Source organism: Burkholderia sp. LS-044, assembly GCF_004803625.1.
Taxonomy (GTDB): Bacteria; Pseudomonadota; Gammaproteobacteria; order Burkholderiales; family Burkholderiaceae; genus Burkholderia; species Burkholderia cepacia.
Map to the genome: position 1 here is coordinate 227,625 of NZ_SSWO01000001.1, position 57,671 is coordinate 285,295.

At 68.3% G+C, this 57,671-nt stretch carries 50 protein-coding genes (2 of these 50 cut by a window edge); 27 read left to right on the plus strand and 23 right to left on the minus strand.

Annotation, left to right across the window (positions count from 1 at the left end; translation table 11 throughout):
* From E9536_RS01025 to E9536_RS01055, 7 genes are all read left to right on the plus strand, one after another.
* On the plus strand, positions 1–357 hold the end of the coding sequence (locus tag E9536_RS01025) for a class II aldolase/adducin family protein (protein ID WP_027791454.1). Its footprint begins 483 nt before the window's first position; the window shows 357 of its 840 coding nt (coding positions 484–840); the start codon falls outside the window, past its left edge; the stop codon is at positions 355–357.
* A gap of 32 nt (positions 358–389) precedes the next feature.
* Entirely contained in the window at positions 390–1,442 is a 1,053-nt protein-coding gene (locus tag E9536_RS01030) for an ABC transporter substrate-binding protein (RefSeq protein WP_136469109.1), read from the plus strand.
* Between the two features lie 4 nt (positions 1,443–1,446).
* Positions 1,447–2,562: an ABC transporter permease gene (locus E9536_RS01035; RefSeq protein ID WP_136469110.1), complete on the plus strand. Its 1,116-nt coding sequence runs from the start codon at positions 1,447–1,449 to the stop codon at positions 2,560–2,562.
* Positions 2,556–3,383, plus strand: coding sequence for an ABC transporter ATP-binding protein (locus E9536_RS01040; RefSeq protein ID WP_136469111.1), 828 nt, complete (start codon positions 2,556–2,558; stop codon positions 3,381–3,383). The genes E9536_RS01035 and E9536_RS01040 overlap by 7 nt, the downstream gene beginning before the upstream one ends.
* A 50-nt stretch (positions 3,384–3,433) precedes the next feature.
* The gene (locus E9536_RS01045; protein WP_136469112.1) at positions 3,434–4,636 is read left to right on the plus strand and encodes a cytochrome c; all 1,203 of its coding nucleotides are present in this window, start codon (positions 3,434–3,436) and stop codon (positions 4,634–4,636) included.
* A gap of 37 nt (positions 4,637–4,673) precedes the next feature.
* Entirely contained in the window at positions 4,674–5,627 is a 954-nt protein-coding gene (locus E9536_RS01050; protein WP_136469113.1) for an ABC transporter substrate-binding protein, read from the plus strand.
* A gap of 88 nt (positions 5,628–5,715) precedes the next feature.
* Positions 5,716–6,582 carry an MOSC N-terminal beta barrel domain-containing protein gene (locus E9536_RS01055; protein ID WP_059696279.1) on the plus strand — a complete coding sequence of 289 codons (867 nt, stop codon included), beginning with the start codon at positions 5,716–5,718 and terminating at the stop codon, positions 6,580–6,582.
* A 114-nt stretch (positions 6,583–6,696) separates the two neighbouring features.
* Here E9536_RS01055 and E9536_RS01060 read toward each other — a convergent pair whose 3' ends face one another.
* The 3 genes from E9536_RS01060 to E9536_RS01070 form a co-directional block, all read right to left on the minus strand.
* Positions 6,697–8,115: a sensor histidine kinase gene (locus tag E9536_RS01060; RefSeq protein WP_060315286.1), complete on the minus strand. Its 1,419-nt coding sequence runs from the start codon at positions 8,113–8,115 to the stop codon at positions 6,697–6,699.
* A 79-nt stretch (positions 8,116–8,194) separates the two neighbouring features.
* Positions 8,195–8,875, minus strand: coding sequence for a response regulator (locus E9536_RS01065; RefSeq protein WP_027791446.1), 681 nt, complete (start codon positions 8,873–8,875; stop codon positions 8,195–8,197).
* Between the two features lie 145 nt (positions 8,876–9,020).
* A complete protein-coding gene (locus E9536_RS01070; protein ID WP_136469114.1) occupies positions 9,021–10,262 on the minus strand; it encodes a multidrug effflux MFS transporter in 1,242 nt (413 codons plus the stop codon).
* Positions 10,263–10,364: 102 nt separating this feature from the next.
* On the opposite strand from E9536_RS01070, the gene E9536_RS01075 reads away from it, so the two are divergent.
* The 5 genes from E9536_RS01075 to E9536_RS01095 all read left to right on the plus strand — a co-directional run bounded on the left by E9536_RS01075 (position 10,365) and on the right by E9536_RS01095 (position 17,370).
* Positions 10,365–11,852: a PLP-dependent aminotransferase family protein gene (locus tag E9536_RS01075; RefSeq protein WP_136469115.1), complete on the plus strand. Its 1,488-nt coding sequence runs from the start codon at positions 10,365–10,367 to the stop codon at positions 11,850–11,852.
* A 219-nt stretch (positions 11,853–12,071) separates the two neighbouring features.
* Positions 12,072–13,172 (plus strand): ABC transporter substrate-binding protein, encoded by a 1,101-nt coding sequence (locus E9536_RS01080; protein WP_136469116.1) that lies wholly within the window; start codon positions 12,072–12,074, stop codon positions 13,170–13,172.
* Between the two features lie 114 nt (positions 13,173–13,286).
* Positions 13,287–15,059, plus strand: coding sequence for an iron ABC transporter permease (locus E9536_RS01085; protein WP_021164063.1), 1,773 nt, complete (start codon positions 13,287–13,289; stop codon positions 15,057–15,059).
* Positions 15,052–16,119 carry an ABC transporter ATP-binding protein gene (locus E9536_RS01090; RefSeq protein ID WP_027791442.1) on the plus strand — a complete coding sequence of 356 codons (1,068 nt, stop codon included), beginning with the start codon at positions 15,052–15,054 and terminating at the stop codon, positions 16,117–16,119. The genes E9536_RS01085 and E9536_RS01090 overlap by 8 nt, the downstream gene beginning before the upstream one ends.
* Positions 16,120–16,278: 159 nt before the next feature.
* On the plus strand, positions 16,279–17,370 hold the full coding sequence (locus E9536_RS01095; protein WP_136469117.1) for a porin: 1,092 nt from the start codon (positions 16,279–16,281) through the stop codon (positions 17,368–17,370).
* A gap of 170 nt (positions 17,371–17,540) precedes the next feature.
* Here the strand turns inward: E9536_RS01095 and E9536_RS01100 are convergent, their stop codons facing one another.
* Both E9536_RS01100 and E9536_RS01105 read right to left on the minus strand, forming a co-directional pair.
* Positions 17,541–18,506, minus strand: a complete 966-nt coding sequence (locus E9536_RS01100) for a zinc-binding alcohol dehydrogenase family protein (protein ID WP_136469118.1) — start codon at positions 18,504–18,506, stop codon at positions 17,541–17,543.
* Between the two features lie 46 nt (positions 18,507–18,552).
* Positions 18,553–18,804, minus strand: coding sequence for a hypothetical protein (locus E9536_RS01105; protein WP_059696293.1), 252 nt, complete (start codon positions 18,802–18,804; stop codon positions 18,553–18,555).
* Between the two features lie 95 nt (positions 18,805–18,899).
* Between E9536_RS01105 and E9536_RS01110 the strand changes: the two genes are divergently transcribed.
* A complete protein-coding gene (locus E9536_RS01110) occupies positions 18,900–19,691 on the plus strand; it encodes a helix-turn-helix transcriptional regulator (protein ID WP_059683327.1) in 792 nt (263 codons plus the stop codon).
* A gap of 29 nt (positions 19,692–19,720) precedes the next feature.
* On the opposite strand, the gene hpaI is transcribed toward E9536_RS01110, so the two are convergent.
* Genes hpaI through E9536_RS01145 form a run of 7 tightly spaced genes read right to left on the minus strand, consistent with a single transcriptional unit; the run spans position 19,721 to position 25,624 of the window.
* Positions 19,721–20,527: a 4-hydroxy-2-oxoheptanedioate aldolase gene (gene hpaI, locus E9536_RS01115; RefSeq protein ID WP_136469119.1), complete on the minus strand. Its 807-nt coding sequence runs from the start codon at positions 20,525–20,527 to the stop codon at positions 19,721–19,723.
* A gap of 12 nt (positions 20,528–20,539) precedes the next feature.
* A complete protein-coding gene (gene hpaH / locus E9536_RS01120; protein WP_136469120.1) occupies positions 20,540–21,343 on the minus strand; it encodes a 2-oxo-hept-4-ene-1,7-dioate hydratase in 804 nt (267 codons plus the stop codon).
* A 20-nt stretch (positions 21,344–21,363) separates the two neighbouring features.
* Positions 21,364–21,756 carry a 5-carboxymethyl-2-hydroxymuconate Delta-isomerase gene (locus tag E9536_RS01125; protein ID WP_027791434.1) on the minus strand — a complete coding sequence of 131 codons (393 nt, stop codon included), beginning with the start codon at positions 21,754–21,756 and terminating at the stop codon, positions 21,364–21,366.
* Between the two features lie 33 nt (positions 21,757–21,789).
* Entirely contained in the window at positions 21,790–22,638 is an 849-nt protein-coding gene (gene hpaD / locus E9536_RS01130; RefSeq protein ID WP_060372080.1) for a 3,4-dihydroxyphenylacetate 2,3-dioxygenase, read from the minus strand.
* A 49-nt stretch (positions 22,639–22,687) separates the two neighbouring features.
* Positions 22,688–24,151 carry a 5-carboxymethyl-2-hydroxymuconate semialdehyde dehydrogenase gene (hpaE, locus tag E9536_RS01135; RefSeq protein ID WP_059696297.1) on the minus strand — a complete coding sequence of 488 codons (1,464 nt, stop codon included), beginning with the start codon at positions 24,149–24,151 and terminating at the stop codon, positions 22,688–22,690.
* Between the two features lie 22 nt (positions 24,152–24,173).
* Entirely contained in the window at positions 24,174–24,938 is a 765-nt protein-coding gene (locus E9536_RS01140) for a fumarylacetoacetate hydrolase family protein (protein WP_136469121.1), read from the minus strand.
* Complete coding sequence (locus E9536_RS01145; protein WP_136469122.1) at positions 24,935–25,624, minus strand: fumarylacetoacetate hydrolase family protein; 690 nt, start codon at positions 25,622–25,624, stop codon at positions 24,935–24,937. The genes E9536_RS01140 and E9536_RS01145 overlap by 4 nt, the downstream gene beginning before the upstream one ends.
* Before the next feature lie 152 nt (positions 25,625–25,776).
* On the opposite strand from E9536_RS01145, the gene hpaR reads away from it, so the two are divergent.
* A complete protein-coding gene (gene hpaR, locus E9536_RS01150; protein WP_021164054.1) occupies positions 25,777–26,217 on the plus strand; it encodes a homoprotocatechuate degradation operon regulator HpaR in 441 nt (146 codons plus the stop codon).
* A gap of 55 nt (positions 26,218–26,272) precedes the next feature.
* Here the strand turns inward: hpaR and E9536_RS01155 are convergent, their stop codons facing one another.
* Positions 26,273–27,484 carry an SDR family oxidoreductase gene (locus tag E9536_RS01155; RefSeq protein WP_021164053.1) on the minus strand — a complete coding sequence of 404 codons (1,212 nt, stop codon included), beginning with the start codon at positions 27,482–27,484 and terminating at the stop codon, positions 26,273–26,275.
* 646 nt (positions 27,485–28,130) lie between these two features.
* On the opposite strand from E9536_RS01155, the gene E9536_RS01160 reads away from it, so the two are divergent.
* The 4 genes from E9536_RS01160 (at position 28,131) to E9536_RS01175 (ending at position 32,780) form a co-directional block, all read left to right on the plus strand.
* Entirely contained in the window at positions 28,131–28,475 is a 345-nt protein-coding gene (locus E9536_RS01160; RefSeq protein ID WP_027791429.1) for a DUF3564 family protein, read from the plus strand.
* A 419-nt stretch (positions 28,476–28,894) separates the two neighbouring features.
* On the plus strand, positions 28,895–30,790 hold the full coding sequence (locus E9536_RS01165; protein ID WP_027791428.1) for a penicillin-binding protein 2: 1,896 nt from the start codon (positions 28,895–28,897) through the stop codon (positions 30,788–30,790).
* Positions 30,791–31,000: 210 nt separating this feature from the next.
* Complete coding sequence (locus E9536_RS01170; RefSeq protein WP_027791427.1) at positions 31,001–31,996, plus strand: arabinose ABC transporter substrate-binding protein; 996 nt, start codon at positions 31,001–31,003, stop codon at positions 31,994–31,996.
* A gap of 19 nt (positions 31,997–32,015) precedes the next feature.
* Positions 32,016–32,780 (plus strand): SDR family oxidoreductase, encoded by a 765-nt coding sequence (locus E9536_RS01175; RefSeq protein WP_136469123.1) that lies wholly within the window; start codon positions 32,016–32,018, stop codon positions 32,778–32,780.
* A gap of 58 nt (positions 32,781–32,838) precedes the next feature.
* Here E9536_RS01175 and E9536_RS01180 read toward each other — a convergent pair whose 3' ends face one another.
* The 4 genes from E9536_RS01180 to E9536_RS01195 form a co-directional block, all read right to left on the minus strand.
* Complete coding sequence (locus E9536_RS01180) at positions 32,839–34,554, minus strand: cation:proton antiporter (protein ID WP_021164046.1); 1,716 nt, start codon at positions 34,552–34,554, stop codon at positions 32,839–32,841.
* A 208-nt stretch (positions 34,555–34,762) separates the two neighbouring features.
* On the minus strand, positions 34,763–36,175 hold the full coding sequence (locus tag E9536_RS01185) for a cytochrome c (protein WP_136469124.1): 1,413 nt from the start codon (positions 36,173–36,175) through the stop codon (positions 34,763–34,765).
* Positions 36,172–37,950, minus strand: a complete 1,779-nt coding sequence (locus E9536_RS01190) for a GMC family oxidoreductase (protein WP_021163240.1) — start codon at positions 37,948–37,950, stop codon at positions 36,172–36,174. The genes E9536_RS01185 and E9536_RS01190 overlap by 4 nt, the downstream gene beginning before the upstream one ends.
* Positions 37,950–38,687 (minus strand): gluconate 2-dehydrogenase subunit 3 family protein, encoded by a 738-nt coding sequence (locus E9536_RS01195; protein ID WP_124544733.1) that lies wholly within the window; start codon positions 38,685–38,687, stop codon positions 37,950–37,952. The genes E9536_RS01190 and E9536_RS01195 overlap by 1 nt, the downstream gene beginning before the upstream one ends.
* 604 nt (positions 38,688–39,291) lie before the next feature.
* Here E9536_RS01195 and E9536_RS01205 point away from each other — a divergent pair.
* Positions 39,292–39,876 (plus strand): RNA 2'-phosphotransferase, encoded by a 585-nt coding sequence (locus E9536_RS01205; protein ID WP_136469125.1) that lies wholly within the window; start codon positions 39,292–39,294, stop codon positions 39,874–39,876.
* 9 nt (positions 39,877–39,885) lie between these two features.
* On the opposite strand, the gene E9536_RS01210 is transcribed toward E9536_RS01205, so the two are convergent.
* On the minus strand, positions 39,886–40,302 hold the full coding sequence (locus tag E9536_RS01210) for a DUF3995 domain-containing protein (RefSeq protein ID WP_027791422.1): 417 nt from the start codon (positions 40,300–40,302) through the stop codon (positions 39,886–39,888).
* A 301-nt stretch (positions 40,303–40,603) separates the two neighbouring features.
* On the opposite strand from E9536_RS01210, the gene ald reads away from it, so the two are divergent.
* Positions 40,604–41,719: an alanine dehydrogenase gene (gene ald, locus E9536_RS01215; protein WP_060207496.1), complete on the plus strand. Its 1,116-nt coding sequence runs from the start codon at positions 40,604–40,606 to the stop codon at positions 41,717–41,719.
* A gap of 48 nt (positions 41,720–41,767) precedes the next feature.
* Here the strand turns inward: ald and polX are convergent, their stop codons facing one another.
* The 4 genes from polX to E9536_RS01235 all read right to left on the minus strand — a co-directional run bounded on the left by polX (position 41,768) and on the right by E9536_RS01235 (position 46,656).
* Positions 41,768–43,534, minus strand: coding sequence for a DNA polymerase/3'-5' exonuclease PolX (polX, locus tag E9536_RS01220; protein ID WP_124531395.1), 1,767 nt, complete (start codon positions 43,532–43,534; stop codon positions 41,768–41,770).
* A gap of 148 nt (positions 43,535–43,682) precedes the next feature.
* Positions 43,683–44,075: a TraR/DksA family transcriptional regulator gene (locus tag E9536_RS01225; protein WP_034196043.1), complete on the minus strand. Its 393-nt coding sequence runs from the start codon at positions 44,073–44,075 to the stop codon at positions 43,683–43,685.
* Positions 44,076–44,455: 380 nt separating this feature from the next.
* Positions 44,456–45,841: an undecaprenyl-phosphate glucose phosphotransferase gene (locus E9536_RS01230; RefSeq protein ID WP_034196147.1), complete on the minus strand. Its 1,386-nt coding sequence runs from the start codon at positions 45,839–45,841 to the stop codon at positions 44,456–44,458.
* A gap of 32 nt (positions 45,842–45,873) precedes the next feature.
* A complete protein-coding gene (locus E9536_RS01235) occupies positions 45,874–46,656 on the minus strand; it encodes a Crp/Fnr family transcriptional regulator (protein WP_027791417.1) in 783 nt (260 codons plus the stop codon).
* Positions 46,657–47,579: 923 nt separating this feature from the next.
* On the opposite strand from E9536_RS01235, the gene E9536_RS01240 reads away from it, so the two are divergent.
* The 6 genes from E9536_RS01240 (at position 47,580) to E9536_RS01265 (ending at position 54,500) form a co-directional block, all read left to right on the plus strand.
* Positions 47,580–48,362: a Crp/Fnr family transcriptional regulator gene (locus E9536_RS01240; protein ID WP_027791416.1), complete on the plus strand. Its 783-nt coding sequence runs from the start codon at positions 47,580–47,582 to the stop codon at positions 48,360–48,362.
* Positions 48,363–48,552: 190 nt separating this feature from the next.
* Complete coding sequence (locus tag E9536_RS01245; protein ID WP_006490451.1) at positions 48,553–48,804, plus strand: acyl carrier protein; 252 nt, start codon at positions 48,553–48,555, stop codon at positions 48,802–48,804.
* Entirely contained in the window at positions 48,801–49,997 is a 1,197-nt protein-coding gene (locus E9536_RS01250) for an acyl-CoA dehydrogenase family protein (protein ID WP_060171107.1), read from the plus strand. Before E9536_RS01245 ends, E9536_RS01250 begins: the two co-directional genes overlap by 4 nt.
* Positions 49,994–50,968 (plus strand): amino acid--[acyl-carrier-protein] ligase, encoded by a 975-nt coding sequence (locus tag E9536_RS01255; protein ID WP_124531397.1) that lies wholly within the window; start codon positions 49,994–49,996, stop codon positions 50,966–50,968. Before E9536_RS01250 ends, E9536_RS01255 begins: the two co-directional genes overlap by 4 nt.
* Positions 50,965–52,023, plus strand: coding sequence for a DUF1839 family protein (locus tag E9536_RS01260; protein WP_059683828.1), 1,059 nt, complete (start codon positions 50,965–50,967; stop codon positions 52,021–52,023). Before E9536_RS01255 ends, E9536_RS01260 begins: the two co-directional genes overlap by 4 nt.
* On the plus strand, positions 52,020–54,500 hold the full coding sequence (locus E9536_RS01265; protein ID WP_136469126.1) for a glycoside hydrolase family 2 protein: 2,481 nt from the start codon (positions 52,020–52,022) through the stop codon (positions 54,498–54,500). Before E9536_RS01260 ends, E9536_RS01265 begins: the two co-directional genes overlap by 4 nt.
* Positions 54,501–54,545: 45 nt before the next feature.
* On the opposite strand, the gene E9536_RS01270 is transcribed toward E9536_RS01265, so the two are convergent.
* Positions 54,546–55,937: a sigma-54 dependent transcriptional regulator gene (locus tag E9536_RS01270; RefSeq protein ID WP_034196042.1), complete on the minus strand. Its 1,392-nt coding sequence runs from the start codon at positions 55,935–55,937 to the stop codon at positions 54,546–54,548.
* Positions 55,938–57,375: 1,438 nt separating this feature from the next.
* On the opposite strand from E9536_RS01270, the gene E9536_RS01275 reads away from it, so the two are divergent.
* On the plus strand, positions 57,376–57,671 hold the 5' portion of the coding sequence (locus E9536_RS01275) for a drug:proton antiporter (RefSeq protein ID WP_027791409.1). 289 nt of this gene lie beyond the right edge of the window; only the first 296 of its 585 coding nucleotides appear in the window; the start codon lies at positions 57,376–57,378; its stop codon lies off the right edge, out of view.

The following is a 57,671-nucleotide window of genomic DNA, read 5'->3' on the forward strand; positions in this document are numbered from 1 at the left end:
GAAGACCACGCGCTGTTCGACGACTTCACGGGGATGGTCGTCGACACGAGCGAAGGCGCACGGATCGCCGATGCGCTTGCGAAACCGGACGGCACCACGCACAAGGGCGCGATCCTGAAGAACCACGGAATCCTGACCGCCGGCCCGACGGTCGAGGCCGCCGCATGGTGGTACATCGCGCTCGACAACGCCGCGCACACGCAGTTGCTGGCCGAGGCGGCCGGCACGCCGCAACCGATCGATCACGCCACCGCGCGCCACACGCACGGCCAGATCGGCGGCCCCGAAGGCGCGCTGCATGCGTTCGACAGCCTGTTCGCGCGCGTCGTCGCCGACGAACCCGACCTGCTCGACTGAGCGCCTTCCCGCACGACCGGAGACCAGACCACATGACCCGAACCGCCGCACCCGCGCCCGCCAATGCACACGACACGCGCGACACGCACGACGACAAACGCCGCAAGCTGCTGCGCGCGGCCGGCGCCGCCGCGCTCGCCGCGCCCGCGATCACGCTTGGCCGCAAGGCCTGGTCCGCGCCGCCGCTGAAGAAGCTCACGTTCGCGTGGAACCAGAACGCGTTCTGCCTGACGCCGATCGTCGTCGCGCAGGAGCGCGGCTTCTTCGAGAAGAACGGCCTGAAGGTCGAACTGATCAACTACAGCGGCTCGACCGACCAGTTGCTCGAATCGATCGCGACCGGCAAGGCCGATGCGGCGGTGGGGATGATCCATCGCTGGCTGAAGCCGCTCGAAGCCGGTTTCGACGTGAAGATCATCGGCAGCTCGCACGGCGGCTGCGTGCGGCTGCTCGGCTCGAAGGCGGCCGGCGTCACGACGCTGCAGGCGCTGAAGGGCAAGACGGTCGGCGTCAGCGACCTGGCCGCGCCCGGCAAGCATTTCTTCTCGATCCTGCTCGCGAAGAACGGTATCGATCCCGAGCGCGACATCACGTGGCGGCAGTATCCGGCCGACCTGCTCGGCGTCGCGGTCGACAAGGGCGAGATCCACGCGATCGCCGACGGCGACCCTAACCTCTATCTGCTGGAAAAGCGCAGCAACGGCGCGTACACGGAACTCGCCACGAACCTGTCAGGCGAATACGCACGCAAGGTGTGCGGCGTGATCGGCGCGCGCGGCGACCTGGTGCGCAACGACCGGCCGTCCGCCGCCGCACTCGCGCGCTCGATCGTGCAGGCCACCGAGTTCACGCACGACAACCCGAACGAAGCCGCGAAGGTGTTCGCGAAGTATTCGCCGAAGATCAGCCCCGAGGATCTGCGCAAGCTGTACGCGACGCTCACCTACACGCACCACCCGACCAACGTCGACCTGCAGCAGGAAATCGCGTTCTATGCGGACGATTTCCGCCGCATCAGCGTGCTGAAGAAGAGCACCGACCCGCAGCGCTTCGCGCAGCAGGTCTATGCGAACGTGCTCGGGTGACGCGATGTCGACGATCGAACACGCCTCCACCGCGCGCACCGCACCGTCACCGGCCGGCGGTGCGCCTGCTTCCGCTGCTTCCGCTGCTTCCGCTGCTTCCGCACGCGTGGCCTGCACGGCCTGCGAAGCGACGCTTGCGGCCGAAGCGCGCCGCGCGCGCACCTGGCCGACCGGCATCGCCGCCGCACTCGCCTGGGCCGCGCTCGGCGCCGTCACGCAGCTGTGGCCGAACCGCATCGTCGGTTTCAGCGACTGGGCGTACACGGACACGTTCGGCACGGCCGCGTGGACGATCGCCGCGTTGCTGCTCGCCGCCGCGACGCTCGGCCATCTCGTCGCCGCGACGCGCACGCGGTTCGCGCGCGTGCGCCCGGCCGGCCCGTGGCTCGTCGCGCTGCCGCTCGTGCTCGCCGCGTGGGAAATCGTCACCGCGAAAACCGGCTGGCTGCCGACGCCGTTCTTCGCGCCGCCGCAGGCACTGATCGAGGTCTACGTCGACGACTGGCCGCGCCTGCTCGGCAGCGCCGGCAATACGCTGAAGCTGCTCGCGCTCGGCTTTGCCTACGGCGTCGCGGTCGGTTTCGCGGTCGGCGTGTCGATCGGCTGGTCGCGCCGGATCGGCTATTGGGTGCACCCGGTGCTGCGCGTGCTCGGCCCCGTGCCGGCCACCGCGCTGTTGCCACTCACGTTCTACTTCTTCCCGTCGAGCTATTCCGCCGCCGCGTTCCTGATCGCGCTCGCCACCGGCTTCCCGGTCGCGGTGCTGACGTGGTCGGGCGTCGCGAGCGTCAACAAGCAGTATTACGACGTCGCGCGCACGCTCGGCGCGAATGCGCGCTTCCTCGTGCTGCGCGTCGCGATTCCGGCCGCGCTGCCGCACGTGTTCGTCGGCATCTTCATGGGGCTGAGCGCGTCGTTCACGGTGCTGGTCGTCGCCGAGATGATGGGCGTCAAGTCCGGGCTCGGCTGGTACCTGAGCTGGGCGCAGGGCTGGGCCTCGTACGTGAACATGTATGCGGCGCTGATCGTGATGGCGCTGCTGTTTTCCGGGCTGATCGCGCTGCTGTTCGCGGTGCGCGACCGCGTGCTCGCGTGGCAGAAAGGAACCGTCAAATGGTGAACGCCGCCGTACTCGAATCGTCCGCTTCCTCGTCGCCCGCCGCGTCGCCTGCCGTCACGGCGCCGCGCGGCGCGCGCATCGACATCCGCCGCGTGAGCCATGCGTTCGACGGCCCCGGCGGCCCGCTGCCCGTGCTCGACGACGTCACGCTGTCGGTCGCGGCCGGCGAATTCGTCGCGCTGCTCGGCCCGAGCGGCTGCGGGAAATCGACGCTGCTGCGCCTCGTCGCGGGCCTCGACGCCGCGCGGCAAGGCGGAATCGCGCAGGACGGCGTGCCGATCGAGCAACCCGATCCGTCGCGCATCGTCGTGTTCCAGGACCCGACGCTGTACCCGTGGCGGCGGGTGCGCGCGAACGTCGCGCTCGGCCTCGAGGCGCGCGGCGTGGCGCGCGCGTCGCAGCATCGCGTCGACGATGCGCTCGCGCGCGTCGGCCTGCAGGAATTCTCGAACGTGTTCCCGCATCAGCTGTCCGGCGGGATGGCGCAGCGGGTCGCACTGGCCCGCGCGCTCGTCAACGATCCGCGCCTGCTGATTCTCGACGAGCCGCTCGGCAAGCTCGATTCGCTCACCCGGCTCACGATGCAGGCCGAACTCACCGCGCTGTGGCAACGCGACGGTTTCTCTGCATTGCTCGTCACGCACGATGTCGAGGAAGCGCTGTTCCTCGCGCAGCGCGTGATCGTGTTCGGGCCGCGTCCCGCACGGATCGTCGCCGAGTTGCGCGTCGACCTGCCCTATCCGCGTCATCGCGGCGACCCGCGCCTCGCCGAGCTGCGTCACGACGCGTTGCGGCATCTCGGGCTCGATGCGAGCTGGTAGATGCGCGGTACCGTTCGACGATGGGCCGCCGTGCGGCGGGAACGTAGCCGATGAATGCACCGACGTTCTCCGACTGGGCGCTGCTGTTTCTGCAAGGGCTGTATCGCGCGCAAGTCGCGCTGTCGCGCGTGCTGCATGCAATCGGGCTGACGGGCGACGCCGATGGCCAGCCTGCCTGGCCGTGGGCCCGTCGCATCGCGCTCGAAACGCTGCGCATCGACGCCGGGCTCACGCGGCAACTCGCGTTCGCCGTCGCGGCGACGACGCTGGCCGCCGTGCTCGCGTGCATCGCGCTCGCGTTACGCAAGCGGCGTGTGGCGTCGGCGCTTGCGGTGCTTGCGGTGCTTGCCGCGCTCGCCGTTGCGTGGTTCGCGCCGTGGCCGCCGGCTTCGCTGTGGCTTTCGCCTGCCGTGCCGACGAGTTTCCAGCGCGATCCCGCGCCGTTTTCGGTATCGAACGTGATGCGCGGCGCGCACTTGTATGCGCAGCACTGCGTGGCGTGCCACGGCGTGGACGGACGCGGGGAAGGGCCGCTCGCGGCCACGCTCCCGCACTGGCCGCCGACCTTCGCCGGCGCCCTGCTCGCCCGCCGCCTTGACGGCGAACTGTTCTGGCGCGTGCGCCACGGGACACGCGACGAACGCGGCATGCCGACGATGCCCGGCTTCGCCGCGACGCTCGGGCCCCGCGACACCTGGGCCGTGCTCGACTACCTGAAAGCGCTCGCCGCGGGCAGCGGCGCGCAGGCAGAAGGCGCGTGGCCCGTGCCCGTGCCGCTGCCGGCGCTCGACGTGCGCTGCGGCAGCGCCGCGCCCCAACCGCTCGATCGCTGGCGCGCAGGCCAGCGCGTGCGCATCGTCGCCCTCGCGCCGGGCGCGCCGCCCCCGCCGGAAGACGCGCGCTGGCAAACCTTGCTCGTCACGGCAAGCGGCACGCCCATGGCGCAGACGGCCGGCACGGCGCGAGCCGATTGCGTCGCGTCGACGCCCGATGCGTGGCTCGCCTTCGCGACGATCGCCGGCGTGGCGCCCGCCGCGCTCGGCGGCACGCAGCTCCTCGCCGATCGCCGCGGCTGGCTGCGGGCGCGTGCGTTGCCGGGCAGCGCGGGCTGGTCGGACGCCGACCTGCTGTGCCGCTCGGACGCCACGGCACGGCCGGCAGTACCGGCCGCGAACGGCGACGCGCTGACCGCGCTGCTGCTGCGCGTCGACACGGAACCCGTGCGCGACGTACAGGCCGGGCTCCCGCATTGATCGAATCCCTGACCTTCTCTTCCGACCGAACTTCACGATGAATCCGACCCGACGCCACTTCCTCGCGCAAGCAAGCGCCCTCGCCACGATCGCCGCGGCCCCGGCCGCCGTGCGCGCGCAATCGGGTACGCGGCCGCTGCTGCGCGCCGGCGACCAGAAAGGCGGGCTGCGCGCGCTGCTCGAAGCAGCCGGCGAACTGAACGGCCTGCCGTACGACATCGCGTGGACCGAGTTCCCGGCCGCCGCGCCGCTCGCCGAAGCGCTGAATGCGGCCGCCGTCGACTGCGGGCCGATCGGCGATGCGCCGGTGATCTTCGCGCTCGCGTCGGGCGCACGCATCAAGGTGATCGGCGCGAACCGCTCCGACCCGTACGGCACGGCGGTGCTCGTGCGGCCCGACGCCGCGCTGAAAAGCCCGGCCGACCTCAAAGGCAAGCGCATCGGCACCACGCGCGGCTCGATCGGGCATTTCGTCACGCTGAAGGCGCTCGACGCGGCCGGCCTGCCTCCCGACGCCGTCTCGTTCCGCTTCCTGCCGCCGGCCGATACGATGCTTGCGCTCGCAACCGGTTCGATCGATGCGTGGGCGACCTGGGAGCCCTATACCGCACTCGCGGAAACGAGCGGGCGCGCGCGCGTGCTCGTCAGCGGCCGCGGGCTGTGGTCGGGCCTCAGCTACATCGCGGCGACCGACGCGGCGATCGCGTCGAAGCGCGACGTGCTGCACGATTTCCTGCGGCGCGTCGTGCGCGCGCAGGCGTGGTCGTACCGGCATGCCGACGCGTATTCGGCGGCACTCGCGCGCATCATCGGCATTCCGCCGGCAGCCGCGAAGCTGCAGTTCGAGCGCCGCAACACGCGCTGGTTGCCGATCGACGCGACGGTCATCGCCGAACAGCAGCGCACGGCCGACTTCTACCTGAAGGCGGGACTGCTGCGCCAGCCGCTCGACGTGCGTACCACGTTCGACCCCGGCTTCCCGCTCGCATGACCGGCCGCGCGACGCAGCGCAGCCGTCCGAACGGCTGCGGCGCGATCTGGCACAATCGCAGTCTCGCCATCCGCCTTCAGCCAGCGTCATGCCAGCCATCGCCGAACTCTTCGTGTATCCGATCAAATCCTGCGCCGGCATCGCGCTGTCACGCGCGCAGCTGCTCGAAACGGGCCTGGCGTACGACCGCCACTGGCTGATCACCGACCCCGCCGGACAGATGATCACGCAGCGCACGCACCCGCGCCTCGCGCTGATCCGCACCGCACTGAACAGCGATGCGCTCGTGCTGAGCGCGCCGGGCATGCGCGAGATCCGCACGCCGCTCGACGGCGACGTCTCGCCCGCCACGCCGAAAATGGCCGCGACCGTGTGGCGCGACACCGTCGATGCGATCGACACGGGCGCCGAAACGGCCGCCTGGCTCACCGAATTCCTCGGCACGCCCGCGAAGCTCGCGCGCTTCGCGCCCGACGCGCGCCGCGGCTGCAACCGCAAATGGACCGGCGAGATCGACACGCACACGCAGTTCGCGGACGGCTACCCGCTGCTCGTGATCGGCCAGTCGTCGCTCGACGACCTGAACGCGCGGCTCACCGCCAAAGGTGCACCGGCGATTCCGATGAACCGCTTCCGGCCGAACATCGTGGTGTCGGATCTCGACGCGTACGAAGAGGATTTCGTCGAGCATCTCGACACGGAAGGTGCGTCGCCCGTGCGGCTGCGGCTCGTGAAGCCGTGCACGCGTTGCCCGATGCCGACGATCGACCAGGTCACCGGCGCGCCCGATCCCGCATGGCCGCACGAGCCGACCGACACGATGCAGACCTATCGCGCGAACCCGAACTTCGGCGGCGAGCTGACGTTCGGCATCAACGCGATCGTCGTCGAAGGCGCGGGCGGGTGGCTCGAGGTCGGCCAGTCGCTGGAAGCGGAGATCGGGTTCGGCGATTGACGCGCGTACACGGCACCGCGCATCCGATCACATCGTCTTCGTAGCCCGGAAGCCGCCCGAGCGGCTTCCTGCTTCCTGCTTCCCACTGCCCTCATCGCGACTCACGACTCGCCATCACGCGGCATGCGCCCCCGCGTCGTTCGCCGCCGGCAACCGGATCGTCACGACCAGCCCCCCGCCGGCCGCATCGGCAAGCGTCACGGTGCCCTGATGCACGCGCGCGATCTCCCGCACGATCGACAGCCCGAGCCCCGTCCCTTCGACCGTCTGCGTCTTGCTGCCGCGATGGAAACGCTCGAACACCGCGTCGCGCTCGTCCGCCGGCACGCCCGGCCCGTTGTCGATCACGTCGAGCCGCGCGTGCTCCCCGTCGCGCGACACGCGTACCGTAATCACCGCGCGATCGCCCGCATAACGGATCGCGTTGTCGATCAGGTTGCCGATCATCTCGCCGAGCAGGTCGGGCTGCCCGTGCACGTCGATGTCGGCCTCGTGCTCGAAGCCGAGATCGATGTCGCGCGCGCGTGCGACCGGCGACCAGTCGAGCGTCACGCTGCGCGCGAGCCGGTGCAGCGCGACCGGCTGGTGGGCAACAGCGTGGCCGCTGTCCGAATCGAGCCGCGACAGCGACAGCAGTTGCTGGACGATCTTCGCGGCCTGCCGCACCGCGCCGTTCGCGCGCCGCAGGTGCCCGTTCGCGCGCGGCTGCTCGTCGGGCCGCAGCGCGAGCTCGACGCCCGCCTGCACGGCCGCGAGCGGCGTCTTCAGTTGATGGGCCGCGTCCGCGAAGAAGCGGCGCCGCGCGACCTGCATCCGCTGAGTACGGCCGATGTACTGGTTGATCGACTCGACGAGCGGCGCAAGTTCGCTCGGCATCGCGCCGGTATCGAGCGGCGTCGTGTCGTCCTCGCTGCGCGCGGCGACCGTCGCCGACAGCCGGTTCAGCGGCCGCAGCCCGCGCCCGACGCCGAGCCACACGATGCCGAGCGCCAGCACGACCAGCAGCCCTTCCTGCAGCAGCGACCCCACCAGGATCTCGCGCGCGAGCGCCTGGCGCGCCTCGATCGTCTCGCCGACCATCACCCACACGATGCGCGACTGCGCGGTCGGCACGTCGTGCACCGGGATGCGCAGCGCGGCCATCCGCAACTGTTCGCCGCGATAGACGACGTCGTAGTAGCGCGTGACGAACAGCGCACCGTCGCCCGCGTCGCGCCCGTGCGGCAGCGGCAGGTCCGGGTAGCCGGTGACCGTGTGGCCGTTGTCCTCGCGGATCAGGTAGTAGATCTTGCCGCCGTCGCTCGATTCGAGCATTTCGAGCGCGAGATACGGCAGGTCGACCTCGATCTCGCCGTCATTGAGCCGCACGCCTTCGCGGATCGACTTCAGCGACGACGACAGCGTGCGGTCGAACGCGACGTGCGCGGCGTTCATCGCGCGCTGGTACGTGAGCCACGAGTCGAGCGCGAGCAGGCCGAGCAGCGGCAGCAGCAGCCACAACGCGACCTGCGTGCGCAGGTTCGGGCGGGGCATCATGCGTTCCGCCGGGACGCCGCAACGACGCCAGGCGCCGCGTCGGGGCGCAGCGCACCGCCGCGGATGGGCGGGGGGCTCATTCCGCCGCCTCCGCCCTCGCCTCCAGCAGATAACCGAGCCCGCGCAGCGTGACGATCGCGACACCCGTGTTCTCGAGCTTCTTGCGCAGCCGGTACACGTAGATCTCGATCGCGTCGGCGTTGACCGACTCGTCGAGCCCGAAAATCTTCTCCGACAGCGTTTCCTTGTTGATCGCACGGCCGTTGCGCAGGATCAGCACCTCGAGCACCGAACGCTCGCGCGGCGTGAGCGACAGCGGCTCGCCCGCGAGATGGAAGCTGCGGTCGATACTGTCGTACGAAAGCGGCCCGCATTCGACCCGCGAATGCTCGTGGCCGAGGCTGCGGCGGATCAGCGCGCGGGCGCGCGCCTCCAGTTCGGTCAGCTCGAACGGTTTCGCGAGATAGTCGTCGGCGCCGAGATCGAGCCCCTTCACGCGATCCTCGACCGACCCGTGCGCGGTCAGGATCAGCACCGGCACCGGATTGCGCCGCGCGCGCAGCCGCCGCAGCACTTCCAGCCCGTCGAGCTTCGGCAGCCCGAGATCGAGGATAACCAGCGCGTAATCCTGCGTGCGCAGCACGTGGTCGGCCGCCTCGCCGTCCGCCATGTGATCGACAGCGAAGCGCGCCGCGCTCAGCGCGTCGTTCAGCGACTGGGCGAGGTTCGGGTTGTCTTCGACGAGCAGCACACGCATGGGGATTCCGGGAAGGTCAGCGACAGGCCGCTACATTACATGATCCTTTCCGTCGCGACGCCTCGCGGAAACACCGGTTGCGCCGCCGGCGCGCCCGCGCGTCGGCCGGCCCGCCGACCGTCGCCGAACGCTCAGCGCTCAGCGCTCAGCGCTCGGCGGCGGTGGCACGGCTGCGCGGCGCGAAGCGCGAACCTTCTCCTGCGCTCCGCCGCTCGCGCAGGCCGACCACCACCGCCAGGAACGCGACGCTCGCCCCGGCCGTGACGACGATCATCGGGCGCGCGGTGCCGTCCGACAGCCACGCCAGCACGCCGCCGCACGCGGCCGTGATCGCCATCTGGATAAAGAAGAACAGCCCGGACGCCGTCCCGGCGATCGTCGTGTACGGCTGCATCACCGCGAACTGGCAGGCCGGGATCGCGATCCCGACGGCGATCATCACGACGAACATCGGGACGACGAGCGCCGCCACCGCCGTCGGCGCGACCGCTCCGCCGATCCACAACGCGGCGGTGCCGGCCAGATTGACGCCCGCCGCCGCCGCGATGACCGAATCGGCCTTCCAGCGCGTGCCGGTCCGCGCGAACACGTGCGAGCCGATCAGGTAGCCGAGCACGGTCAGGCCGAAGATCGCGGCATACACCGGGCCGGATACGCCTCGCTGCCGCTGGAACAGCGTCGACGATTCCGCGATGAACGGGTAGTACGTGCAGTACGCGAAACTGATCGCGAGCGAGTAGCGCAGGAAACGGCGCTCGCGCAGCAGGCCCGCGTAGGTCCGCAGGAGCCCCGCGCCCGGCGCCGGCCGCGCGTCGCGTTCGCGGGTCTCCGGCAGGTAGCGCAGCACCATCGCCGCCGCGACCACCCCGCCCGCCGCCAGCGATCCGAACACGCCGCGCCATCCGAGCCACTCGGCCAGCGCGCTGCCGGCCAGCGGCGCAATCACGGGCGACAGCGCCATGCCGGCCGAGATCCGGCCCAGCATCGTCGCCTGCATCGCGGCCGGGAAGCGCTCGCGCACGATCACCCGCCCGACCACCGTGCCGCAGCAGCCGCCCAATGCCTGGAAGATGCGTGCGGCGACGATCGCCGCGATGCTGGTCGAGCACGCGCAGGCGACGCTCGCGACCACGTAGAGGCACAGGCCGCCGATCAGGACGGGGCGACGGCCGTAACGGTCGGACAACGGCCCCGACACCAGCATCGACAGCGCATAACCGACCATGTAGAGGGTCAGCGTGAGCTGCAACTGGGCGTCGGTGCCGTGCAGCGTGTCCGCCATCGCCGGCAGCGACGGCAGGTACGCATCGATCGTGACGCGCGGCAGGCACACGACGAGCATCAACAGGAACAGCCAGCCCCACTGGGGTAATGAACGCGTTTTCATGCGGTGAGCCCGCCTCCGGTCGGATCGATGTGGTCGACTGAAATCTAAGGTCAAAGTGATATAAGCTGAAGGGCCATTAAATTCGACACCGACTGGACCACTATGGCGCGAGGCAAAGCCGCAATTCCGCTCGATCTGCCGTGCCCTGCGGGGCTGTCCACGGGCAATCCGCAGTCGAAGCAGGAGTGCATCGCCGACGCGTTGCGCGACGCGATCCTGAAGCGCCTGCTCCCCGGCGACAGCCCGCTGCCGTCCAGCCGCACCCTCGCGGCGCGCTGGGGCGTCGCCCGAGGGACGGTCGAGGCGGCATACGACCGGCTGTGCTCGGAGGGCTACATCGCCCGCGCGCAAGGGTCGGGGTCGCGGGTATGCGCGGTGGTACCGGACAGCTACCTGCGCGCGGCCGCGCAGTCGCGCGGCAACGGCGCGCCCCCTGCCGACGCGCGCCCCGCGCCGGCGCGCACGACCGACGCCGCCGAGCCGGAACAAGGCGTGCGTCCGGGCGTCCCGTTCGTCGCGCGGCTTGCCGATCCCGGCCTGCTGCCGATGCAGCAATGGAAGAAGGCGCTCGGGGCCAGCCTGCTTGCCGCGACGGCGAACGACCTCGGGGCGACACCGGCACAAGGCGTCGAAAGCCTGCGCGACGAAATCGCCGCCTACCTGCGCGAATATCGCGGCATCCCGTGCAGCGCCGGCGACATCTTCATCACGACCGGCATCCGGCATTCGATCGATCTCGTCGCGCGCACGCTGCTCGCGCCCGGCTCGACGGTGCTGATGGAGGACCCCGGCTACGCGTCGGCCTGGCAGATCTTCACGATCGCGGGCGCGACCGTGATCGACGTGCCGGTCGATCGGGAAGGCATCGATACCGCGTCGCTGGACCGGCATCCCGATGCGCGCGCGGCCTATGTGACGCCCGCCCACCAGGCGCCGCTCGGCGTCACGATGTCGGTGTCGCGCCGGCTCGAACTGCTCGACTGGGCGCAGCGCAACCGCGCGTGGATCGTCGAAGACGACTACGACGGCGAATTCAGCTACCAGACCGCCCCGCTGCCCGCGCTGAAATCGCTCGACGCGTGCGATCGCGTGATCTACTGCGGCTCGTTCAACAAGACGCTGTTCTCGGGGCTGCGCATCGGCTTCATGGTCGTGCCGGCGGCACTGCGGCCGGCGCTGTCGGCCGTGTGGCACGCGACCGCGCGCTCGGTCGGCGTGGCGCCCCAGCTGGCGCTGGCCCGCTTCATCGCGCACGGCGATTTTGCGAAGCACCTGCGCGCGGCGCGTCACGCCTACCGCCAGCGGCGCGACATCGTGCTCGACCAGTTGGCGAAACACGCCGGCGGACGGTACGCGGTGTCCGGCGAACACGCGGGCTTTCATTTCGTGCTGTGGCTGCCGCCCGGGATGGACGACGCAACGTATGTCGCGCAAGCCCGGGCGGCCGGCGTCGAGTTGCAGCCGGTCCGCGGATTCTGTCGAAGCGCGCGGTGCGAAGCAGGCGTCGTCGTCGGGTATTCGGCACTGACGGCCGCGCACGCGCGGCATGGCGGCCGGCTGCTCGCGAAGCTGCTCGCGCACCCCGTCTAGGCGCCCCCCGCCGTCGTTGCCGCGCCCCGCGGCAACCCGCTTCCCTCCGTTACCGGATCGTGCCGCGCGTCGCGAAACGGCGGGCCGCCGCCGCATCGACTTCGGGAAATCCATGACACGAACGACGCGATTGTGAACTGAAATGAAAGCGGGCTGAAAGTGCGCCGCAATTAACATCCGCGTCACTCGAACAACACCTAGACGTAACTGGAGGAAGACATGCCGTTTGCACCGAAGCACCTCGCCGCCGCGCTGGCGGTCGTTCTGGGCACTGCCGCCGGCAGCGCCGCCGCGCAGGTTCCGGCCGGGTATCCGGGGAGTTACCAGGGCGTGATCGACGCCGCGAAGAAGGAAGGCAAGCTGATCGTCTACTCGACGACCGACACGGGCCTCGTGCGCCCGCTGATCAAGGACTTCGAAAGCCTGTACGGCGTGAAGGTCGAGTACAACGACATGAACAGCACCGAGCTGTACAACCGCTACATCAGCGAGAACGCGGCGAGCAGCACGAGCGCCGACGTGCTGTGGAGCTCGGCGATGGACCTGCAGGTCAAGCTCGTCAACGACGGCCTGATGGCGTCGTACGATTCGCCGGAAAGCCCGAACGTGCCGCAATGGGCGCAATACCAGAAGCAGGCGTACGGCACGACGTTCGAGCCGCTGGCGATCGTCTACAACAAGCGCCTGATCCCCGAAAACGAAGTACCGAAGACGCGCACGGACCTGATCAAGCTGCTCGCGTCGCAACCGGACAAGTTCAAGGGCAAGCTCACGACGTACGACGTCGAGAAATCCGGCGTCGGCTTCAATGCGCTGACGCAGGACGCGCACCTGAACGAGAAGATCACGTGGGAACTCGTGAAGGCCATCGGCAAGACCGGCCCGAAGCTGCAGTCGAGCACCGGCGCGATGATGGAGCGCATCTCGTCGGGCGAGAACCTGATCGGCTACAACATCATCGGTTCGTATGCGTACGCGAAGGCGAAGAAGGACAAGTCGATCGGCTACGTATTCCCGAAGGACTACACGCAGATCGTGAGCCGCCTCGCCACCATCTCGAAGAAGGCGAAGAACCCGAACGCCGCCAGGCTGTGGGTGGACTACCTGCTGTCGAAGCGCGGCCAGACCATGATCGCGAACCAGGCGAACCTGTACGCGATCCGCACGGACGTGACCGGCGAGACGTCGGCCGCGAGCCTCACGAAGGAACTCGGCGATTCGCTGAAGCCGATCCAGATCGGCACCGGCCTGCTCGTCTACCTGGACCAGTCGAAGCGGCTCGCGTTCCTGAAGCAATGGCAGCAGGCGATCAAGAGCTGATCCGCTGATCGGCTCCGGCTGACCCATGGCCGCCCGCCGCACGTCGCGCGGGCGGCCCCTTCCCCTTACCGACTTCCTTGAGGCGGCCATCCGGATGGCCGCAGGGGCGAACTCATGCTTTCAACCAGCACCCGCGGCACGGCACCGGCCGCACCACCCGCCGCCGGCCCGCGCGACGCCATTCCCGCGCTGCCGGTCAACAGCCTGCAGCCGCTCGCCGGCATGCTGCGCTGGATCGTCGTCGCGGTACTCACCATCGCCGTCGCACTGCCGCTCGGCTTCATCCTGTTCCAGAGCCTGCTGTCCGCGCCGTTCTTCGATGCGAACAAGACGCTCGGCATCGAGGGCTTCCGCTTCGTCTTCAGCGATCCCGACTTCTGGTCGGCCGTGAAGAACTCGTTCATCATCGCCGGCGGGATGCTGTTCATCTCGATCCCGCTCGGCGGCATCCTCGCGTTCCTGATGGTGCGCACCGACCTGCCCGGCCGCCGCTGGCTCGAACCGCTGCTGCTCACGCCCGTGTTCGTGTCGCCGATGGTGCTCGCGTTCGGCTACGTGGTCGCGGCCGGCCCGGTCGGCTTCTATTCGGTGTGGTTCAAGGAGCTGTTCGGGGTGCAGAACGTGCCCTGGAACGTGTATTCGATCTTCGCGATCACGGTGATCGTCGGCCTCACGCACGTGCCGCACGTGTACCTGTATTCGTCGGCCGCGCTGCGCAACCTCGGCTCGGACGTCGAGGAAGCCGCGCGCGTCACGGGCGCCCGCCCGTTCCGCGTCGCGCTCGACGTGAGCCTGCCGATGACGATGCCCGCGCTGCTGTTCGCCGGCGTGCTCGTGTTCTTCCTCGGCTTCGAGGTGTTCGGGCTGCCGCTCGTGCTCGGCGATCCGGAAGGCCACCTCGTGCTCGCGACCTACCTGTACAAGCTGACCAACAAGCTCGGCGTGCCGTCGTATCACCTGATGGCCGCGGTCGCGGTGTGCATCGTCGCGATCACGTTCCCGCTCGTGCTGCTGCAGCGCCGGCTGCTGAAGACGGCGAACCGCTTCGTCACCGTGAAAGGCAAGGCCGGCCGTACGACGGTGCTGCCGCTCGGCGTGTGGCGCTGGGTTGCGCTCGCGATCGTCGTGCTGTGGTTGATGCTGACCGTGATCGTCCCGATCTCGGGCATCGTGCTGCGCGCGTTCGTGACCAACTGGGGCGAAGGCGTCGCGCTCGCCGAGGTGCTGACGCTGTCGAACTTCATCGAGCTGTTCGAGCAGGACAACCTGGTGCGCGCGATCGTCAACACGCTCGGCATCGGCGTGATCGGCGGCGCGCTCGCGATCGGCTTCTACTCGCTCGTCGCGTTCGCCGGCCACCGCCGCCCCGACTGGGCGACCAAGCTGCTCGACTACCTCGTGCTGCTGCCGCGCGCGGTGCCCGGCCTGCTCGCCGGTCTCGCGTTCCTGTGGATCTTCCTGTTCGTGCCCGGCCTGCGCGAGCTGAAGAACTCGATGTGGAGCATCTGGATCGCGTACACGGTCGTCTGGCTCGCGTACGGGATGCGGCTCATCCAGAGCGCGCTGCTGCAGGTCGGCCCGGAACTCGAGGAAGCCGGCCGCAGCGTCGGCGCGACCCGCAGCCGCGTGTCGCTCGATGTAACGCTGCCGCTCGTGCGCTTCGGCCTGCTCGCCGCGTGGCTGCTGATCTTCATGATCTTCGAGCGGGAATACTCGACGGCCGTCTACCTGCTGTCGCCCGGCACCGAAGTGATCGGCGCGCTGCTCGTGTCGCTGTGGGCGACCGGCGCCGTCGACCAGGTCGCCGCGCTTTCTGTCATCAACATCGCGATGGTCGGCGCCGGTCTCGGCGTGGCCCTGCGCTTCGGAGTGAAACTTCATGGATAAGCTCATCGTCGACGACCTGCATCTCAGCTACGGCGCCAATCCGATCCTCAAGGGCGTGTCGTTCGAACTGAAGGCCGGCGAAGTCGTGTGCCTGCTCGGCGCGTCGGGCAGCGGCAAGACCACGCTGCTGCGCGCGGTCGCGGGCCTCGAACAGCCGTCCGACGGCCGCATCCAGCTCGACGAGCGCGTGTTTTTCGACGGCGCGCAGCGCGTCGACCTGCCCGTCGAACAGCGCTCGCTCGGCCTCGTGTTCCAGTCGTACGCGCTGTGGCCGCACCGCACCGTCGCCGACAACGTCGGCTACGGGCTGAAGCTGCGCCGCGTCGCGCCGGCCGAACAGAAGCGCCGCGTGCAGACCGCGCTCGACCAGCTCGGCCTCGGCCATCTCGCGGAACGCTTCCCGCATCAGCTGTCGGGCGGCCAGCAGCAGCGCGTCGCGATCGCGCGCGCGCTCGTCTACAACCCGCCGGTGATCCTGCTCGACGAACCGCTGTCGAACCTCGACGCGAAGCTGCGCGAGGAAGCGCGCGCGTGGCTGCGCGAGCTGATCGTGTCGCTCGGGCTGTCGGCCCTGTGCGTGACGCACGACCAGACCGAGGCGATGGCGATGTCCGACCGCATCCTGCTGCTGCGCAACGGCCGCATCGAGCAGGAAGGCACGCCGGCCGAGCTGTACGGCGCGCCGCGCTCGCTGTACACGGCCGAGTTCATGGGCAGCAACAACCGGATCGACGCGCGCGTCGCGGCCGTCGACGGCGAACGCGTGACGCTCGCCGGCGACGGCTGGGAGCTGCAGGCCCTCGCCCGCGACACGTTCGCACCGGGCCAGGACGCGCAGGCCGTGATCCGCCTCGAACGCGTGCAGGTCGCCGACGGCCCGGGCGCGAACCGGCTGCAGGCCGACCTCGTCACGTCGATGTATCTCGGCGATCGCTGGGAGTACCTGTTCCATTGCGGCGAGATGCGCCTTCGCGCATTCGGCCACGTGCCGCGCGCAGCGGGCAAGCACTGGATCGAATTCCCGACCAACGACTGCTGGGCGTTCGCGAAAGCGGGCTGACCCGCGCGCGGCGGCACGCTCGCCGTCGCGCACGCACACCGCGCACATCTCGTCATGTGATGACATGCCTTCCGGCGGACGTCTTCCGGCGTCTGTCGTGGGCTACTGCGCGCCGCATCCGTTTCACCCCAACCCACAAGAACCAAGGAGACACCGTCAATGAAGTCACGTGCAGAACGTTCGATTCGCACAGTAGTCCTCACGGGATCGGCCGCCGCGGCCTGCATCGCCGCACCCGCCGCGCACGCGCAGTCGTCGGTCACGATGTACGGGATCATGGATGCCGGCATCGAATACACGAACCACGCAGCGCCGGAGGGCGGCAGCGCGGTCAAGCTGAAGTCGGGCAACAAGAACACGTCGCGCTGGGGCCTGCGCGGCGTCGAGGATCTCGGCGGCGGGCTGAAGGCCGTGTTCCGCCTCGAAAGCGGGATCGACCTCGCGAACGGCGCGCTCGACGACGGCCCCGATTCGATCTTCGCGCGCCGCGCGACGGTCGGCCTGAAAAGCAAATGGGGCGAACTTACGCTCGGCCGCAACTACACCGTCACCTACGACTACATGCTGCCGTTCGACCCGATGGGTTACGCACAGAACTACTCGTGGGCCTCGGCATCGACGGCGACGGGCGGCCGCAAGGACGGCATGTTCACGCGCTCGTCGAACGCGGTGCGCTACGACGGCGAATTCAGCGGGTTCAAGTTCGGCGCGCTGTACGGCTTCGGCAACGTGCCGGGCAGCGTGAAGACCAGCTCCAAATACGATTTCGCGGTCGGCTACGAGAAAGGCCCGTTCGCGGCGGTGGTCACGTTCGACCGGCAGAACGGCGCGGCCGACAGCGTCACGCCGGCCGATACCGTCAACTACATCCAGGGCATCCACGCGGGCCTGAGCTACGACTTCGGCAACCTGAAGACGATGGCCGGCTATCGCAACTACAAGCGCACGTTCCGCACCACGGCGGCGAACCAGCTGAGCGACACGTACTGGCTCGGCGGCTCGTACCAGTTCACGCCGGCGTTCTCGCTGATCGCGGCCGTCTATCACCAGAACATCAAGGGCGGCAGCGATGCCGACCCGACGCTCGTGTCGTTGCGCGCGAACTACGCGCTGTCGAAGCGCACCGTGCTGTACGCGGCCGGCGCGTTCGCGATCGCGAAGCACGACCAGAAGGTCGGCGTGTCGCGCGATTTCGTGGGCTACGGCACCACGCAGGTCGGCGTCACGGCGGGGATTCAGCAGCGGTTCTGAGCTCGACGATACGGGCGGCGAGCGGTCTTCGAATCGCGCCGCCCGTCTTGTGCGGTTCATCGCGCGCGTGCCGCCCTGCATCGCATCCGCCGCGCGCATCAGCGTGACAACTGGCGATCGGCCAGCCTCCCGCACACGACGGCCGCACCCTCATCCGTGGCCCTTGCCGGTCATTCGCCGCGCATCGTGAACACCAGGCGAACGAGGCTGCTCGTATCGCTCCAGTGCTCGCCAACCGCCGACAGAGGCACCGTGCGCGTGTCGATCGTCAGCCCCGCCGGTCCGGCCGCGTCGAACACACCGCGCACCGACGCCAGCAAGCGCGGCAGCGACACGCTGCCGATGCCGCTGCCCATCAGTTCGATCGCGGTCGCCCGCAGCACCGCCCCCGGCAGCAGCACGTCCGCGCCACCGATCGAGCCGATCTGCACGAAACGCAGCCGGCGGCCCTCGGGGGTCGCCTTCGCGGCGGCCACCAGCAGCGTCTGCGCGCTGGCGCCCCACAGATAGTCGAGCACGACGTCCACACCCGCGCGGAAATGCGGTTCGAACGCGCGCGCCAGATGCGCGTCGTCCTGCTGCAACGACACGACGGCATCCGCGCCGGCATTCAGCAACGCCTGCAGCGCGGCCGCGTTGCGGCCCGTCGCGATCACCTTCGCGGCGCCGAGATGCTTCGCGATCCGAACCGCCAGCCGCCCCGACGTACCTGTCGCACCGTTGACGAGTACCGTCTCGCCCGCGACGAGCCGCGCGCGTTCGGTCAGCGCCGCCCACGACGACATCCCGGGAATCGCGATCGCCGCCGCCGTGACGTCGTCGAGCGTATCCGGCAGCGGCACGCACCGCGTATCGGGCGCGATCGTGCGTTCGGCCATCGCGCCGAACGGTGCTGGCGCGCCGAAGAAGTAGACGCGCTGCCCGTCGTCGAGACGACGGCCAACCCCGTCGACGCCAACGACGAACGGATAACGCCCGTCCGACGAGTAATGCGTGCCGGCCGCGCGCCCCTGCGCGATCCGGCTCAGCGCGGACGCCGTCACGTCGATCAGGCTGTGGCCCGGCATCGCGTGCGGCGCATCGAACTCCATATGAACGGGGCGCACGCCGGCGCCCGTCACGACTGCTGCTTTCATGACGACTCCTTGAATCGGGGATCTCGATCGACGGTCGCGGTGCGCATCAGCGTGCGTCGAGCCACGCGCGCAGCGCGGGATCGCGCACTTCCAGCACGTCGAACAGGCCGAGTGCCCGCAGCGCGGGCAACGCGTCGATCGTGTCGACTTCGGCGCGCGCCCGGTCGGCGGGCGTAGCGTTCGGGTCGGTCAGCACCCGCGCGTTGACCAGAAACGCGCCGACGGTTCCCTTGCGGATCGTCGTTCCGCCGGCATCGACTTGGTTGGCATGGTCGGGAAGCATCTGTTCGGCTCGCATCGTGTCGTACTCCGGTTGTTATCGATGGACGCAGTGTAGGCGTGCAAATTCGGCCGATCTCCGGTATAACGGCCATTCGATACCGATATCCGGCCATGTCCGATCCGCTCCTGCCCGCCCGCTTCGTCACGTCCGACGACGGCCCGTTCGTCGTCGCTGCCGTGCTGTCACAACGCGACCCGCGCGTGACGCCACCTCATTCGCATGCGCGCGGCCAGCTCGTCGGCGCGCTGAGCGGGTTGCTGACGATCGGCCTCGACGACCAGGACTGGGTCGTGCCGGCGATCCATGCGATCTGGATTCCACCGCATTGCCGCCATTCGTTGCATTCGTTCGGGCCGATTTCCGGCTGGTCGGCGTTCATCGCCGAAGCGCGCTGCGCGGCGCTGCCGGATACGCCGCGCGCGATCCGCACGACGCCGTTGCTGCGCGAAGCCGTGCAGCGCGCGGCGAGTTGGGAGGGTTCGGAGCTGGATGCTGCTCGAACCCGGATCGCCGACGTGATCCTCGATGAAATCGCGTCGTCGGAAGTCGAGGCGCTGGGGCTGGCGCGGCCGCAGGATCCGCGGCTGACGAGGATCACCGATGCGCTTGCCGCGGATCTCGCGGACAACCGGCGGCTGGAGGAATGGGCCGAATGGGCGGGAATCAGCGCGCGGACGATGAGCCGCCGCTTCGTGGCCGAGACGGGGCTGACGTTCGCGCAGTGGCGTCAGCAGGCCAGGCTGCTGCGCGCGCTGGAGAAAATCGCCGACGGCGTGCCGGTGACGACGATCGCGCTCGATCTCGGGTACGACAACGTGAGCGCGTTCATCGACATGTTCAGGCGGGCGTTGGGGACGACGCCGGGGAAGTATATGGAGGCGGGGCGGCACAGCGACGCATAGCGCCCTCTACCGTGCCGTCGGAAACCGGTTCAATACGTCCCGTCCCCCTTCTTGACCGCCTCGCCCCCTTTCCCCTTGAACTGCCCCACCAACCGCTCCGCACTCCTCGCCAGCAACGTCGTATCGACCCCGACCGCGACGAACAGTGCTCCCGCTTCCAGATAACGCCGCGCGGACGCCTCATCCGCGCTGAGAATGCCCGGCGCCTTGCCGGCCGCCTTGATCGCCCGGATCGCGCCATCGATCGCGGCCTGAACGTCCGGGTGCCCCGGATGGCCGAGGTGCCCGAGATCGGCCGCGAGATCCGCCGGCCCGATGAACACGCCATCCACGCCCTCGACCCGCGTTATCGCATCGATCGCGTCGAGCCCCGCGCGTGTCTCGACCTGCACGAGCACGGCCATCTCGTCGTTCGCGCGATGCAGGTAATCGCCGACGCGATTCCACCGCGACGCACGCGCCAGCGCGCTGCCCACGCCGCGAATCCCGCGCGGCGGATAGCGCGTCGCGGCCACCGCCGCACGCGCCTCGTCGGCGCTCTGCACCATCGGCACGAGCAACGTCTGCACACCGAGATCGAGCACCTGCTTGACGATCACCGGATCGTTCCACGGTACGCGCACGACCGGATGCGACGGATACGGCGCGATCGCCTGCAACTGCGCAAGAATCGTCGGCACCGTATTCGGCGCATGCTCGCCGTCGATCAGCAGCCAGTCGAAACCGGCGCCCGCGACCACTTCCGCGCTGTACGGATTGGCGAGCCCGAGCCACAGCCCGACCTGCGCGTCGCCGCGCGCGAGCGCGGCCTTGAAGACATTCGTCGGAATCTGCATCGTTCGCTCACCTCACTCGAAGTAGCACTGGATCGTCCCGAGCGGACCGTAGTCCACGCTGAACGTGTCGCCCGGCCGCGCCGCGCACGGCCGCGTGAACGAACCGCCGAGCACGATCTGCCCCGGCTCCAGCACGACGTCGAAGCGGGCCAGCCGGTTCGCGAGCCACGCGACGCCGTTCGCCGGATGGTTCAGCACGCCGGCCGCGACGCCCGTTTCCTCGACCACGCCGTTACGCGACATGATCGCTGCGACCCACCGCAGGTCGACGTCCTGCGGCTTCACGGGCCGCCCGCCGATCACCACGCCCGCGTTCGCCGCGTTGTCGGCGATCGTGTCGAACACCTTGCGCGGCCGTTTCGTATCGGGGTCGATCGACTGGCTGCGCGCGTCGATGATCTCGAGCGCGGGCACCACGTAGTCGACTGCGTCGTACACGTCGAAGATCGTGCAGTCCGGGCCGGTGAGCCGCTTGCCGAGCACGAACGCAAGTTCGACTTCGACGCGCGGCACGATGAAGCGCCCGGTGGGGATCGTGCCGCCGTCGGCAAAGAACATGTCGTCGAGCAGCGCGCCGTAGTCGGGTTCGTCGATCTGCGACGTGTTCTGCATCGCCTTCGACGTGAGGCCGATCTTGTGGCCCTTCAGCGTGCGGCCTTCCGCGAGCTTGAGGGCGACCCACGCGCGCTGGATCGCATACGCGTCGTCGATCGTGATGTCGGGATGGTCGAGCGAGATCTGGCGGATCTGCTTGCGCTCGCGCTCGGCGTCGTGCAGACGCTGCGCGAGCTGGTCGATGAGGGCGGTTTCGAGCATGGTCGGATCGGGAATGGGGTTCAGCCGGCCCGCTTGTAGCGGGCGTGGATGTTGTTGTGCTTGTACGAGCCGCTTTCGCTGAACTCGGTCAGTTCCATCGACAGCGCGAGGTACCGTTTCGCGTACAGTTCCGCGAAATGCGCCTTGATCGCGTCGAACAGCGCGTCGCACGCGGCCTTTTTCTGCGCGTCGCTGCGGCCCGAGCCGATCTTCAGCGTCACGTGCACGAACGCATCGTCTTCCGTGCCGTCGGCTACGCAGTAGTCCTGCAGTTCGATCGCGCGCGAGCGGATGCCGCCCGTCGGGAACACGCCGCCCTGCGCGATCAGCGTCGCGTTGATCGTGCGCAGCAGCGCGGGAATGCGTGCGTCGTCGCGGATGTTCGCGGTGTATTCGACGACGATATGTGGCATGGCGGGTCTCCAGTCGAGTGCGTGGCGCGGTGCTCAGGCCACCGGAAAGATCGCATTGATCTGCCCGGTACCCGAACTCGCGAAATAGTCGGTGACGATCTCGACGGGTTTATCGTAGCGATCCCAGCCGAGCAGGCCGAGCAGCATCGCCGTGTCGTGCATCCCGCCTTCGCCGTGGCAATGCGTGTTGTACTCGGGCAGCATCGCGCAGAAGGTCTTGAAATCGCCCTGCTTCCACAGCTCGACCACGCGCAGGTCGACCTGCCGGAAGAATTCGCGGCTGATCTGGTGGATCGAATCCTCGGGGCTGCCGTTGTCGTTGAAGCGGTGCGACAGCGAGCCGCTCGCGAGGAATGCGACGTTCGAATCGCTCTTTTCTATCGCCTCGAGCAGCGCCTCGCCGAAGCGCCGGCTTTCGTCGAGCTGATGCCACATGCACCAGCCGGCGATCGACACGACCTTGAAGTGCTGGTCGGCGTTCATGTAACGCATCGGCACGAGCGTGCCGTATTCGAGTTCGAGGCTGTCGATCTCGTGTGCGCGCGTCGCGACGCCGCGCGCGCTGGCCGTCTCGGCGATCAGCCGGCCGAGCGCCGGGTTGCCCGGATACGCATACTCCATGTCGCGGATGAAATGCGGCAGCTCGTTGCTCGTGTACGTGCCCGCGAATCGCGCATTGCAGTTCACGTGATAACCGGCGTTGACGAGCCAGTGCACGTCCGACACGACGATCGTGTCGACGCCGAGCGCGCGGCAGCGCTCGCCGATCAGTTGATGGCCGCGGATCGCCGCCTCGCGGCAGCCGTGATGCCTGCCGGGCAATTCCGACAGGTACATCGACGGCACGTGCGTGATTTTCGCGGCGAGGGACAGTTTGCCCATCGTTCAAGTCTCCGTTTGGTTCTTTCGTGCTGCAGACGTCCCGCGCCCGTCACACGCCCCAGCGCGGAATGTGGTGCGAACCCATCGAGATGCACACGTTCTTGATCTCCGCGAACACCTCGAAGCTGTATTCGCCGCCCTCGCGCCCGGTGCCCGATTCCTTCACGCCGCCGAACGGCTGGCGCAGGTCGCGTACGTTCTGGCTGTTCACGAACACCATCCCGGCCTCGATGCCGCGCGCGAGGCGATGCACCTTGCCGACATCCTGCGTCCAGATGTACGACGCAAGGCCGTACGACGTGTCGTTCGCGAGCCGCAGCCCTTCTTCCTCGTCCTCGAACGGAATCAGGCACGCGACCGGCCCGAAGATTTCTTCCTGTGCGACGCGCATCCGGTTGTCGACGTCGGCCAGCACGGTCGGCCGCACGAAGTTGCCGTTGCGCAGGTGGTCGGGCAAGCCCGCCGGCTTGTCTGCGCCGCCCGCAACCACACGCGCGCCTTCCTGTTCGCCGATGCGGATATAGCCCGTCACCTTTTCCCAGTGCTGGCGCGTGATCATCGCGCCGAGGTTCGTGGCCGGATCGGACGGATCGCCGACCACCAGGTTGTTCGCGCGGCGCGCGAATTCCTGCACGAAGCGGTCGTAGATCGTGCGCTGCACGAAGATCCGCGAGCCGGCCGTGCAGCGTTCGCCGTTGATCGAGAAGATCGTGAACAGCGACGCGTCGAGCGCGCGGTCGAAATCGGCGTCGTCGAAGATCAGCACCGGCGACTTGCCGCCGAGTTCCATCGAATACTTCTTCAGGCCCGCACGCTCCATGATCCGCTTGCCGGTCACCGTACCGCCGGTAAACGACACCGCACGCACGTCCGGATGGCGCACCAGCGCGTCGCCGGCCGTCGCGCCGTAACCCTGCACGACGTTGAGCACGCCCGGCGGGATGCCGGCTTCGAGCGCGAGGCGGCCGAGCTGGTCGGCCGTCAGCGGCGACAGCTCCGACATCTTCAGCACGGCCGTGTTGCCGAGCGCGAGGCACGGCGCCGTCTTCCACGTCGCGGTCATGAACGGCACGTTCCACGGCGACACCAGCGCGCACACGCCGACCGGCTGGTACAGCGTGTAGTTCAGCATCTGATCGTCGACCGGATAGGTGCGGCCGTTCATCTGCACGCACACTTCCGCGAAGAAGTTGAAGTTCTCGGACGCGCGCGGTATCAGCTGCTTGCTCGTCTGTGCGATCGGCAGGCCGGTGTCCTGCGTCTCCAGCGCCGCGAGCATCGGCACGTTCTTCTCGATCAGCTCGCCGAGCTTGCGCATCAGCTTCGCGCGCTCCTTGGCGGGCGTGTTCGCCCATTTCGGGAAGGCTTCCTTCGCGGCGCGCACGGCCGCATCGACTTCGGCCTCGCCGCCCGATGCGACGTCGGTGATGACTTCCCCCGTCGCGGGATTCAGCGTCGTGAACGTCTCGCGGCTCTCGACTTCGCGGCCGTCGATCCAGTGCTTGATGGTCATGCTCTCTCCTTGGGCGACGGGCTCAGCCGGCGCGATAGTAGTCTGCTTCGCCGACGATCGTGTTCACGAGCCGGCCGATCCCTTCGATCTCGGTCACGACCTCGTCGCCCGGCTTCGTGTCCGCCAGCCCCTCGGGCGTACCGGTCAGGATCAGGTCGCCCGGCGAGAGCGTCATGAAACCGCTGATGTGCTCGATCAACGCCGGCACGTCGAAGATCATGTCGCGCGTGCTGCCGCGCTGCGTCTCCCGGCCGTTCACCGTCGTGCGCAGCGTCAGGTCGCCCGCATCGCCGATCTCGTCGCGGCTGACGAACCACGGCCCGAGCGGCGTGCAGGTGTCGCGGTTCTTCACGCGCAGGTTCGGACGGTAGTAGTTCTCGAGATAGTCGCGGATCGCGTAGTCGTTCGCGACCGTATATCCGGCCACGTAGTCGAGCGCCTGCGCGCGGCTCACGTTGCGCGCGGGCCGGCCGATCACGACGGCCAGCTCGCACTCGTAATGCATGTGGGTGGCGTCCGCCGGGCGCACGGTGCGCGACCGGTGGCCGATGAACGTGTTCGGCCCCTTCAGGAAGATCAGCGGTTCGCTCGGCGCCTTGAACGCGAGCTCCTTCGCATGGTCGGCGTAGTTGAGGCCGAGCGCGAACGTGGTGCGCGGCGCGACGGGCGGCAGCCACGCAACCGCGTCCTCGGCAACGACCCGCCCCGTATCGAGACGGATCGCGCCGTCGCCGGCCGGTTCGGCCGCATGCAATGCGCCGTTGTAGATCACGCGTGCCATCTTCATCGTGTTTCCTCCGCGATCAGCGTGTGCCGCAAGGTACCGATGCCGGCGGCGGCGATCTCGACGGTGCTGCCCGCGCGGGCGCGCGGTGCGCCGCCCGCGACGCCGAGCAGCAACACATCTCCCGCGTCGAACGACATGAAGGCCGTCACGTCGGCGATCAGTTCGCGCACGGAGCGGATCAGCGTGGCCGTCGAGGCGGACACGGCCACCTCGCCGTCGATCCGCACGGTCAGGCCGATCGTGTCGACATTGCCAAGCGCGGCGGCCGGCACGATGGCCGGGCCCATCGGGCAGAACCCGTCGCGGCACTTGAAGCGCACGGCGGGACGGTAGTAGTCGGGATGGGGGACCGACACGTCGCTGGCGAGCGTGAAGCCGTGAAGGTAGTCGAGCGCCAGCGCGGCCGGCACGCGCGTCGCGCGCCGGGCGAACACGACGGCCACCGACGCGCCGATCTCCAGGGAGTCGACGCCGGCCGGCACGACGACGGTCGCGCCGTCGGCCGCATGCGTGTTGGCGGGCTTGATGTACAGGATCGGCGCCTGCGGCGGGCGGCCATAAGGCGGTGCGTTCACGGCATCGCCGAGCGCGTCGAGCGCCGCACGCTCGTTGAGCAGCGCACCGTAGACGGTACCGATGGCGACCGGCAACGGCGGCGCCGCGGCGGTCATGCAAGACAGCTCCATGCGTCATTCCCCTGCCGCGCGTCGCGGCGCATCGTCAATACTTAACATCTTAAGTAAACAATCGAACGCTGGCAACCTCGATTACCCTGATACGCGAAATTCACGCCTTTCGGCTGTTAAGATTGATGCGTCCCCGTCCACTGCTCACCCCGATGAACCGTACGCTCGACCATCGCAACCTGGCCATGCTGCTGCTCGAGGCCCGCGAAACGCTGATGGGTCTGTTCCGCCCCATTCTCAAGGAATTCGCGCTGACCGAACAGCAATGGCGGATCATCCGCGTGCTCGACGGCGAACCGGCGCAAGCGCTCGAAGCGGGACAGATCGCGCGGCGCTGCTGCATCCTGAGCCCGAGCCTCACGGGCGTGCTGGAACGGATGGAGCGCGACGGCCTGATCACGCGCACGCGCGCGCAGGAAGATCAGCGCCGGCTGCTGGTGAGCCTGACGCCGCAAAGCAGGAAACTGGTCACGGAAATCGGCCCGCGGATCGACGAGCAGTACCGGCAGCTCGAATCTCGGTTCGGCGAGGACGGCCTCGAAGACATCTATCGCGCGCTCGACCGGCTCATCGAGCTCGGCGGCAACACGTGATGACGGCCCCCGTTCCCGCCAGCCGCGGGAACGGGGGCCGGTGCGGCGCGGGCGGTCAATGCACTGCGCCGCGCATCAGCTCGGTCACGGCCACGCCGCGCGACGTGCGCATGCATTCCTCGACGTAATCGATGAACGGCAGCGGCTCGAAATCGATTTCGTCGCGCACGCGACGGTTGTCGAACACGCGATCGACCGTCGCGAATTCCCCGCAGCGCTGCAACGCCCGGCCGATCACGCGCTCGAGTGCCGGATCGGTTCGCCCGAGCACGTCGCGCACCACGAGCGGCAATTCGGCCGGCGCACACGCCGCGTAGCGCGGTGCGCCGGTCATCCCCGCCGCCTCGTCCATCGCACGCACGATCTGCGCGACCTGCGGCGCCTCGTCGCCGGCCGACACGTGATACAGGTCGTGTGCGAGCGTCGGCTTGACGGCCAGCAGCATCGTCGCGCGCGCCACGTCGTCGACCGACACGATATCGATGCGCGTCATCGGTCGCGCGGTGAAGCGGCGTGCGGCATGCGCCAGCCGGAACATCCAGAACGAATTCGGCGCGGGCCGCGTACCGAGCACCGTGTGGCCGACCACATGCGACGGCCGCACCACGACGAGCGGCAGCCCCAGCGCACGCAGGCGCTGCTCGGTCTCCGCCTTCGCGTGCAGGTAGTCCGCGGCGAGCACCGCGCCCGGCAGGCCTTCTTCGTCGCGCGCGACGTCGTTCGCCGCGTCGCCCGCCGCCTCTTCCTGCACGATCCCGCCACGGCCCGCATGCGCGTAGGCCGTGCCGACGTAGACGAAGCGCAGCAGGCGCGGCGCCCGTGCAAAACGCTCGGCGAAGCGCACCGCATCGGCGATGTCGGCCCGCAGGTGCGCGCCGTCGGCCGGCGACGCATGGCCGGCGCAGTGAATCACGTGCGTCGCGGCGGCGAGGCGCGGTGCGTCGGCGCCCTGCCACACGTCGCCGAGCGCACCGACGATCACGTTCGCGTCGGTCAGGCGCGACGCCCAGTACGGCGCCAGCCCCGCGCGCAGCGCCGCTTCGCGCAGCCGCGCGACGGCATGGCCGCGATCCTGCGCGCGCACGACGCAGACGATGCGGTCGAGCAGCCCCGCATTGACGAGCGCCGTCAGGACGGTACTGCCGATGAAGCCGGTTGCGCCGGTCAGCACCAGCCGCCCGACGTTCGCCGCCGCGACCGGTGCGCTGGCCGGCGACACGAGGCTCGTCCGCCAGTTGAGCGACAACGCGGTTTTCCAGATCAGCACGATAGTCTCCTTCGAAGAATCGGCCGGGCGGCGCGGCGCCCGCGGTTGCGGGCTGCGCACGGCTCACCGGCCGGGCCGGGGCCTGACGCGCGCCCCGGCAGTCCCGATCGGGCGTGCGGCCCGCGATCGCGTCGATCGCGTCTCTGGCACGAGGCGGCGGCAGCCGCCGAGGACGGGCGTCCGCGGCACTGGATCGGGAATATCTCAGTGTGGGGCCCGACCGCAGGCAAGTCTGTCCCGAAAGTTTCGTGAAAGTGTGCCGATTTGTATGCGATTGTCGGAGTCTGTCGTCCAGCAATGCAGTCGGAACGCCGCAACTTCCGGTCGCGCCACCCTCCGGCATGGCGGAACCGCGTCGGCCGGCCCGGTTTCCGCGGCCGGTCGCGCGCGACAGATCGACGCGCCTCGCGGCGATGTCATCCCATGTCTCGAAGATCGACCGGGCCCTGATCGGCGCCGCGATCGCCGTTAGGCGTGTGCCTGCGCGCGCTGCCGGAATAACCATGAATCGTCAGACGTCGTTTCATCTGAAACCGCAATGAACTCAATTCGGATTTATTGAGGATTATCACTTGCGTTTCACACCAGTCTATCTAGACTGATCAAGTCAAAACGGTCGAATGTTCATTTTTTGGAGACGATCACAATGCGCCTCACCATTCGGATTAATGGCAGCGAATCAGCAACCCGAAACTCGTTCGCGGTACTGTGGGTCGACACCGACGAAGGACTGTGGTCGCGCGAGGCACATCAGGGCATCGATCTTCCGGCCTGGGGCAAGGTCCGCGACGTCGAGGGTGCGATGGCGCTCTGCGCGGCTGATGGCGGGAATGCCGTGTGCCAGTTGAAGGGACTGTCGTTCGGTGCGACCCAGCGCGAACAGGGCTCCGCCGTACTCGCCGGCAATCACCCCGGTGCATGGCGGCTGCAGGCGGTCGATCGCTGCACGAGCGAGCCGGAATACCGGGAATTCATTTCCGTCACCCGGTAGAAATGATCGACGTAATTCGTCTGCGGTTTTCGGGTTTATTCCGGTTTCAGTGATATTCATTTCGATATTCAGTATTAGCGGCGCCCCTTTTCGGGGCGTTTTCATTTTCTGGTGCAAATAAATAATCGCGAGCCGGGCAATTGACCGCGCGCTGGGGGAGCGGTCGGCATCGATTGTCCAGGAGATCGTGTGAGCGGATCGATACGCGCAGAATCGGCCGCCTTCAATCGCCTGCTGCGTCGGTGAAGCTCCGCTTCCGCCCTCTTTTCGTACGCCCTGTTCCGCCCTTTGCCGGATCGCCGATTTGCGGCTTTTCACGGGGCCGGAACATACTTTCCCCACACGGCGTTTACTCATTTATTACAATCGCATTATTCAGACTGACTCGCCGCCCTCCGGCGGCCCGACCCGGCCATTGCATGAGCGTGAAAAAGAAGACCCACCCCGCCGATCCGTACGCGGCCGCGACCAAGAACCCGATGCTCGCGTCGCGCCTGCCAATGTGGCGCTCGAAGCTGATCGTGATCATCGTGTTCCTCGCGTTCGCCGCGCTGATCGGCCGCGCGTTCTGGGTGCAGGTCGCGAACAAGGAGTTCTACGTCGGCCAGGGCCAGAAACGCTACCAGCGCACGATCGAGCTCGACGCGACGCGCGGGCGCATCGTCGACCGCAACGGCGCGATGCTCGCCGTCAGCCTGTCGACCTATGAAATCTGGGCGAACCCGAAGCAGGTCGCCGACACCGACTACCCGCAGATCTCGAAGCTGCTCGACATGCCGCTCGTCGAGGTCAAGCGGCGCCTCGGCAACGACAAGACGTTCGTGCTGCTCAAGCGGCAGGTCGACGCCGACACCGCAGGCAGGCTCGACAAGCTCGCGATCGACGGCATCACGCAGATCGCCGATTCGAAGCGCTTCTACCCGGAAGGCGAATCGGCCGCGCACGTGGTCGGCTTCACGAACGTCGAGGACAAGGGCCAGGAAGGCGTGGAGCTCGCGGCGAATGCGCGCCTGTCGGGCACGTCCGGGCAGCGCGAGGTGATCCGCGACCGGCTCGGCCGCATCGTGTCGGACACGCGCCCGCTCGTCCCGGCGCAGCATGGCGCGACGATCGAGCTGACGATCGACCGCCGCATCCAGCAGCTCGCGTTCAGCCAGCTCAAGGCGGCCGTGATCGAGAACAACGCGGTGGCCGGCAGCGTCGTGGTGCTCGACGCGCAGAACGGCGAGATCCTCGCGCTGGCGAACTACCCGACCTTCGACCCGAACGACCGCGCGCGCCTCACCGGCCAGCAGTTGCGCAACCGCGCGGTGATCGACACGTTCGAACCGGGCTCGACGATCAAGCCGCTCGTCGTCGCGCTGTCGATCGACGAACGCAAGGTCACGCCGAACACGATCATCAACACGTCGCCGGGCACCTACAAGATCGGCCCGGCCGTGATCCACGACACGTCGAACCACGGCTCGCTGACGGTCTCGCAGGCACTGCAGAAGTCGAGCAACGTCGCGCTCGCGAAGCTCGCGCTGAACCTGCCCGCCGAAACGATCTGGAACAAGTACCAGGAATACGGGATCGGCCGCGCGCCGGAACTGACGTTCCCGGGCGTCGCGTCGGGCCGGCTGCGCGGCTACAAGCGCTGGCGGCCGATCGAGCAGGCGACGATGGCATACGGCTACGGCCTGTCGATGTCGCTGCTGCAGATCGCACAAACCTATACGGCCTATGCCGGCGACGGCACGCTGCACCCGGTGTCGCTGCTGAAGAACGGCACCGACCAGCAAACGATCGACGCGCATCGCGGCCACCGCGTGACGTCGCCGCAAACGGCCGCGTCGATCCGCTCGATGCTCGAAATGGCGGTCGGCGAAGGCGGTACGGGCCGCCGCGCGCGCGTCGACGGCTACCGGATCGGCGGCAAGACCGGTACCGCGCGCAAGCAGGTCGGCGCGACCTATGCGAAGGGCAAGTACCGCGCGCTGTTCGCGGGGATGGCGCCGATGAGCAACCCGCGCCTGATCGTCGCGGTGATGATCGACGAGCCGCGCGGCAAGGGCTACTACGGCGGCACGGTGGCCGGCCCGGTGTTCGCGTCGGTCACGAGCGGGTCGCTGCAACTGCTCGGCGTGCCGCCCGACGCGCCGGTCGAGCCCGAGAAAACGCCGCCGGCGAAGCCCGCCGCGCCGCAGAAGACGGTGGCCGCGCCGCAAGCGGCTGCGCAAACCAGGACGGCTGCGGCACCGAAAACCGCCGCACCGCTGAAGACTGCCGCGCCGTCGAAAGTCCCGGCGCAGCCGGCCACCGCGGCCGGATGAGCGCGGCACGTCCTCGCGACACGGCGCCCGCCGGCGCGCGCGGCACACCGGCGGCCCCCGGCCGCCACGCATTTCCCCGCCATCGGGCACTGTCCCACTTTCTAGGAACGCCGCGCATCATTTGAGCGTTCCCGCTCGCTCCTCCTACAATTTTTCCGCGTGTCGGGCAGCCCTGCCCGTGCGCGCGACTACAAAAAAGGAGAGAGACGCATGCGATTCCACTGGAAGACGCTCGCACTGGCCATCGCGAGCGCGGCACTGGTCGGCGGGGTACCCGCCCATGCCGCCGACCCCGCCGACGTGAAAATCGGCTTCCTCGTCAAACAGCCGGACGATCCGTGGTTCCAGGACGAATGGCGCTTCGCCGACCAGGCGGCGAAGGAAAAGCATTTCACGCTGATCAAGATCGCGACGCCGAGCGGCGAAAAGGTATCGACCGCGCTCGACAGCCTCGCCGCGCAAAAGGCACAGGGCGTGATCATCTGCGCACCCGACGTGAAACTCGGCCCCGGCATCGCGGCTAAGGCGAAGCGCGCGGGGATCAAGCTGATGTCGGTCGACGACCAGCTCGTCGACGGCCGCGGTGCACCGCTCCAGGGCGTGCCGCACATGGGCATCTCCGCGTACAAGATCGGCCAGCAGGTCGGCCAGGCGATCGCGGACGAGACGAAGCGGCGCGGCTGGAACCCGGCCGAGGTCGGCATCATCCGGATCGCGTACGACCAGTTGCCGACCGCACGCGAACGCACGACCGGCGCGGTCGATGCGCTCAAGGCCGCCGGCTTCCCGGCCGCGAACGTGATCGATGCGCCAGAAATGACGGCCGACACCGAAGGCGCGTTCAACGCGGCGAACATCGCGCTCACCAAGCATGCGAATTTCAAGCGCTGGGTCGCGTTCGGCTCGAACGACGACACGACGGTCGGCGCGGTGCGCGCCGCCGAGGGGCGCGGCATCGGCGCGGACGCGATGGTCGCGGTCGGCATCAACGGCAGCCAGATCGCGCTCAACGAATTCGCGAAGCCGAAGCCGACGGGCTTCTACGGCTCGATCCTGCTGAATCCGCGCCAGCACGGCTACCAGACGAGCATCGACATGTACGACTGGATCACGAAGAACCAAGCGCCACCGCCGCTCGTGCTGACGTCCGGCACGCTGATCACGCGCGACAACGAAAAGCAGGCGCGCGCCGCGCTCGGCCTGTGAGCCGGCACAAGGAGCCGACATGACACGCACCACCCTCGTGACGGGCGCCGCCGGCGGCATCGGCCAGGCGCTGTGCCGCATCTTCCTCGCCGCCGGCGACCGCGTGCTCGCGCTCGATCGCGACCGCGCGGCGCTCGACCGCTTCATCGATACGCTCGGCGACGCGCACGTAACGCCGGTCGTCGACGACCTGACCGACGCCGAGCGGCTGCAATCGACGCTCGAATCGCATCCGCAGGCCGACGTGCTCGTCGCCAACGCGGGCACGGCCGCGTCGACCACGCTGCGCGACACGACGCCCGCCACCTGGCGCACGGATCTCGACGCGAACCTGACGGCCACCTACATGAGCGTCGAAGCCGTGCTGCCCGGCATGCGCGCACGCGGGCGCGGCGCAATCGCGATCATCGGTTCGGTCAACGGCGTGCATGCGCTCGGGCATCCGGCGTACAGCGCGGCGAAGGCCGGGTTGATCAGCTACACGAAATCGCTCGCGATCGAATTCGGCCGCGACGGCGTGCGCGCGAACATCGTGCTGCCGGGCACCGTGAAGACGCCCGCGTGGGAAGCGCGCGTGCAGCGCAACCCGCAGGTGTTCGAGCAATTGAGGAAGTGGTATCCGCTCGACGATTTCGCGACGCCGGACGACGTCGCGCAGGCCGCGCTGTTCCTGTGCTCGCCTGCGGCGCGGATCATCACGGGCGTCGCGCTGCCCGTCGACGGCGGCCTGCTGGCCGGCAATCGCGTGATGGCGCAGGAGCTGACGCTCGAGACGTTCTACTGAAACCGAAGCAGGCGGCGCCGGCGGCTGCGTGGGCCGCCCGGCGCGCTGCCGTGCGCCGTCAATGCGCGGCCGCGACCGGCTTCGCCATCCTGCCGAGCACATGCTCGGTCATCCCGCGCGCGAGTTCGGTCTCGCCCATGAACACGGTGCCGATACCCTCGTTCGACAGCAGCGCGGCCTCGTCGCCGCTGTTCGTGCACAGCACGACCTCGAGCGCCGGGTTGAGCGTGCGCGAGATCTCGACGATCTGCCGTACGTCGAACACGTCGGGCAGCGTGACGACCAGCATCCCGGCGCGCGCGATATGCGCCTGCACGAGCACGATCGGCTCGATCGCATCGCCCGACACGGCGGCAACGCCTTCCGCGCGCAATTTCTCGACGAGCTCGCGATTCTGCTCGACGACGACGTACGCGATGCCGCGCTCGTCGAGCGCATGGGCGATCCGCGTGCCGACCTTGCCGTAGCCGACGATCACGACCTGCCCGGTGAGATGCGTCTGCGGCGTCGACATCGGCAACGCGGCGAGCGGATCGTCGCGCGCCTCGAGCTTGCGCGCGAACGCCGAATGCTTGCGGATCCACGCAAGCGCCGGATCGATCATCGCGAACAGCAGCGTGTTCATCGCGATCGAGATCAGCGCGACCGCGAGGATCAGGCTCTGCCCCTCGGCCGACAGCAGCCCGAGCGCACGGCCGAGCCCCGCGAGGATGAACGAGAATTCGCCGATCTGCGCGAGGCCCGCGCCGACCGTCAGCGCGGTATTCAGCGGATAGCGGAATGCGATCACGAGCGCGACCGCCGCAAGCGTCTTGCCGATCACCACGATCGCCGCGACCTCGATCACGTGCAGCGGCTCCGCGAGCAGGATCTTCGGGTCGAACAGCATCCCGACCGAAATGAAGAACAGCACCGAGAACGCATCGCGCAGCGGCAGCGTCTCGTCGGCCGCGCGCCGGCTGAACTCCGACTCGCGCATCATCATCCCGGCGAAGAACGCGCCGAGCGCGAACGACACGTCGAACAGCTTCGCCGCGCCGAACGCGATGCCGACCGCGGCCGCGATCATGCACAGCGTGAACAGCTCGCGCGAGCCCGTGCGCGCGACGAGCCACAGAATGCGCGGGAACACGCGCTTGCCGACCACCAGCATCAATGCGATGAACGCCGCGACCTTCAGCATCGTGACACCGAGCGTGCCCCACACGCTGCCGCCGGCCGCGTGCGCGTCGCCGGGCGGCGTGCCGCCGAGCAGCCCCGCGACGGGCGGCAGCAGCACGAGCACGAGCACCATCACGAGATCCTCGACGACGAGCCAGCCGACCGCGATGCGCCCGTTGACCGTCTCGACGAGCCCGCGCCCTTCGAGCGCACGCAGCAGCACGACGGTACTCGCCACCGACAGCGCGAGCCCGAACACGAGCGCCGCACCGACGCTCCAGCCCCAGGTGAGCGCGAGGCCGCCGCCGAGCAGCGTGGCCACCGTGATCTGGACGATGGCCCCCGGCAGCGCGATCTTGCGCACCGCGAGCAGATCGCCGAGCGAGAAATGCAGGCCGACGCCGAACATCAGCAGCATCACGCCGACTTCGGCGAGCTGCTGCGCGAGCGACAGGTCGCCGACGAAACCGGGCGTGCCGGGGCCGATCACGATCCCGGCGAGCAGATAGCCGACGAGCGGCGGCATTTTCAGCAGCGACGCGAAGTAACCGAAGACCATCGCGAGACCGAAACCGGCCGCGAGCAACGCAATCAGGCTGATGTCATGAGGCATCCCCCCTCCCGAGTTCTTGTAACGATTTAGTAAGGTTCAAGAACGAAAGGATAAGGGATGAGGCGCAAGAATGGCGCGCCGCCGCGAAAAATTCACGCGGCGGCGCGCCTTGGCGGGGTACAACCCCGGCGAATCGAAAGGCACCGCGCGGATCGCGCGGCGCCTTGAAGCACATCGGACAGGCGGGACGGGCGCCCCGCCGCCCCCGTCAGCGCGACGCTTGCGGGAACCGCGCGCCCGGCGGCGGTTCGGGCCGGGTCGACGGCACGCTCTTGCGCACCTTCGCGACCTGCGCGGCGGTCACCGGCGCCCCCGTGTTGCCCCAGCTCGTGCGCACGAAGTTGGACACGTCCGCGACTTCCTGGTCCGACAGGCGCCAGCCGAACGGCGGCATCGTGAACGTCGACGGCGCGGTGCGCGTGCCCTGCAGCGCGCTGCCTTCCAGCACGACGTGGATCAGCGAGGTCGGATCGTCGCCCTGCACGACCGGGTTGCCGGCGAGCGCCGGGAACACGCGCGTGTAGCCATGGCCGTCGCTGCGGTGGCAGGCCGTGCAGTTGTCGCGATAGACGGCCGCGCCCGGCTTGCTCGCATCGCCGGCCTGCAGGGCCTTGGCAGCCGCCGCGTCGTACACGTGCGGCTGCTCGCCCTGCACGCGCGGCGGCAGCGTCTTCAGGTAGCGCGCGATTGCGTTCAGGTCGTCGTCGGTCATGTGCTGCATGCTGTGGCCGACCACGTCCGTCATCCCGCCGAATGCAGCCGTGCGCAGCGTGCGGCCCGTCTTCAGGAACTGCACGATCTCGGTTTCGTTCCACGTGCCGAGGCCCGTGCGCGGCTCGCCGCGCAGGCTCGTCGGCACCCAGCCGTCGATCGCCGCACCGCCGGCCAGGAAGTCCGGGCCGTCCGCGTCGGTCAGCCCGCGCTCCTGCATCGTCGGCGCACGCGGCGTGTGGCACGCGCCGCAGTGGCCGAGACCCTGCACGAGATACGCGCCGCGCGCGACCACCGGATCGGTGTACGGCGCCGCGTCGAACGGCTTCGGCGTCGGGGCGAACATCTTGCGCCAGATCGTAAGCGGCCAGCGCATCGACAGCGGCCACACGATGTCGACCGCACGGTTCTCGTGCTCGACGGGCGCGACGCCGTGCATGAAGTACGCGTACAGCGCCTTCATGTCGTCGTCGGTCAGGCGCGCGTACGACGGGAACGGCATGGCCGGATACATCGAGTCGCCGTTCTTGCGCACGCCTTCGCGCACCGCGCGCGTGAAGTCCTCGTAAGTCCAGCCGCCGAGGCCCGTCTTCGGGTCCGGCGTGATGTTCGTCGAATAGATGCCGCCGATCGGCGTGTCGAATTTCAGCCCGCCCGCGAACGGCTTGCCGCCGCTCGCGGTATGGCACGCGATACAGTCGCCCGCGCGCGCGAGGTATTCGCCGCGCTTGATCAGGTTCGCGTCGGCGGATCGGGCCGCAGTTGCAGTCGCCGGGCCGGAAGCCGCCGCAGGCGCAGCCGGCTGCGCGAACGCCGTCGAGCCTGCGAAGCCGAGCGCGGCCCAGGCCGCGCCGGCCGCCAGCGCGCGCGACATCCGGCGCGCGACGTTGTGGTTCATCGTCCTCTTCATACGGTCACCAGCGGAGCGGGATTTTTCAGGTATTGCTCGCGGATCGCACGTGCCGACCAGTAGGCCAGCGCCGCGATGATCCCGGTCGGGTTGTAGCCGATGCCCTGCGGCAGCGCCGATGCGCCCATCACGAACACGTTGTGCACGTCCCAGCACTGCAGGTAGCGGTTCAGCACGCTCGTCTTCGGGTCGGTGCCCATGATCGCGCCGCCGACGAGGTGGGTCGTCTGGTACGCGCGCGAATCGAAGTGCTTGCCGAACTCGCGCGTCGACACGCCGATCGCCTTCGGCCCCATCGCCTCCGCGATCTTCTTCATCTGCCCGGTCACGTACTGCGCCATCTTGATGTCGTTGTCCTTCCAGTCGAAGGTCATCCGCAGCAGCGGCTGGCCGTACGAATCGCGATAGGTCGGATCGAGGTCGAGGTACACGTCGCGATACGACATGTTGGTGCCGTGCGCGTCCATCGAGATCGTGTGCGCGTAGTTGTCCTTGACCGCCTTCTTCCACGCCGAGCCCCACTGCGGCGTACCGGGCGGCGTCGCGATGCCGCTGATCGGCTTCACGCCGGCCTGGTTCACCCACAGCGGCGAGCCGCCGACGAAGCCGAGCGGGCCGTGGTCGAAGTTGTCCGCGTTGAAATCGTCCACCGCGACGCCGTTGCCGCCCGCGCCGATGAATGGATTCGTATAGGTGTCCTTGTCGAAGAACGCCTTGATCGTCGACAGGTTCTGGTACGCGAAATTGCGACCCACCACGCCTTCGCCCGAGATCGGGTCGTACGGCTTGCCGATGCCCGACAGCAGCAGCAGGTGCACGTTGTGGTACTGGAACGCGGCCACGATCACGAGATCGGCCGGCTGGTGCACTTCACGCCCGGCCGGGTCGACATAGGTCACGCCCGTCGCGCGCTTCTTCGTGTCGTCGAGGTCGACGCGCAGCACGTGGCACTTCGAGCGCAGCTCGAAGTTCGGCGCCTGCTTCAGCGCGGGCAGGATGTTCAGGTTCGGCGACGCCTTCGAGTACATGTAGCACGCGTAACCGCTGCAGTAGCCGCAGAAGTTGCACGGGCCCATCTGTACGCCGTACGGGTTCGTGTACGGGCCCGACGTGTTCGCCGACGGCAGCCGGTACGGATGCAGGCCGAGCGACTTCGCTGCATCGGAGAAGCGCTGCGCCGAATACGTGTTGAGCTGCGCGGGCAGCGGGAAGTTGTCGCTGCGGTTCGCCTCGAACACGTTGCCGTCGCCGACCACCTTGCCGCCGACCTTGTACGCCTGCCCCGACGTGCCGAACACCTTCTCCGCGAAATCGAAATGCGGCTCGAGCTCGTCGTAGGTCACGCCGGTGTCCTGGATCGTCATCCCTTCGGGGATGAACTTCTTGCCGTAGCGCTCTTCATAGTGGCTGCGCAGGCGCAGCTCTTCCGGCGTGATCCGGAAATGCACGCCCGACCAGTGCAGGCCCGCGCCGCCCACGCCTTCACCCGGCAGGAACGCGGCGAGCTGCCGGTACGGCAGCGCGGTGTCCTGCAGCCCGTGGCGGATCGACACCGTCGTCTTCGACAGGTCGAGGAACAGCTTCTTGCGAATGTTGTAGGTCAGTTCGTCGATCGTGTTCGGATACGCGCCGTCCGGATAGGTGTCGCGATACTCGCCGCGCTCGAGCGCGACCACGTTCAAGCCCGCTTCGGTCAGTTCCTTCGCGAGAATCGCGCCGGTCCAGCCGAAGCCGACGATCACCGCATCGACATGCGGTTTTTTCTCTGCGGCCATCAGCTGCGCTCCCCGTTGATCGAGACGGGGCCGTACGGATAGGGCTTGCCGCTCTGGTTGACGAAATCCATGAAGTCCGCGCGTGCGCCGGGAAAACCGATCATCTTCCACGCGGCCATGTCGTGATTGCCGCCATGCACCGGATCGCAGAAATAGCCTTCGCGCGTGTTCTGCAGCAACTGGCCGAAGAACACGCCGGGCGGCACGTCGTCGATCTGCGCGCCGCCCTTCTCCAGCGCGCCGAGCACGGCGTCGCGCGTCGGCGCGTCGAGATCTGCGAACGCCTTGCCGTGGGTCTTCTCGCAATAGCGGTTGACCGCCGCGATACCGAGCCGGTAGATGTCGCGCGGCACCAGCTTCAACTGGTAGCCAAGCTCGGGCACGCCTTGCTGAAACGGCCCCTGCATGTACCAGGTCGCGCCGTGCGCATACGGCGTCTCCATCTGGCGGTCGATGAATTCGGGCACGCCCGATTCGAGCGCGCCGGGGCCTTCGGCGTCGGCCGGAATCAGCCGGTCGACGGCGGCCTGGACGAACGCCCATTCCTTCGCATCGAAGAAGGTCGGCTTGTACGGGGCGCGTTCGGCGCTGGCCGATGCACCGGGCGCGTTGCCGGTCGTCGCGGAAGGCGACGACGAGCGCAGGTCGCAGCCGGCGACCGACGCGATCGGCACGAGCGCGACCGACGTGCGCAGGAAACGGCGGCGCGAGTTGGGTTTGTCAGGTGGCGTGGACATGGTCGGATGTTGATCGTTGGGGATCTCGGGGCCCGGACGCGCGCACTCCGCATGCGGCATGTCCGGCATGGCAGCCTTGCCGCAACCGGCTGGCCGTCCTGTTCTTTCGTCTGTTGCGAACAACCTCGATGCAGGCGCCGCCCGTGCAATGCGCGGCAGCGCCTTCATGCGGCCGCGCATCGCGCCGGTTCAGGCTGCGCTGCACGGATCGGCTTCTTTGTGAGCCCTATCGTCTGACAAATACCGGCATCTGCCTGCATCTGCCCCTCATCGCTCATGACCCTCATTCAACTTAGACGTCGCGTTTGCCGACAGCAAGCGCAACGTGCACGACCCTCTTTCGGGCCCGGCGACAAGTGCCGCGAATTATATATGGAACCGGTTCCATTCAAAGGTACGCCAATGCAATTCAATGCATCGAAAATCGCAACAATTGAAAAATCCAGAAGCAGGAACGCGAAAGGATTCGCGCGATTACCCGCCGACACGGGCGTCAGGGAAAGGATTGTCGTGTGTCGGGTTTCGCGGAAGGCTGTGGCTTTCCAGCCACGCGGCGCACCCGTGGGTGCCGGTTCGCATCGTGCTCTGGTAGCCTCCGCGTCTCATGAGACCACAGAAGAATGAACTGCCGGCGGCCGACGCGACCCGCATCAGCCGAACCCTCAGCTACCTGCTGCGCCACGCGCCGCAAACGATCGGGCTGCGGCTCGACCCGGAAGGCTGGGCCGACATCGACGAACTGATCGCCGGCATCGCCCGCCTGGGGCATCCCATCGATCGCGCGACGCTCGAAACCGTCTGCGCGACCAACGACAAGCAGCGCTTCGCGCTCTCCGACGACGGCCGACGCATCCGCGCGGTACAAGGCCATTCGACGCCCGTCGTGCAGCGCCGCTATCCGGCCGCGCAACCGCCCGAGCGTCTTTATCACGGCACCGCGACGCGCTTCCTGGATTCGATTCGGACGCAAGGGCTGATACCCGGCGCCCGTCATCACGTGCATCTGTCGCCGGACATCCGGACCGCGCTGGCCGTCGGCACGCGCTACGGCGTGCCCGTGATTCTCGAGGTCGATGCGCAGCGCATGCATCGGCAGGGCCACACGTTCTTCGTCGCCGAAAACGGCGTATGGCTGACGGATGCCGTGCCGGCCGAATACCTTACGGAGCGGGACGCGCCTGCACGCTGAGACGCGCGGTCACCGCGGCCAGAACATCGATGCGATGGACAGCGCCAGCGCCGCGCACAGCGGCGAGTAATACAGTGTGTCCATCCGTGCGAAACGCGACCCGCGAATCCGCTTGAAGAAGCCGACGTAACGGAAATCGCCGACGGCCCGCACCGCGAAGATCAATGCGAGCGCAACGACCGCGAACGAGATCGTGCCGGGATACGGGTTCGGCCCCAGCCAGCCGGCCCGCGCGGCAACCACGCACGCACCGCCCAGCAATGCCGCCGCGACGGCGAGCGTGCCGATGGCGGTCGGCCGCAGCAGCGGCTCGCCGTCCTGCTCCGGAATGGCCGCACGCTTGCCGCGCCGCCCACCCAACGCCCAGTACACGTGAATGAGCGCGATCGCGCAAAGCGTCGGCACGCTGAAATACGCCCCGGTCATGTCGGTCAATGCCCTCGTCTCGTTGTGTCGTTATCTCGACGTGCTGCCGGCAAAACGCCGGCGCGCGGCCCCGGGCCGCGACACACATGACGATACCGAAACCCGGCAGCGCGCGCATTGCGACCTCCGGTCGCAATGCGCCACGACCGATGTTGCAATGCAGTGCGCCCGGGCCGGCCGCTTGACTTCCCTCCCCGCACTACTACCCTGTTATTCCAGTACCGCGGTCGATACGCATCCGCGCGATCGGCCGCACGGCGCACCTGCACGACAACGATAACGAAGGCCATGGAGGCGACTCATGCTGATCGGCGTGCCGAAGGAGATCAAGAACCACGAATACCGTGTCGGCCTCACGCCGGCCGGCGCGCGCGAACTCACTCGGCACGGCCACCGCGTGCTGGTGCAGCGCGGCGCGGGCACCGCGATCGGCCTGCTCGACAACGACTACACGGCCGCGGGTGCATCGCTCTGCGACGGCGCCGACGAAGTCTTCGCGCGTGCCGACATGATCATCAAGGTCAAGGAGCCGCAGCCGGCGGAATGCGCGATGCTGCGGCGCGGGCAGATCCTCTACACGTACCTGCATCTCGCGCCCGATCCCGGACAGGCCGCGGCACTCGTGAAATCCGGCGCCGTCTGCATCGCGTACGAAACCGTGACGGGCCCGGGCGGCGGCCTGCCGCTGCTCGCGCCGATGAGCGAGGTGGCCGGGCGCATGTCGATCCAGGTCGCGGCGACCCACCTCGAAAGCCCGCGCGGCGGGCGCGGCCTGCTGATGGCCGGTGTGCCCGGCGTGCCGGCCGCGCATGTCGTCGTGCTCGGCGCGGGCGTGGTGGGCACCGGCGCGTTGCAGATGGCGGTCGGCCTAGGCGCGCGCGTCACCGTGCTCGACACCAACGTGAACCGGCTGCGCCAGCTCGACCTCGTGTTCGCCAACCGGATCGCGACCGTCTGCTCGAACGCGCACACGATCGACGAAGCCGTGCGCGATGCCGACGTCGTGATCGGCGCCGTACTCGTGCCGGGCGCATCGGCGCCGCGGCTCGTCACGCGCGACATGATCGCGACGATGCGCAAGGGGGCGGTCGTCGTCGACGTCGCGATCGACCAGGGCGGATGCTTCGAGACTTCGCATGCGACGACGCACGCGGACCCGACCTTCGTCGTCGACGGCGTCGTGCACTACTGCGTCGCGAACATGCCCGGCGCGGTCGCGCGCACGTCGACCTTCGCGCTGAACAACGCGACGCTCGGGCACGCACTCGCACTCGCCGACAAGGGCTGGAAGCAGGCGATGACCGACGATCCGCATCTGCGCGCCGGCCTGAACGTGTGCGACGGGCATATCACGTACGAAGCGGTCGCGCTGGCGCTCGGCCTGCCCTACGTGCCGGCGGCCGGCGTGCTGGCATGACGTGACCGCCTTCTCGCACGGCGGGCGGCTCGCGCCCGCCTGCCGCGTTCATGCGCCCTTCGAGCCGCGGCGCCTGGATGTGCCATCCGCTCCCATCGTGCGTGCAAGCAGCGGCCTCAATTGCGCGAGCGTGCGCGTGTTCAGCACGTCGGGCCGCGTCAGCCAGCCGCGTCGCGCCTGATCGACGCCGTATGCGAGATTGTCGAGTTCGTCCGTGCTGCACGCATCCGAGCCGATCGCCACCGGCACGCCGGCCTTCGCGGCCTCGCGGCACCAGATGTCCGGCAGGTCGAGCCGCCGCGGCTGCGCATCGAGTTCGACGAAACAGCCGCGCGCCGCGGCATGCGCGATCACGCGTGCCACGTCGAGTTCGCATGCGGCGCGCTCGCCGAGCACGCGGCCCGTCGGGTGCGCGAGAATCGTGAAATGCGGCTGGTCCATCGCGTGCAGCACGCGCGCGGTCTGCGCATCGCGCGACAACTCGAAGCCGTCGCGTACCGCACCGACCACGAGATCGAGCCGGCCGAGCAACGCGTCGGGCACGTCGAGGCTGCCGTCCTCGAGAATGCCGGCCTCCACGCCCTTGAGCAGCACGAAATCGTCGAACGACGCGTTCAGGCGGTCGATCTCGTCGAGTTGCCGGGCAAGCCAGTCGAAGCCGTTGCGGCCGCCGCCGGCATCCGGTGCCCGGTCGGTGATGGCCAGGTACGCGAATCCGCGCGCGCGTGCCGCATCGGCCATCGCGCGCAAGCTGTCGCGGCCGGCCGATGCGTCGGTATGCGCATGCAGGTCGCCATGCACATGCTTGCGCTCGACCAGCGCCGGCAGCGCGCCCGCGCGCGCCGCGTCGATCTCGCCACGATCCTCGCGCAATTCGGGCGGGACTTCGTGCAGCCCGATCGCCGCGTACACCGACGCCTCGGTCGCGCCGGCGATCCGTTCGTCGCCGCGAAACACGCCATATTCGTTGATCTTCAGCCCGCCGGCCTGCGCGATCCTGCGCAACGCGATGTTGTGCGCCTTCGATCCGGTGAAGTAGACGAGCGCCGCGCCGAACGCATCGGCATCGACGACGCGCAGGTCGACCTGCAACCCGCTCGCGAGCACGACACTCGACTTCGTCTTGCCGTGCGCCAGCACGCGCGCCACCTCGCCGTAGCCGACGAACGCGTCGGCGACGGCCTGCGGGTCGCGTGCGGTGACGAGGATGTCGAGATCGCCGACCGTCTCGCGGCGGCGGCGGAAGCTGCCGGCCGGCACGGCCTTGCCGACACCCGCAATCGCGCGCAGGCGTTCGAGCAGCGGCAGCAGCGCGTGCGCCGCATCCGGCAGCAGGAAGCGTTGGGGTTCGCGTTGCAGCCGGTCGTCGATCGCTTCGAGCAGATGGGCTTCGGTTTTCGCGCCGAAGCCGGGCAATTCACGCACGTGCCCGCTCTTCGCCTCGGCGCGAAGCTGTTCGAGCGAATCGACGTGCAGCGCGTCATGCAGCGCTTTCACGCGTTTCGCGCCGAGCCCCGGCACGTCGAGCAGTTCGACGATCGCGCCCGGCAGTGCGTGACGCAGCGTTTGCTGGAGTTCGCAGGTGCCGGTCGCGGCGATCTCGCGCAGCTTCGACGCGAGATCGGGCCCGATCGACGGAATCTTCCCGAGATCGTCACCGTTCGCGATCATCGTCGCGATATCGCGCCCGTAATCGGCGATCGTGCGCGCGGCGTTGCGATACGCGCGCACCCGGAACGGATTGGCGCCCTGGATCTCGAGCATGTCGGCGATCTCGGCGAACACGGCCGCACACCCGGCATTGTGGATCGGCATGATCGGCGTGGCTCCCTTCCACGTGGATGGTGCCGCGCGTGTGCGCGACGCCGTCTGCCCGCGCGGTGCCGCATGCCGACGCCGCCGGGCGCACGTTCGTCATCGTACGCCGGCCGGGCGTCGCGTGCAGCGACGTTGCGGCGCGACGTCAGAGGGTGGCGCGCGGCGTCGTGGCGTAGTGCCGCTCGTAGATCGACTGGCAATGCGTGCAGCGTTCGGCGGCCGGGCGCGCCAGCAGGCGCTCGTAGCCGACCGAACCGTCGCAGTCGATGCATTCGCCGTAGCTGCCGTCGCGCATCCGCTGCTGCGCGCGGCCGACCGCGCGCAGTTCGGTCAGTTTCATGCCGATCAATGCGTGATCGACGTCGACGAACAGGTCCGCATTCGCCTCGTCGCCCTCGTCCGGCGCCGCGCCGGCGAGATCTGCATAGGATTCCGACGCGCGCTGGTCTTCGCTCGTGCGTATCTCCGCACGTAACGTCTGCTCGCTCTCGTTCAGCCGCTGTTTCAGCGTCTGCCGTTGTTGTGCGTCGAGCGCCATGGCCGTCTCTCCTGTTCCGGGTTCCGCGCGGAAAATGGTCGCGCGCAGTGTCGCGCCGGTGTGCGGCGGGCAAGGTTCGACCGGCGCCGCCGCGCCACGGATACGCGCCCGGACGCATCAGGCGCCGGACGCATTCGATGCAGGATAAACCCATTGCACACGCGTGTGTTGACCGGAATCAGCGTGCCCCGCGATGCACGTGAAGGCTTGCGGAAACTGGGGACGGACGCGAAAACACGATGCAGGATTCACGCCGCAACGCCCGTCAGCGCAGCCGCAGCGCAGCAATTCGCCGCATGATCGCGTCTGTCCTTCGGTTCGGCATCGATCCACCGACGGATTCGCCGGCGTGATTTACCGCACCGGACGATTCGCAATCCTCAAAAGGCATTCCGGCCGATGAACCCTCGCACGACCGTCAACAGGATGATCTTCATGTCGAACCAGAAGCTCCAGTTCTGCATGTAGAACAGGTCGAACTTGACGCGCGCCTCCATCGCCTCGACCTTGCGCGTCTCGCCGCGATAGCCGTTCACCTGTGCCCATCCGGTGATGCCGGGCCGCACGCGGTAGCGGTACATGTAGCAGTCGATCAGTTGCCGGTAAAGGTCGTCGTGTTCGATCGCATGCGGACGCGGGCCGACGACCGACATCTGCCCGAACAGCACGTTGAAGAACTGCGGCAGCTCGTCGAGCGACGTGCGCCGCAGGAACGCGCCGACGCGCGTGATGCGCGCATCGTTGCGCGATGCCTGCCGCACGACGCCCGGTTGTGCGCGATGCACGCGCATCGTCCGGAACTTCAGGATGTCGAACTCCCGGCCGTCGACGCCCTTGCGGCGCTGCCTGAACAGCACGGGCCCCGGCGACGACAGCTTGACCGCGATCGCCAGCATCGACAGCAGCGGCAGCAACGGAATCAGCACACCGAATGCGAACAGCCGGTCGAACGCGAACTTGGCCCACAGCTCCGGCGCCGAGCGCGGCGTGGTCGCGAGATTGATCGCCGGCATGCCGAGCACGTCGGTCGCCGAGCGATCGACCATCGCCATCTGCCGCACGTCGGGCAGCAGCCGCAATTCCACGAACTCGTCGCGCAACTCGCGGACGATGCGCTGGATCCGCCACTCTTGCGACATCGGCAGCGTGAGCCATACCTCGTCGATCTCGCCACCGCGAATCAGGTCGCGCAGTGCGTTCCAGTCGTCGATCACCGGCACGCCGCCGATGCCGCCCGCGGCAGCCGGCGCGTCGTCATCGAATACGCACGCCGCCACGAAAGGGCCCTGCGGCGCGAGCTGCATCCGCTCGACCGCGACACGCCCGTACGCCGTCGCACCGACCACCGCGACGCGGCGCTGCCGCGCGCGCGGGTCGTCGCGCGTCAGTGCCAGCGCCAGCAGCGCGGCACGGCCGAGCAGCAGCGCCGCGTCGCCGGCCAGCACCGTGCGCGCGATCCAGCGTGTCGTGATCGTGCCGCCGCGGTTCATGATCCACATCGCGGCGCCCACCGTCAGCACGCTCGCGCAGACGAGCGCCACGATCGTCTGCGTCAGCGCATGCGTGCCGCCTTGCGGCGCCACGCTGCCGCGCACGGTGCGCAGGTAGCGCGGCAGCAACGCCACCGTCAGCACGCACAGCAGCGCGATCGCGCCGCGCTGCGCGTCGGACAGCGCGCGCCACGCGAGGCCCGAGGCCGCCTGCGCCGCGAGCGCGCCGGCCAGCACGAGTACGGCGTCGGTCGCTGCGATCGCGGCACGCCGCATCGCATTCGTTCCACCGAACCTCGGCTGCATCGTCACGCACCATGTGCGGGGAACCCGCGATGCCCGTCCGGCATGCGGGGCCGAACGGGTGTCGGCCTCGCCGTCTCGCGCGTGCCGAGCAGCCTGCGATAGTCGGCGCGAATCAGGTCGTAGCATTCGCACGCGTGATGTTCAAGGCCGTCGCGGTCGAGCACCGTGATGCGGCCGCGGCGCTGCCTGATCAGTCCGGCTTCCTGCAGGTTGCCGGCCGCTTCCGTCACGCCTTCGCGCCGCACGCCGAGCATGTTCGCGATCGTCTGCTGCGTGACCGCCAGTTCGTCGCCGTCGATGCGGTCGTGCGCGAGCAGCAGCCAGCGGCTGAGCTGCTCGCTGACCGAGTGATGCCGGTTGCACAGCGCGCTGCGCGAGATCTGCGCCATCGCGGCCTGGCAGTAGCTGAGCAGCAGCCGGTAGGTCGCCGGCGACCGCTCGAATTCGGCGCGCATCACGCAGCTCGGCACACGATAGGCCATCCCGCCGATGCGGACCTCGATCCGGTGCGACGCCGCGGCGCCACCGACCAGCGTCGCCAGACCGACCACTCCCTCGCGGCCGACCTGCGCCACTTCGACCATCGCACCGTCCTCCATCAGGTGCTGCACCGACATCATCGACGTCGTCGGGAAATGCACGTGGCGCATCGGTTCGCCGACCCGCTCGAGCATCCCGGCCTTGATCCTGACCAGTTCGAGATGCGGTGCGATGGTGCGGATGCTGTCCTCCGGGAGGGCATCGAGGATGGCATTCGCCGAGTAGCTCGAGTGAAGATGAAGCATGTCTGTATCCCTTTTATCGTTCGCGCCGCTTGCAGCCGCGGGCACGGAACTCGTTATCGCGATGCGCGCCCGGACGTCGGCGGTGGTTGCGGCCCACAACCCTGATTCCGACCGACCCTCGGCTCATTGCCGCCGGATCAAATCGGCCGTCCCGTTTCGACACGCCAGCCCGAATAAGCGATTTACGTGCCAAACCTTGTCCATCCTTAATATGTGAATCACGCCCGATTTAGATCGCCCGAATTACCGGCTCAAAACCAGAAAAAGCGTCTCATTTCCGGACACTCTTCCGGGCGCCGGACACCGCGAGCTATTTGACTGATCATTTCCCCTGCATCGAACCAAGACAGATACGGCGGGGCTGCCAGGCTTGTCGCTCATATACTTACAGTCGATTTTCAATTGTTTCCGTGATGTGCCCTGCAGCACTTCGCTGCGGCACCATGCCTCGCACGGCCGTTTGAAACTGTCTCAAATTTGAATCGACACACTAAATTCAGGCTCTGTTACCTGACGCACATTTCGCTCGTACACAATTGATTTTTATGGATATTTTTGCGAGCGTCATTCGATTGTCAAATAATGTTCAATGTCCGCCAGGCACTTTCTCCGCACGAAGCACGGCACCGTTCGATTGATTCCCGTTCGACATCGAATGAATGTCAAACGTCCCATTCGATTTCCGGATGATTAATTCCACTAAAACGAATCATTAAATCCGGATAACATTCCCGCCCGCCAAAAATCGTCAAACTTTGTGAAATGACGCAATGTGCAATTGATCGAATTCAATGGCGTGTTAGCCTTTTCGCGAGTATCGTCACTCCATTTCTGACGAACACAAGTCCGCACGATCGTGCGAATTCCCCATTTTCGGGGTATCGCCGAGACGACGCGCGACCGCCACCCTACGAGGATGCGCCGTGACTCACCAGGCCCCTGACACCGTCGCGTACGCGAACGGCATGATCGAGCTTTCTCACAGCTTCGATGCGAACCGGTTTCTCGCGGCCGTCGACCGCGACGAACTCGCGACATTCGCCCCCCACCTTCAACTTGTCCACCTGAAATCGGGGCAAGTGCTCTGCGAGCCCGGCGAAATGCTCGCCGCGGTCTACCTGCCCGTCACGACCGCGATTTCGCTGCAGTACGTGTCGTCCGGCGGCATGACGCTGGAAGTCGCGGAGATCGGCAGCGAGAGCGTGGCGTGCGACGACGTGATCGGCGGCAGCGGCCGGATGCCCTGCCGGGCAGTGGCCTGCCGCGACGGTTTCGCCTACCGGCTCGACCGGCGCGTGTTCGCCGCCGCGTTCGACGCGTCGCCGGTCATTCGCCATCTCGTGTTCGTCTGCGTGCGGCTGCTGATGGCGCAGGTCTCGCAGATCACGTTCTGCAGCCGTCATCACGTGCTCAAACATCAGTTATGCAGATGGTTCCTGCTCGCGTACGACCGGACCCGCAGCATCGAGATCCAGGTGACGCACAGCATGCTGGCGCAGATGCTCGGCGTGCGGCGCGAAACGGTCACCGATGCCGCCGGCGAGATCCAGAAGCTGGGCCTGATCCGGCAATACCGGAGTTCGATCGAGCTCGCCGACCTCGACGGTCTCGAGAAGATGTCGTGCGGCTGCCGCGCGATCGTGCGTGACGAGATGAAGCGCATCCTGTCGGCCGACTCGGGTGTGCCGGCCGCTTCGCGCGCCTGACCCGCCTCCCCGCCTGCCCGCGCGGCGCTTCGGTGTTGCGCTTCCTCGGTACGCAGGGTTAGCGGTTTGTAGGGTGGCGAACAGAACGCCGTGCCTGCCAATGGTCTACTGATGCCGGACTGCCGGGGGGACGTCAGCGCGTATGCCGCGTCTGCCCGAGCGGACGACACCACGCACGCCGGAGCAGCACGTGAAAAACGAAATCAGAACCATCCTCAAGCACGTCGCCCACCTCGAAGCCGCGATCGATTCGATCGGCGACGGGGACGACCTCTACGAAGCGGGCCTCTCGTCGCTCGATACGATCCAGCTGATGCTCGCGATCGAGAAGCAATTCAACATCGAGATTCCCGACGAAATGCTGAACCGCAACCTGTTCCGCAGCATCGACGCGCTCGCGGACACGATCGCCACGCTGCAACGCACCGAGCATTCCGCATGAGCGCGCTGCTTCCCGAACTCGCGACCGACAGCGATGCGCATCGGCTCGACGAGGCCGCGCATGCCGTCGCGCAGATCGCCGCGCAGCACGCGGACGCGGTCGACCGCGACGCGCGCTGCCCCGTCGAGGCGATCGAGGCGATGCGCGCGCGCCGCCTGCTCGGCGCAATGGTGCCGACCCATCTCGGCGGCGCTGGCGCGTCGCTGGAGGACATCGCGTCGGCCTGCTCGATTCTCGGCCAGGCCTGCGCGTCGTCGGCCATGGTGTTCGCGATGCACCAGATCCAGGTCGCCTGCATCGTCGACCACGCGGTCGACCAGGGCTGGCACAAGCTGTTCCTGCAGCAACTCGTGCGCCACCAGTGGCTGCTCGCATCGGCTACGTCGGAAAACGGCGTCGGCGGCAACCTGCGCGCAAGCCAGTGCGCGCTCGAAACCGACAACGGCGAGTTCCGGCTGCGCAAATCCGCGCCGACGATCTCGTACGGCGACTATGCGGACGGCATCCTCGCGACCGCACGACGCGATGCGGACGCCCCGGCTTCCGAGCAGGTGCTCGTCACGCTGCTGCGCGACGGCTACACGCTCACGCGCCGCGGCGAATGGGACACGCTCGGGATGCGCGGCACCTGCAGCAACGGTTTCGAGCTCGACGCGCAAGGCGCCGCCGTCCAGTGCCTGCCGGTGCCGTTCGCGAAGATCGCCGAGGAAACGATGGTGCCGGTGTCGCACATCCTGTGGGCCGCGGTCTGGATCGGCGTGGCCGGCGACGCGTTCCATCGCGCGCACCAGTTCTTCCGCGCGCAGGCACGCCAGACCGACGGCGCACCGTCGCCCGCGTCGCGACGCATCGCCGAATCGCTCGCGCTGATGCAGGCCATGCAGGCCCGCGTCGACAACGTGCTGCGCCTCCATGCGAATGCGACCGCGCGCTCGTGGTCGGCCGGGATGGCCTGGGCCGCCGAGATCAACACGCTGAAGACCTACGTGTCGACGACCGCGCTGGAAGTCGCGCACCAGGCCATGATGATCTGCGGGATGGCCGGCTACAAGCAAGGCACGCCGTTCAGCATCGGCCGCCACATTCGCGACCTGCATGCGGCGCCGCTGATGATCAGCAACGACCGCATTGCCACCAACACCTCGAACCTGCTGCTCGCGCTGCGTCCTGCGACGCTGGAGAAACATACGTGAACGATCGCCTTGCCGTGCCCTCCGCCGCCTCCGCTCCCGCCGACGCACCGCTCGACCGCGCGGGCGTCAACCCGCTGCGCGACGAACTGATCGACGCGGGCCTGCTGGTCTCGACCGGCATCCAGGGCCTGTTCGGCCGCAGCGAACGGTTCGAGCGCGTCGTGGAAGCGCTCGACGCGTTCGTCACGCGCATCGGCGCCGACCAGCAGGCCGAAGTGCTGCGCTTCCCGCCGGCCATGAGCCGCATCGAGTTCGAGCGCAGCGAATACATGAAGAGCTTCCCGCAGCTCGCGGGCAGCGTGCATGCGTTCTGCGGCGACGAACGCCAGCACCAGCGCGTACTGCAGTGCCTCGATCGCGGCGACGACTGGACGGAAAGCCAGAAACCGACCTATGTCGTGATGACGCCGGCCGCGTGCTACCCCGTCTACCCTGTCGTGGCACGCGCGGGCACGCTGCCGGCCGACGGCCGGATCGTCGACGTATTCTCGTACTGCTTCCGCCACGAGCCGTCGCTCGATCCTACCCGCATGCAGTTGTTCCGGATGCGCGAATACGTGCGGATCGGCACGCCCGAGCAGATCGTCTCGTTCCGCGAGACCTGGATCGAACGCGGCACGCGGATGATCGAGGCGCTGCGCCTGCCCAACGCGATCGACCTCGCGAACGACCCGTTCTTCGGGCGCGGCGGCAAGATCGTCGCGAACAGCCAGCGCGAGCAGAACCTGAAGTTCGAGCTGCTGATCCCGATCGAGCACGACGATCGGCAGACCGCCTGCCTGAGCTTCAATTACCACATGGACCATTTCGGGCTGCTGTGGAACATCCGCACCGCGACGGACGAGGTCGCGCACACGGGCTGCGTCGGCTTCGGCCTCGAACGGCTCACGCTCGCGCTGTTCCGCCACCACGGCTTCGACATCGATGCATGGCCGCGTGAAGTCCGCGACGTGCTGTGGGGCACGCGATGAGATTCGTGTCCCGCGACGGCGAAGACGCGTCGTTCGAGGATGTGCGCCACCGTGCGCGCCACTACCGGCCGCATCCGCTGCACAGCCAGGAGATGGTCTGGAAGCAGACCAACTGCTACGTCGACATGTGGCTCGAAGTGCTCCGGTGGTGGGGCTTCAATCCGTACGCGGCGCTGCCGTTCACGATCGCGCTCGATTTCGAGGGCGACCAGTTCACGTTCTTCAAGTTTCCGCACGACGAACTGGAGCGGCTGTACGGCATCGTCGTGCAGGAGCACTCGATCTACGAACCGCTCGACCGGCACATCGAGACGCAGGTCGCGCGCGGTCACCTGATGATCGTCGAAGTCGACGCGTGGTTCCTGCCCGATACGCGCGGCAGCAGCTACCGCACGCAGCACACGAAGACGACGATCGGCATCGATGCGATCGACCGCGCGAATCGCCAGATCGGCTACTTCCACAACAGCGGTTATTACGTGGCCGAGGATTTCGACTACGACGGGCTCGTCGGCGGCAGCTCGCCGATGACGCTGCCACCCTATGTCGAATGCGCGAAACGGCGGTTTGCGCCGCTCGACGAACGCACGCTGTGCGAGACGTCGCTCGCCGCGCTGCAGCGCCACCTGCGGCGCCTGCCGGTGGTCGACCCGATCGCCGCGTTCCGGCGGCAGTTGCAGACCGACGCGCGGACGCTCGCCGATTCGCCGCTCGAGCGCTTTCATGCGTACTCGTTCAACTCGGTGCGGCAGCTCGGCGCGAACTTCGAGCTGTTCGGCCATTACGCGCGCTGGCTGCAGGCCAGCGGCTGCGTCGGGCCGTTCGCCGAGATCCGCGCCGCGTGCGACCGTATCGCGTCCGAAGCGATGGTGCTGGAATTCCGGCTCGCACGCGCCTGCGCGCGCGGCAAGGAAGAACGCGGCGATTCGACGCTCGAAGCGATCGAGGCCGCCTACGCGGACGTGGTCGCGTGCGCGCGGCAGATCGGCTTGCCGCTGCGGCACATGACGCCCGTGCACAGCGACGCGGCGGCACCCGTGCCGGTCATGCGGTGACGCGCACGCGCGCCCTGCCCGCGTGGTCGATGCTGGCGACGGCCGCGGGGGCCGCGCGGGAACCGCGCGATCTCCCGGCCGCCGCCAACGGCTGGATTCCGGCGGCCGTGCCCGGTACCGTCGCACAGTCGCTCGCGCTCGCCGGCCGGCTCGACGAAGCCGTATCGCTCGACGAACGCGACCACTGGTACCGGATCGAACTGCGCGGACACGGGCCGCGCGTGCTGCGCTTTCACGGCCTCGCGACGCTCGCGCAGGCGTGGCTCGACGACACGCCGATCCTCCGCTCCGACAGCATGTTCGTCGCGCACGACGTGCCCGTGTCGCTCGACGGGTCGCACCGGCTGACCCTCTGTTTCCGCGCGCTCGCCCCGCACCTGCGCGAGGCGCGCGCGCCGCGCCGCGCGCGCTGGCGCACGCGCCTCGCGGAGCCGGCGGCCCTGCGCACGATCCGCACGTCGCTGTTCGGGCACATGCCGGGCTGGTTTCCGCCGCATGTGCCGACCGGCCCGTGGCGGCCCGTGGACGTGCTCGATCCGGCCGACGGGCCCGTTCTCGCCGATTGCAACCTGCTCGCGCGCATCGAAGGCGACACCGGCTGGCTCGACGCGGACCTGACGTTCGCCGCGCCACTGCCCGACGCGCTCGCGGCACGGCTGTCGTGCGGCCAGCACCACGCCACGCTCGAACGTGCGGGCCCCGATCGCCTGCGCGCAAGCGTCGCGGTGCCCAACGTGTGCCGCTGGTGGCCGCATACGCACGGCGAGCCGGTGCTGTACGACATTGCGCTGCATATCGGCGACGAGCGTCGGCCGCTCGGCACGACGGGCTTTCGCACGATCGAGGTCGACCCCGGCGCCGACGGCAAGGGCTTCGGGCTGCGCGTCAACGGCGTGCCCGTGTTCGCGCGCGGCGCGTGCTGGAGCAGCGCCGCGCCGCTCGCGCTGCACGCGGACGACGCCACCTACGCCCGCCTGCTCGGGCTCGCGCGCGACGCCGGCTTCAACATGATCCGCGTCGGCGGCACGATGACCTACGAAGCCGATGCCTTTCACGCGTGGTGCGACCGGCTCGGCCTGCTGGTCTGGCAGGATTTCATGTTCGCGAACTTCGACTACGCGCTCGACGATCCCGCGTTCGCGGACAACGTCGATCGCGAGGCCCGACAGTTCCTTTCGCGTCACGGCGCATCGCCGTCGCTTGCCGTCCTGTGCGGCGGCAGCGAGATCGCGCAGCAGGCCGCGATGTCCGGGCTCGGGCCGAAGCAGCGCTTCCTCGAGCTGACCGCCGACCGGCTGGCCGGCCATGCGGCCGCATGCCGGCCCGACGTCCCGTACGTGCCCGATTCGCCCGACGGCGGCGTGCTGCCGTTCATGCCGCGCGAACGCGTGTCGCACTATTACGGTGTCGGTGCCTACCTGCGCCCGCTCGATGACGCGCGCCGCGCGGACGTGCGCTTCGCGAGCGAATGCCTCGCGTTCTCGAACGTGCCATGCGACGCGACGCTCGCCGAGCTAGGCTGGCCCGGCGTGCACGAGCCGCGCTGGAAAACCGCCGTGCCGCGCGACCCCGGCACGTCGTGGGATTTCGAGGACATTCGCGACCACTATCTGCAGACGCTGTACGACGTCGTGCCCGACCGGCTGCGGCGCGAGGATCCGGCGCGCTACTTCGAACTGTCGCGCGCGGTGGTCGCCGACGTGATGCGCGAGACGTTTTCCGAATGGCGGCGCACCGGCTCGCGCTGCGCCGGCGCGCTCGTCTGGCAGTTCCAGGACGTGATGCCGGGTGCCGGCTGGGGCGTAATCGACGCCGCGCACCGGCCGAAATCGGCGTGGCATGCGCTGCGCCAGGTGCTGCAACCCGTACAGGTGCTGCTCGTCGACGAAGGCCTGAACGGGCTCGACGTGCATGTCGTCAACGAGCGCCCCGCGCCGCTGTCGGCGGCGCTCGAACTGGTCGCGCTGCGCGACGGCCGCACGGCGGTTGCACGGGCCGGCTGCCCGGTTCGGATCGCCGCGCACGACACGGTGCGGATCGGTTCGGCCGAGCTGCTCGGCCGCTTCTTCGACTGGACCTACGCGTACCGCTTCGGCCCCTGCGAACACGACACCGTCGTCGCAACCCTGCGCGGCGACGACGGCACCCTGCTGTCGCAGGCATTCCATTTCCCGTCCCGTACGCATCCGGCGGTGCTGGCGCGCCGCGAACTCGGGCTGGAAGCGTGTGTGTCGCGTACCGGCGACACGTGGCACGTCGACATCGATACACGGCACGTCGCACGCCATGTGCAGATCGATGCGCCGGGATTCGTGCCGCGCGACGACTGGTTCCATCTCGCGCCCGGCACGCCGGCGCGCGTGGTGCTCGTTCCGCTTGGAACGGCCGGGAAGAATGGGGCCGCGGATGGGCCGCCGGCCGTGGAAATCCGCGCCGTGAACGCCGCGCGCGCGGTGCGCGCCACGCAGGCCGGTTGACGCGGCGCTCGCGGCTGCGCAAGCCGCGAGCGCCGCAGTCGAATCTCAGTCGGACGAGCCCGTCCCGCGCGGCCGCTCGATCCCGTATGCCTCCATCCAGCGGTACAGCGTCGCGCGCGACACCCCGAGCTCCCGCGCCGAAGCCGCGACGCGCCCGCGCGTGCGCAGCAGCGCCGTTTCGATTGCCTCGCGCTCGATCGACTTGCGGATGTCGGCCACCGACGGCGACGCCGCATCGAGACAGTATTCGAGCTCGAGATCCTGGGCGGTGATCAGGCGGCCTTCCGTCATCACGACCGCGCGGCGCACGCGGTTGATCAGTTCGCGAACGTTGCCGGGCCAGTCGTGCTTGTACAGCGCCGTGATCGCATCCGTCGAGAAGCCGCGTACGCGATGGCGCGCGTCGCCGCGGAAGCGTTCGAGCATGTGATGCGCGAGCAGCTCGATGTCCTTGCCGCGCGCGCGCAGCGGCGGCTGGTCGATGCGCATCACGCACAGCCGGTGGAACAGGTCGGCCCGGAAGCGCCCTTCCTCCATCGCGTCGCGCAGGTCGACGTGCGTCGCCGACACGATCCTGACATCGACCGGCACCGGATCGCTGCCGCCAAGGCGATGGATTGCACGCTCCTGCAGAAAACGCAGCAAGCTTGCCTGGCTCTCGTGCGGCAGGTCGCCGATCTCGTCGAGCAGCAGCGTGCCGCCGTTCGCCGCTTCGACATAACCGATCTTGCGCGCGTTCGCGCCCGTAAACGCGCCGCGCTCGTAGCCGAACAGTTCGGATTGCAGCAGATGTGGCGGAATGGCGCCGCAGTTGACCGCGACGAACGGGCCGTTGCGGCGCTCCGAATGGCGATGGATCGCGACGGCCGTCAACTCCTTGCCGGTTCCCGTTTCGCCGAACACGAACACCGGTGCGTCCGTGCGCGCGAAGCGCCGCACCGTATCGAACAGCCGCAGCATCGCGCTGCAGGTGCCGACGATGCCTTTCTCTTCGGATTCGAGCCGTTCGCGGTCGCGCGCGAACAGGCATTCCATGCCGTACGCATGGCCGACCGTATCGGCGATCCGCTGGTGCGACGCCGGCAACGTGACGTAATCGAAGCAATAGTCGCGCAACAGCGCGCGCACGTTCGGCGAAGCCGTCTGGCCGACGTCGACGAGTGCGACCCAGACGACGTCGCGCATCGACGCGCAGGTCGACGCAATGCTGCCGATCGCGTCGGCGTGGCCGCCGCTCAGGTCGAGGATGCCGCAGGTGATCTCGCCGGATGTGTCGCGCAGCTCACTCGCCTGCGCGACGATCGACACTTTCCAGTCGCGTCGCGACAGTTCCTTTCGCAGCATGACGGACGGCGACTGCGTCCAGTAAATCAGCGGACGCTGCCCGTTACCACTCCCCGCGCCGGCGCTCTTATCGCGCGTTATTGGCATATTCATAACGAACCATCACTTTCTCCACTCCGCGAACCGTTCGCGTGCGCTGCGGCCGGCGGCGCATGGCCGCCTTTCCGCGCTGCGTTTCCGCAGCTTTGGCGAAGATCGAAACTGCACACGGCGAGAACCCCCGGAGGTCGAGCCGGATGTCATCCGGCCTCGTTGTCATCTAACTCGAAGGGAACGCGCGGCTGCGGGAGCCACGACGTTCCCGCTTTGAAGCGACCCGCCGTCAAGGCGGAGCGCGTCGGCAGACGGGAATGCCGCCGGCATGTGCGTCACGTCGTACACGACAATGGCGCCCGATGCCGAACCGGATGGCCGCCAACCCGCTCCCGGAATGACTGCCGCATTTCATCCGCATCTGAATTTACACCCCGTTTCGAGATGGTCGTGTTACCAAAAGATAATCCTGAATCAACCGGTTACGCGACCTGTCGCACCGCACCACACGTGTTTGTCCACTGAGATTTGATTATCTACGAGCATTCCAGTCAATCAGTGGCAAATACTACTTTTCCGCAAGATGGGGACGGTCGATTGCCTGTGATATTCATCGAAATCCCCTGGAATGGGCGGCACCGCATTTCATTTTCCACATAATCGGGCCCACCGGCGGCAGGCCGCATCGTATCGCGACCGCATGCGGCCTGCCCGTCCTGCTCTTGTCGGTTACATGCCGTAATCAACCACGCCGCGTCGTGCATCCCGTTCCGCTGTGCCGGCGCACGGCGAAACGCCCGCCGAGCACGCCGGTCGTGTTCCGGCGCATCGTCGCGGCCAGGCGTGATGCCGGTCGTGCCGACCGCCGCCTCCCGCAGTGCAGCATGGCGACGCCCGGTTGCGTCACGCCCGTGCACTGCATTCCATCTGTAAGGATGCGGGCTGCCCGTTGTCGCAGTCGGCCATGCCGCACCGCCTGGTCGCCAGCCGCGGCGACGACGCATCGCCGCGGTGGCGCATGCGTGCAAACAATGGCGTGGGGATGAGGGACGCGTGTGCCGCGCGGGCGCGCACGATCCGGAAGGAATTCGACGAGGCTCCACACGGTCTGCCCATGCGATGCAGCCGACCGCGTGCGCGAGGGTGCGCCCGGCACCGCCATGCACGATCGCCCCGTCGTGAATGCTCGAAATCTTCAAGTCCTGCCCCGGTTCTTTATTGACGTTCGATGTTGGCTGGCCGCGCATCGAGGCGGGCCGCGACGATGGGTCAATTATGGAAAAGCACCGGCCGCCGCGGTGTGTGCTACCGCACTTTGCGGCGCTCGCGCGGCAGGCCGCGCCGTGCATGCCGTGCCGGCCGCGCGAATCCGGAGCGAGAGTACGCTTTCGAACAGACCGGCGCACGGCGCACCCGGATGATGAGAATCGCCGCACCGCACGGAACGATCGCGTCCGCGCGGCACGGCGTGCCGAAGGCATCACGCGAGGACAGCATCATGGAATGGCATTGTTGTGAATTCGAACACCTGGGCGCCGTCGATCTCTATGCAATCCTGCGCGCGCGCAACGCCGTGCTGGTGGTCGAGGACGCGCACACGCATCTCGACATCGACGGCAAGGACGCGGGCGCGCTGCATGTCTATGCAACCGTACGCGACGGCGACACGATGGAAGTCGCGGCCTACGCACGCATCCTGCCCGGCGACGACATCGACCCGGACGCCGTGATCGACAAGGTGCTGACGAGCGAGCGCCGGCGCGACGACGCTACGCTCGAGCAGCTGATCGGGCG

Coding starts and splice junctions, on each gene's coding strand:
- E9536_RS01040 (WP_136469111.1), top strand. CDS start 2,556: ATGGTGAACGCCGCCGTACTCGAATCGTCCGCTTCCTCGTCGCCCGCC.
- E9536_RS01195 (WP_124544733.1), bottom strand. CDS start 38,687: ATGTCCACGCCACCTGACAAACCCAACTCGCGCCGCCGTTTCCTGCGC.
- E9536_RS01110 (WP_059683327.1), top strand. CDS start 18,900: ATGTCCGATCCGCTCCTGCCCGCCCGCTTCGTCACGTCCGACGACGGC.
- hpaE (WP_059696297.1), bottom strand. CDS start 24,151: ATGACCATCAAGCACTGGATCGACGGCCGCGAAGTCGAGAGCCGCGAG.
- E9536_RS01180 (WP_021164046.1), bottom strand. CDS start 34,554: ATGCCTCATGACATCAGCCTGATTGCGTTGCTCGCGGCCGGTTTCGGT.
- E9536_RS01060 (WP_060315286.1), bottom strand. CDS start 8,115: ATGCCCCGCCCGAACCTGCGCACGCAGGTCGCGTTGTGGCTGCTGCTG.
- E9536_RS01190 (WP_021163240.1), bottom strand. CDS start 37,950: ATGGCCGCAGAGAAAAAACCGCATGTCGATGCGGTGATCGTCGGCTTC.
- E9536_RS01170 (WP_027791427.1), top strand. CDS start 31,001: ATGCGATTCCACTGGAAGACGCTCGCACTGGCCATCGCGAGCGCGGCA.
- E9536_RS01095 (WP_136469117.1), top strand. CDS start 16,279: ATGAAGTCACGTGCAGAACGTTCGATTCGCACAGTAGTCCTCACGGGA.
- E9536_RS01035 (WP_136469110.1), top strand. CDS start 1,447: ATGTCGACGATCGAACACGCCTCCACCGCGCGCACCGCACCGTCACCG.
- E9536_RS01235 (WP_027791417.1), bottom strand. CDS start 46,656: ATGCTTCATCTTCACTCGAGCTACTCGGCGAATGCCATCCTCGATGCC.
- E9536_RS01230 (WP_034196147.1), bottom strand. CDS start 45,841: ATGCGGCGTGCCGCGATCGCAGCGACCGACGCCGTACTCGTGCTGGCC.
- E9536_RS01085 (WP_021164063.1), top strand. CDS start 13,287: ATGCTTTCAACCAGCACCCGCGGCACGGCACCGGCCGCACCACCCGCC.
- E9536_RS01250 (WP_060171107.1), top strand. CDS start 48,801: ATGAGCGCGCTGCTTCCCGAACTCGCGACCGACAGCGATGCGCATCGG.
- E9536_RS01140 (WP_136469121.1), bottom strand. CDS start 24,938: ATGAAGATGGCACGCGTGATCTACAACGGCGCATTGCATGCGGCCGAA.
- hpaH (WP_136469120.1), bottom strand. CDS start 21,343: ATGCTCGAAACCGCCCTCATCGACCAGCTCGCGCAGCGTCTGCACGAC.
- E9536_RS01160 (WP_027791429.1), top strand. CDS start 28,131: ATGCGCCTCACCATTCGGATTAATGGCAGCGAATCAGCAACCCGAAAC.
- E9536_RS01260 (WP_059683828.1), top strand. CDS start 50,965: ATGAGATTCGTGTCCCGCGACGGCGAAGACGCGTCGTTCGAGGATGTG.
- E9536_RS01145 (WP_136469122.1), bottom strand. CDS start 25,624: ATGGAGCTGTCTTGCATGACCGCCGCGGCGCCGCCGTTGCCGGTCGCC.
- E9536_RS01210 (WP_027791422.1), bottom strand. CDS start 40,302: ATGACCGGGGCGTATTTCAGCGTGCCGACGCTTTGCGCGATCGCGCTC.
- E9536_RS01055 (WP_059696279.1), top strand. CDS start 5,716: ATGCCAGCCATCGCCGAACTCTTCGTGTATCCGATCAAATCCTGCGCC.
- E9536_RS01105 (WP_059696293.1), bottom strand. CDS start 18,804: ATGCGAGCCGAACAGATGCTTCCCGACCATGCCAACCAAGTCGATGCC.
- E9536_RS01165 (WP_027791428.1), top strand. CDS start 28,895: ATGAGCGTGAAAAAGAAGACCCACCCCGCCGATCCGTACGCGGCCGCG.
- E9536_RS01075 (WP_136469115.1), top strand. CDS start 10,365: ATGGCGCGAGGCAAAGCCGCAATTCCGCTCGATCTGCCGTGCCCTGCG.
- E9536_RS01090 (WP_027791442.1), top strand. CDS start 15,052: ATGGATAAGCTCATCGTCGACGACCTGCATCTCAGCTACGGCGCCAAT.
- E9536_RS01080 (WP_136469116.1), top strand. CDS start 12,072: ATGCCGTTTGCACCGAAGCACCTCGCCGCCGCGCTGGCGGTCGTTCTG.
- E9536_RS01185 (WP_136469124.1), bottom strand. CDS start 36,175: ATGAAGAGGACGATGAACCACAACGTCGCGCGCCGGATGTCGCGCGCG.
- hpaI (WP_136469119.1), bottom strand. CDS start 20,527: ATGCAGATTCCGACGAATGTCTTCAAGGCCGCGCTCGCGCGCGGCGAC.
- polX (WP_124531395.1), bottom strand. CDS start 43,534: ATGCCGATCCACAATGCCGGGTGTGCGGCCGTGTTCGCCGAGATCGCC.
- E9536_RS01225 (WP_034196043.1), bottom strand. CDS start 44,075: ATGGCGCTCGACGCACAACAACGGCAGACGCTGAAACAGCGGCTGAAC.
- E9536_RS01270 (WP_034196042.1), bottom strand. CDS start 55,937: ATGAATATGCCAATAACGCGCGATAAGAGCGCCGGCGCGGGGAGTGGT.
- E9536_RS01050 (WP_136469113.1), top strand. CDS start 4,674: ATGAATCCGACCCGACGCCACTTCCTCGCGCAAGCAAGCGCCCTCGCC.
- E9536_RS01125 (WP_027791434.1), bottom strand. CDS start 21,756: ATGCCACATATCGTCGTCGAATACACCGCGAACATCCGCGACGACGCA.
- E9536_RS01100 (WP_136469118.1), bottom strand. CDS start 18,506: ATGAAAGCAGCAGTCGTGACGGGCGCCGGCGTGCGCCCCGTTCATATG.
- hpaD (WP_060372080.1), bottom strand. CDS start 22,638: ATGGGCAAACTGTCCCTCGCCGCGAAAATCACGCACGTGCCGTCGATG.
- E9536_RS01175 (WP_136469123.1), top strand. CDS start 32,016: ATGACACGCACCACCCTCGTGACGGGCGCCGCCGGCGGCATCGGCCAG.
- E9536_RS01205 (WP_136469125.1), top strand. CDS start 39,292: ATGAGACCACAGAAGAATGAACTGCCGGCGGCCGACGCGACCCGCATC.
- E9536_RS01045 (WP_136469112.1), top strand. CDS start 3,434: ATGAATGCACCGACGTTCTCCGACTGGGCGCTGCTGTTTCTGCAAGGG.
- E9536_RS01030 (WP_136469109.1), top strand. CDS start 390: ATGACCCGAACCGCCGCACCCGCGCCCGCCAATGCACACGACACGCGC.
- E9536_RS01070 (WP_136469114.1), bottom strand. CDS start 10,262: ATGAAAACGCGTTCATTACCCCAGTGGGGCTGGCTGTTCCTGTTGATG.
- hpaR (WP_021164054.1), top strand. CDS start 25,777: ATGAACCGTACGCTCGACCATCGCAACCTGGCCATGCTGCTGCTCGAG.
- E9536_RS01065 (WP_027791446.1), bottom strand. CDS start 8,875: ATGCGTGTGCTGCTCGTCGAAGACAACCCGAACCTCGCCCAGTCGCTG.
- ald (WP_060207496.1), top strand. CDS start 40,604: ATGCTGATCGGCGTGCCGAAGGAGATCAAGAACCACGAATACCGTGTC.